At 71.2% G+C, this 53,935-nt stretch carries 57 protein-coding genes (1 of these 57 only partly in view); 29 read left to right on the forward strand and 28 right to left on the reverse strand.

Annotated features, from left to right (window positions below; genetic code table 11):
• Positions 1–211: 211 nt before the first annotated feature.
• The 8 genes from KHC27_RS11715 (at position 212) to KHC27_RS11750 (ending at position 8,182) form a co-directional block, all read left to right on the forward strand.
• Positions 212–430: a hypothetical protein gene (locus KHC27_RS11715; RefSeq protein ID WP_213339232.1), complete on the forward strand. Its 219-nt coding sequence runs from the start codon at positions 212–214 to the stop codon at positions 428–430.
• Entirely contained in the window at positions 427–774 is a 348-nt protein-coding gene (locus tag KHC27_RS11720; protein WP_213339234.1) for an ArsR/SmtB family transcription factor, read from the forward strand. The genes KHC27_RS11715 and KHC27_RS11720 overlap by 4 nt, the downstream gene beginning before the upstream one ends.
• Position 775: 1 nt before the next feature.
• On the forward strand, positions 776–1,201 hold the full coding sequence (locus tag KHC27_RS11725; protein WP_213339239.1) for a YeeE/YedE family protein: 426 nt from the start codon (positions 776–778) through the stop codon (positions 1,199–1,201).
• 3 nt (positions 1,202–1,204) lie between these two features.
• Positions 1,205–1,618, forward strand: coding sequence for a DUF6691 family protein (locus KHC27_RS11730; RefSeq protein ID WP_213339242.1), 414 nt, complete (start codon positions 1,205–1,207; stop codon positions 1,616–1,618).
• A 216-nt stretch (positions 1,619–1,834) separates the two neighbouring features.
• A complete protein-coding gene (locus KHC27_RS11735) occupies positions 1,835–2,767 on the forward strand; it encodes an ABC transporter substrate-binding protein (RefSeq protein ID WP_213339243.1) in 933 nt (310 codons plus the stop codon).
• Between the two features lie 58 nt (positions 2,768–2,825).
• On the forward strand, positions 2,826–4,445 hold the full coding sequence (locus tag KHC27_RS11740) for an amino acid ABC transporter permease/ATP-binding protein (protein ID WP_213339244.1): 1,620 nt from the start codon (positions 2,826–2,828) through the stop codon (positions 4,443–4,445).
• 52 nt (positions 4,446–4,497) lie between these two features.
• Positions 4,498–5,739 carry an acetamidase/formamidase family protein gene (locus tag KHC27_RS11745; RefSeq protein ID WP_213339245.1) on the forward strand — a complete coding sequence of 414 codons (1,242 nt, stop codon included), beginning with the start codon at positions 4,498–4,500 and terminating at the stop codon, positions 5,737–5,739.
• 103 nt (positions 5,740–5,842) lie between these two features.
• Entirely contained in the window at positions 5,843–8,182 is a 2,340-nt protein-coding gene (locus KHC27_RS11750; protein WP_213339248.1) for an acetamidase/formamidase family protein, read from the forward strand.
• A 33-nt stretch (positions 8,183–8,215) separates the two neighbouring features.
• Here KHC27_RS11750 and KHC27_RS11755 read toward each other — a convergent pair whose 3' ends face one another.
• The 8 genes from KHC27_RS11755 to KHC27_RS11790 all read right to left on the reverse strand — a co-directional run bounded on the left by KHC27_RS11755 (position 8,216) and on the right by KHC27_RS11790 (position 14,165).
• On the reverse strand, positions 8,216–8,602 hold the full coding sequence (locus KHC27_RS11755; protein WP_213339250.1) for an acyl-CoA thioesterase: 387 nt from the start codon (positions 8,600–8,602) through the stop codon (positions 8,216–8,218).
• Positions 8,603–8,741: 139 nt separating this feature from the next.
• Positions 8,742–9,452 (reverse strand): arsenical resistance protein ArsH, encoded by a 711-nt coding sequence (arsH, locus tag KHC27_RS11760; protein WP_343210899.1) that lies wholly within the window; start codon positions 9,450–9,452, stop codon positions 8,742–8,744.
• The gene (gene arsB, locus KHC27_RS11765) at positions 9,449–10,519 is read right to left on the reverse strand and encodes an ACR3 family arsenite efflux transporter (RefSeq protein WP_213339252.1); all 1,071 of its coding nucleotides are present in this window, start codon (positions 10,517–10,519) and stop codon (positions 9,449–9,451) included. Before arsB ends, arsH begins: the two co-directional genes overlap by 4 nt.
• A 9-nt stretch (positions 10,520–10,528) precedes the next feature.
• Positions 10,529–10,954, reverse strand: a complete 426-nt coding sequence (arsC, locus tag KHC27_RS11770) for an arsenate reductase (glutaredoxin) (protein ID WP_213339255.1) — start codon at positions 10,952–10,954, stop codon at positions 10,529–10,531.
• Between the two features lie 8 nt (positions 10,955–10,962).
• Entirely contained in the window at positions 10,963–11,352 is a 390-nt protein-coding gene (locus tag KHC27_RS11775) for an ArsR/SmtB family transcription factor (protein WP_213339257.1), read from the reverse strand.
• 112 nt (positions 11,353–11,464) lie between these two features.
• Entirely contained in the window at positions 11,465–12,319 is an 855-nt protein-coding gene (locus tag KHC27_RS11780; RefSeq protein WP_213339259.1) for an NAD-dependent epimerase/dehydratase family protein, read from the reverse strand.
• Entirely contained in the window at positions 12,316–13,500 is a 1,185-nt protein-coding gene (gene queG / locus KHC27_RS11785) for a tRNA epoxyqueuosine(34) reductase QueG (RefSeq protein ID WP_213339495.1), read from the reverse strand. The genes KHC27_RS11780 and queG overlap by 4 nt, the downstream gene beginning before the upstream one ends.
• The gene (locus KHC27_RS11790) at positions 13,476–14,165 is read right to left on the reverse strand and encodes a glutathione S-transferase family protein (RefSeq protein WP_213339261.1); all 690 of its coding nucleotides are present in this window, start codon (positions 14,163–14,165) and stop codon (positions 13,476–13,478) included. Before KHC27_RS11790 ends, queG begins: the two co-directional genes overlap by 25 nt.
• A 235-nt stretch (positions 14,166–14,400) precedes the next feature.
• On the opposite strand from KHC27_RS11790, the gene KHC27_RS11795 reads away from it, so the two are divergent.
• From KHC27_RS11795 to KHC27_RS11840, 10 genes are all read left to right on the forward strand, one after another.
• Positions 14,401–14,808, forward strand: a complete 408-nt coding sequence (locus tag KHC27_RS11795) for a VOC family protein (protein ID WP_246519876.1) — start codon at positions 14,401–14,403, stop codon at positions 14,806–14,808.
• A 206-nt stretch (positions 14,809–15,014) separates the two neighbouring features.
• A complete protein-coding gene (locus KHC27_RS11800) occupies positions 15,015–15,935 on the forward strand; it encodes a sugar phosphate isomerase/epimerase family protein (protein ID WP_213339264.1) in 921 nt (306 codons plus the stop codon).
• A gap of 368 nt (positions 15,936–16,303) precedes the next feature.
• Entirely contained in the window at positions 16,304–18,199 is a 1,896-nt protein-coding gene (dnaK, locus tag KHC27_RS11805; RefSeq protein WP_213339266.1) for a molecular chaperone DnaK, read from the forward strand.
• Between the two features lie 207 nt (positions 18,200–18,406).
• Positions 18,407–19,549 (forward strand): molecular chaperone DnaJ, encoded by a 1,143-nt coding sequence (gene dnaJ, locus KHC27_RS11810; protein ID WP_213339267.1) that lies wholly within the window; start codon positions 18,407–18,409, stop codon positions 19,547–19,549.
• 158 nt (positions 19,550–19,707) lie between these two features.
• Positions 19,708–20,334, forward strand: coding sequence for a class I SAM-dependent methyltransferase (locus tag KHC27_RS11815; protein ID WP_213339268.1), 627 nt, complete (start codon positions 19,708–19,710; stop codon positions 20,332–20,334).
• A gap of 9 nt (positions 20,335–20,343) precedes the next feature.
• Positions 20,344–20,922, forward strand: a complete 579-nt coding sequence (locus KHC27_RS11820; RefSeq protein ID WP_213339269.1) for an NADPH-dependent FMN reductase — start codon at positions 20,344–20,346, stop codon at positions 20,920–20,922.
• A gap of 45 nt (positions 20,923–20,967) precedes the next feature.
• Positions 20,968–21,696: an orotidine-5'-phosphate decarboxylase gene (pyrF, locus tag KHC27_RS11825; RefSeq protein WP_213339273.1), complete on the forward strand. Its 729-nt coding sequence runs from the start codon at positions 20,968–20,970 to the stop codon at positions 21,694–21,696.
• Between the two features lie 21 nt (positions 21,697–21,717).
• Entirely contained in the window at positions 21,718–22,344 is a 627-nt protein-coding gene (locus KHC27_RS22115) for a DUF1330 domain-containing protein (protein ID WP_213339283.1), read from the forward strand.
• 234 nt (positions 22,345–22,578) lie between these two features.
• Positions 22,579–22,818 (forward strand): 30S ribosomal protein S21, encoded by a 240-nt coding sequence (gene rpsU, locus KHC27_RS11835; RefSeq protein ID WP_213339288.1) that lies wholly within the window; start codon positions 22,579–22,581, stop codon positions 22,816–22,818.
• Positions 22,819–22,911: 93 nt separating this feature from the next.
• Complete coding sequence (locus KHC27_RS11840; protein ID WP_213339290.1) at positions 22,912–23,379, forward strand: GNAT family N-acetyltransferase; 468 nt, start codon at positions 22,912–22,914, stop codon at positions 23,377–23,379.
• 26 nt (positions 23,380–23,405) lie between these two features.
• Here KHC27_RS11840 and KHC27_RS11845 read toward each other — a convergent pair whose 3' ends face one another.
• From KHC27_RS11845 to KHC27_RS11855, 3 genes are all read right to left on the reverse strand, one after another.
• Complete coding sequence (locus tag KHC27_RS11845; RefSeq protein WP_213339291.1) at positions 23,406–23,678, reverse strand: hypothetical protein; 273 nt, start codon at positions 23,676–23,678, stop codon at positions 23,406–23,408.
• A gap of 137 nt (positions 23,679–23,815) precedes the next feature.
• Positions 23,816–24,196 (reverse strand): TIGR02301 family protein, encoded by a 381-nt coding sequence (locus KHC27_RS11850; RefSeq protein WP_213339292.1) that lies wholly within the window; start codon positions 24,194–24,196, stop codon positions 23,816–23,818.
• A gap of 133 nt (positions 24,197–24,329) precedes the next feature.
• Positions 24,330–24,764: an NUDIX hydrolase gene (locus KHC27_RS11855; RefSeq protein ID WP_213339294.1), complete on the reverse strand. Its 435-nt coding sequence runs from the start codon at positions 24,762–24,764 to the stop codon at positions 24,330–24,332.
• Positions 24,765–25,151: 387 nt separating this feature from the next.
• On the opposite strand from KHC27_RS11855, the gene KHC27_RS11860 reads away from it, so the two are divergent.
• A complete protein-coding gene (locus tag KHC27_RS11860) occupies positions 25,152–25,481 on the forward strand; it encodes a porin (protein WP_213339295.1) in 330 nt (109 codons plus the stop codon).
• 65 nt (positions 25,482–25,546) lie between these two features.
• On the opposite strand, the gene dapE is transcribed toward KHC27_RS11860, so the two are convergent.
• The 4 genes from dapE to argB all read right to left on the reverse strand — a co-directional run bounded on the left by dapE (position 25,547) and on the right by argB (position 29,488).
• Positions 25,547–26,776 carry a succinyl-diaminopimelate desuccinylase gene (gene dapE, locus KHC27_RS11865; protein ID WP_213339297.1) on the reverse strand — a complete coding sequence of 410 codons (1,230 nt, stop codon included), beginning with the start codon at positions 26,774–26,776 and terminating at the stop codon, positions 25,547–25,549.
• Between the two features lie 55 nt (positions 26,777–26,831).
• Entirely contained in the window at positions 26,832–27,674 is an 843-nt protein-coding gene (gene dapD / locus KHC27_RS11870; RefSeq protein WP_213339299.1) for a 2,3,4,5-tetrahydropyridine-2,6-dicarboxylate N-succinyltransferase, read from the reverse strand.
• A gap of 105 nt (positions 27,675–27,779) precedes the next feature.
• Entirely contained in the window at positions 27,780–28,499 is a 720-nt protein-coding gene (locus tag KHC27_RS11875) for a pyrimidine 5'-nucleotidase (protein ID WP_213339301.1), read from the reverse strand.
• A gap of 71 nt (positions 28,500–28,570) precedes the next feature.
• Positions 28,571–29,488, reverse strand: coding sequence for an acetylglutamate kinase (gene argB, locus KHC27_RS11880; RefSeq protein WP_213339303.1), 918 nt, complete (start codon positions 29,486–29,488; stop codon positions 28,571–28,573).
• 186 nt (positions 29,489–29,674) lie between these two features.
• Between argB and KHC27_RS11885 the strand changes: the two genes are divergently transcribed.
• A complete protein-coding gene (locus KHC27_RS11885) occupies positions 29,675–31,147 on the forward strand; it encodes an MATE family efflux transporter (protein ID WP_213339305.1) in 1,473 nt (490 codons plus the stop codon).
• 31 nt (positions 31,148–31,178) lie between these two features.
• Here KHC27_RS11885 and KHC27_RS11890 read toward each other — a convergent pair whose 3' ends face one another.
• The gene (locus KHC27_RS11890; RefSeq protein WP_213339306.1) at positions 31,179–31,706 is read right to left on the reverse strand and encodes a chromate transporter; all 528 of its coding nucleotides are present in this window, start codon (positions 31,704–31,706) and stop codon (positions 31,179–31,181) included.
• A gap of 10 nt (positions 31,707–31,716) precedes the next feature.
• Entirely contained in the window at positions 31,717–32,319 is a 603-nt protein-coding gene (locus KHC27_RS11895) for a chromate transporter (protein ID WP_213339308.1), read from the reverse strand.
• 235 nt (positions 32,320–32,554) lie between these two features.
• On the opposite strand from KHC27_RS11895, the gene KHC27_RS11900 reads away from it, so the two are divergent.
• The 4 genes from KHC27_RS11900 to KHC27_RS11915 all read left to right on the forward strand — a co-directional run bounded on the left by KHC27_RS11900 (position 32,555) and on the right by KHC27_RS11915 (position 36,566).
• Positions 32,555–33,049, forward strand: coding sequence for an MmcB family DNA repair protein (locus KHC27_RS11900; RefSeq protein ID WP_213339312.1), 495 nt, complete (start codon positions 32,555–32,557; stop codon positions 33,047–33,049).
• Positions 33,050–33,127: 78 nt separating this feature from the next.
• Positions 33,128–35,914 (forward strand): DNA mismatch repair protein MutS, encoded by a 2,787-nt coding sequence (gene mutS, locus KHC27_RS11905; protein ID WP_213339521.1) that lies wholly within the window; start codon positions 33,128–33,130, stop codon positions 35,912–35,914.
• Between the two features lie 135 nt (positions 35,915–36,049).
• Positions 36,050–36,295: a type II toxin-antitoxin system Phd/YefM family antitoxin gene (locus tag KHC27_RS11910; protein ID WP_213339317.1), complete on the forward strand. Its 246-nt coding sequence runs from the start codon at positions 36,050–36,052 to the stop codon at positions 36,293–36,295.
• Positions 36,285–36,566 carry a type II toxin-antitoxin system RelE family toxin gene (locus KHC27_RS11915; RefSeq protein ID WP_213339318.1) on the forward strand — a complete coding sequence of 94 codons (282 nt, stop codon included), beginning with the start codon at positions 36,285–36,287 and terminating at the stop codon, positions 36,564–36,566. The genes KHC27_RS11910 and KHC27_RS11915 overlap by 11 nt, the downstream gene beginning before the upstream one ends.
• A 92-nt stretch (positions 36,567–36,658) precedes the next feature.
• Here KHC27_RS11915 and ppdK read toward each other — a convergent pair whose 3' ends face one another.
• A complete protein-coding gene (gene ppdK, locus KHC27_RS11920; protein ID WP_213339320.1) occupies positions 36,659–39,337 on the reverse strand; it encodes a pyruvate, phosphate dikinase in 2,679 nt (892 codons plus the stop codon).
• 267 nt (positions 39,338–39,604) lie between these two features.
• Between ppdK and KHC27_RS11925 the strand changes: the two genes are divergently transcribed.
• Complete coding sequence (locus KHC27_RS11925; RefSeq protein WP_213339321.1) at positions 39,605–40,000, forward strand: DoxX family protein; 396 nt, start codon at positions 39,605–39,607, stop codon at positions 39,998–40,000.
• Positions 40,001–40,081: 81 nt separating this feature from the next.
• Here KHC27_RS11925 and KHC27_RS11930 read toward each other — a convergent pair whose 3' ends face one another.
• The 4 genes from KHC27_RS11930 to KHC27_RS11945 all read right to left on the reverse strand — a co-directional run bounded on the left by KHC27_RS11930 (position 40,082) and on the right by KHC27_RS11945 (position 45,847).
• On the reverse strand, positions 40,082–40,225 hold the full coding sequence (locus tag KHC27_RS11930) for a DUF3096 domain-containing protein (RefSeq protein WP_213339523.1): 144 nt from the start codon (positions 40,223–40,225) through the stop codon (positions 40,082–40,084).
• 249 nt (positions 40,226–40,474) lie between these two features.
• Positions 40,475–42,940: a glycine--tRNA ligase subunit beta gene (gene glyS, locus KHC27_RS11935; protein ID WP_213339322.1), complete on the reverse strand. Its 2,466-nt coding sequence runs from the start codon at positions 42,938–42,940 to the stop codon at positions 40,475–40,477.
• Positions 42,941–43,047: 107 nt separating this feature from the next.
• On the reverse strand, positions 43,048–44,400 hold the full coding sequence (locus tag KHC27_RS11940) for an MFS transporter (RefSeq protein WP_213339323.1): 1,353 nt from the start codon (positions 44,398–44,400) through the stop codon (positions 43,048–43,050).
• Positions 44,401–44,893: 493 nt separating this feature from the next.
• Positions 44,894–45,847: a glycine--tRNA ligase subunit alpha gene (locus KHC27_RS11945; protein ID WP_213339324.1), complete on the reverse strand. Its 954-nt coding sequence runs from the start codon at positions 45,845–45,847 to the stop codon at positions 44,894–44,896.
• 156 nt (positions 45,848–46,003) lie between these two features.
• On the opposite strand from KHC27_RS11945, the gene xseA reads away from it, so the two are divergent.
• The gene (gene xseA / locus KHC27_RS11950) at positions 46,004–47,632 is read left to right on the forward strand and encodes an exodeoxyribonuclease VII large subunit (protein WP_213339325.1); all 1,629 of its coding nucleotides are present in this window, start codon (positions 46,004–46,006) and stop codon (positions 47,630–47,632) included.
• Positions 47,633–47,837: 205 nt separating this feature from the next.
• On the forward strand, positions 47,838–48,062 hold the full coding sequence (locus tag KHC27_RS11955) for a DUF2093 domain-containing protein (RefSeq protein WP_213339327.1): 225 nt from the start codon (positions 47,838–47,840) through the stop codon (positions 48,060–48,062).
• A gap of 21 nt (positions 48,063–48,083) precedes the next feature.
• Here the strand turns inward: KHC27_RS11955 and lpxK are convergent, their stop codons facing one another.
• The 5 genes from lpxK to KHC27_RS11980 all read right to left on the reverse strand — a co-directional run bounded on the left by lpxK (position 48,084) and on the right by KHC27_RS11980 (position 52,292).
• Complete coding sequence (lpxK, locus tag KHC27_RS11960) at positions 48,084–49,091, reverse strand: tetraacyldisaccharide 4'-kinase (RefSeq protein WP_213339329.1); 1,008 nt, start codon at positions 49,089–49,091, stop codon at positions 48,084–48,086.
• Positions 49,092–49,159: 68 nt separating this feature from the next.
• Complete coding sequence (locus tag KHC27_RS11965; protein ID WP_213339333.1) at positions 49,160–50,455, reverse strand: 3-deoxy-D-manno-octulosonic acid transferase; 1,296 nt, start codon at positions 50,453–50,455, stop codon at positions 49,160–49,162.
• On the reverse strand, positions 50,448–51,185 hold the full coding sequence (locus KHC27_RS11970) for a lysophospholipid acyltransferase family protein (RefSeq protein WP_213339334.1): 738 nt from the start codon (positions 51,183–51,185) through the stop codon (positions 50,448–50,450). The genes KHC27_RS11965 and KHC27_RS11970 overlap by 8 nt, the downstream gene beginning before the upstream one ends.
• Positions 51,186–51,194: 9 nt before the next feature.
• Positions 51,195–51,452, reverse strand: coding sequence for a DUF4170 domain-containing protein (locus KHC27_RS11975; protein WP_213339335.1), 258 nt, complete (start codon positions 51,450–51,452; stop codon positions 51,195–51,197).
• A 24-nt stretch (positions 51,453–51,476) separates the two neighbouring features.
• The gene (locus KHC27_RS11980; RefSeq protein WP_213339338.1) at positions 51,477–52,292 is read right to left on the reverse strand and encodes a 3'(2'),5'-bisphosphate nucleotidase CysQ; all 816 of its coding nucleotides are present in this window, start codon (positions 52,290–52,292) and stop codon (positions 51,477–51,479) included.
• A gap of 249 nt (positions 52,293–52,541) precedes the next feature.
• On the opposite strand from KHC27_RS11980, the gene KHC27_RS11985 reads away from it, so the two are divergent.
• On the forward strand, positions 52,542–53,129 hold the full coding sequence (locus tag KHC27_RS11985; protein ID WP_213339340.1) for a DUF6101 family protein: 588 nt from the start codon (positions 52,542–52,544) through the stop codon (positions 53,127–53,129).
• A gap of 94 nt (positions 53,130–53,223) precedes the next feature.
• Entirely contained in the window at positions 53,224–53,586 is a 363-nt protein-coding gene (locus KHC27_RS11990) for a hypothetical protein (RefSeq protein WP_213339342.1), read from the forward strand.
• Positions 53,587–53,653: 67 nt separating this feature from the next.
• Here the strand turns inward: KHC27_RS11990 and KHC27_RS11995 are convergent, their stop codons facing one another.
• Positions 53,654–53,935 carry the final stretch of a type 1 glutamine amidotransferase gene (locus KHC27_RS11995; RefSeq protein ID WP_213339343.1) on the reverse strand. The gene runs 606 nt beyond the window's last position, so the window shows 282 of its 888 coding nt (coding positions 607–888); the start codon falls outside the window, past its right edge; it ends in the stop codon at positions 53,654–53,656.

A 53,935-nucleotide genomic window follows, 5' to 3' on the forward strand; every position in this document is an offset into this window, starting at 1 on the left:
ACGGCGGGTCGGCGGGTCGGCGGGTCGGCGGGTCGGCGGGTCGGCGGGTCGGCGGGTCGGCGGGTCGGCGGGTCGGCGGGTCGGCGGGTCGGCGGGTCGGCGGGTCGGCGGGTCGGCGGGTCGGCGGGAGGATACATCATGATTTAACGATTGCATTTATTCGCAATCGTTTTATCTAAATTAATACCTTCCCGCCCCGACCGTGAACCCCATGCACCCGAATGCCGGCATTCTCAACCACACGTTGCATCCCCTCCCCGGCCTCAGGCTGATCGCGGCGGTCGTCCTCCCCGCGGGCGAGGCACGCCGGATCGGCCTCATCGGCCTCATCCTCCTCCTCACCGCACCGACCAGCCACCGCCCGGCCAACGCCCGGCCGGGCCTTTCCAGCCTGCCGCGGTCGCGCGGCCGGGGCGGGCGCGCGCCATGAGCGAGGCCCTGCCAACCGCCGCCGCGACCCCGGCCGAGGCGATGAAGGAACGGGTGGAGGAGGCCTCCGCCTTCCTGAAACGCCTCGCCAATCCCGACCGGCTGCTGGTCGCCTGCGCCCTGGTCGAGGGCGAGCGCTCGGTGCGCGCGCTGGAGGACCGGCTCGGCATCCGCCAGCCCGGCCTCTCGCAGCAGCTCGCCGAACTGCGCGCCGCCGGCCTCGTCGCCGCCCGAAAACAGGGCAAGCAGGTGTTCTACCGCCTCGCCGACCCGCGGGTCGAAACCCTCGTCACCACCCTGCACCGCCTGTTCTGCGCGGCGCCGCCCCCCGGCACGGAGCCCTGACATGACCGCCTTCACCCCCCTCGCCGCCCTCCTCGGCGGCGCCCTCATCGGGCTTTCCGCCGTGCTGCTGATGCTGATTGAAGGCCGCATTGCGGGCATAAGCGGCATGGCCAGCCGGATTCTGCCGCCCTGGCGTGGTGGAATCGCCCCGCGCGCGGCGTTTCTCGCCGGGCTCGTCGCCGCGCCCTTCGTGGTGCAGGCGGTGACGGGCAGCCCGGTGGCGCAGACGGTTTCCGCCAATCTGCCGCTCATGGCGGCGGCCGGGCTGCTGGTCGGCTTCGGTGCGGTGCTGGGCAGCGGCTGCACCTCCGGTCACGGCGTCTGCGGCCTCGCCCGGCTGTCGCCGCGCTCGCTGGTGGCGACGCTGACCTTCATGGCGACCGGTTTCCTCACCGTCTTTCTCATGCGCCATCTGCTGGGAGGCTGAACCATGCCGGTGCTGGTCAATCTCGCCCTCGGGCTGCTGTTCGGGCTGGGGCTCATCGTCTCCGGCATGAGCAACCCGGCCAAGGTGCTGAATTTCCTTGATATTTTCGGAACGTTCGACCCCTCCCTCGCCTTCGTCATGGCGGGCGCGGCGGGGGTTGCCCTTGTCGGATACCGTCTTGTCCTGCGGCGGCGGGCGCCGCTGCTGGCGCCGCGCTTCGAGCTGCCGACCCGGCGCGACATCGATGCCCGGCTCGTCGCCGGCGCGGCCCTGTTCGGCGTGGGCTGGGGTCTGGGCGGGTTCTGCCCCGGCCCGGCCTTCACCGCGCTCGGCCTCGCCGCGCCGGGAACGCTGGCCTTCGTGCCGGCGATGCTGCTCGGCATGTGGCTGGCACGGCGGCTGCCGGCTTCCGGCTGAGTCCGCCCACCCCTTGCGCAGCCGGAATCGGCGCAAACCAACGCCCAACACCCCGGCACGCCCATAAAACGGGCATGGCCTGCCCGCATTCGCGGCCGCTGGCTGCAAGTAAGCGTGCGCCCGCAGACAAGTCGCCCGCCGGCTCCGCCACTAAGACTCTTCTCCAACGGTACCGCCATCGTGCGCGCAGGCACCGGAGATCAGAGGAGAAGTTTCGTGGCACTCAATCCCGACACCCATTCCGGTCGGCGCGGCACGTCCGCGGCGGCCAAGGCGAGGGCGGCCCTGTTCGGCGTCCTCGGCTTCGCGCTCGTGGCGGGCGGCATCGCCGCCGGCCTGCCCACCCGCGCCGAGGCGGCCTCGCCGGAGGCCTGCTCGGCACTGCAGGCGAAGTACCCCGCGCTCAAGGGCAAGACCCTCGTCGACGCCATCAACCCCCACACGCCGGGCTACGAGACGATCGACCCGCAGGACCCGACCAAGTACATCGGCTTCGACATCGATCTCGGCGAGGCCATCGGCGATTGCCTCGGCTTCAAGCTCAGCTACAAGGCGGTCACCTTCGCCTCGCTGCTGACCACGCTGCAGGCCGGCCAGGCCGACATCGTCATCTCCGACATCTACGCCACCAAGGACCGCGCCAAGGCCGCCGACTTCATCACCTATCTGAAGGTTTATGACGGCGTGCTGGTCGCCAAGGGCAACCCGAAGAAGATCGACGGCATCAATCTGTCGCTGTGCGGCACGGTGGCGGCCGAGAACACCGGCTATGTCGAGGTGCCGCTGATCCAGGCGCTCGAATCCGAGTGCAAGAAGGCCGGCAAGCCGGCGCCGGAAATCCTGCTGTTCGACAACAACGCCAACTGTATCCAGGCGATCCTCGCCGGCCGCGCCGACACCTACATCAACGACGTGAACACCGTCGACGGCGCGGTGAAGGCCTATCCCGACAAGCTGGACAAGGCCACCGCGGTGACGCTGCCCTACTCGGTCGGCATCGCCGTGCCACGCAACAATGTCGCATTCCGCGACGCCGTCTTTGCCGCGCTGACCGAGCTGCAGAAGGCCGGCGTCCAGGCCGAGCTGATGAAGAAGTGGAACCTGCCGACCGACCAGCTCGAGACCCCCAAGCTGGTCCTCGCCGACTGACGCCCCTGGCGGCCGGGCGCCTCCCGGCCGCCGCCCTCCAACAGCCGCGACAGGGCCGATGGATCTCTTCTTCCACTATCTCAGCATGCCCTACCTCATCGACGGGGTCGGCTACACGCTGCTCATCACCGTTCTCGGCCTGCTCGGCGGCCTTGCCATGGGCCTCGTCCTCGCGGCGATGCAGCTCAGCCGGTTCCGGGCACTGGCCATCGTCGCGCGGACTTATTCGATCATCTTCCGCGGCACGCCGCTGATCCTGCAGATGGTGTTCTGCTACAACGCCCTGCCGCTGATCGGCATCAAGCTCACCGCCATCGCCGCCGCCAGCCTCGCCCTCGCGCTGAACGAGGCGCCCTTCATCGCCGAGATCCTGCGCGCCAACGTCATCGGGGTCGACCGCGGCCAGGTCAGCGCCGGGCAGGCGCTGGGCATGACGCCGGCCGCCATCATGCGCCGGGTCATCGCCCCCCAGGCGATCCGCTCCATGGTGCCGGCGCTCGGCAACGAAGCGGTCAGCGCGCTCAAGAACTCGTCGCTGGCCTCGGTCGTGGCGGTGCAGGAACTCACCCTGCGCTCCACCCAGCTCGCCTCCGCCACCTTCGATTTCTTCTCGATCTTCTTCGCCTCCGGCCTGATCTACCTCATCCTCACCGGCGCCATCGCGGTGATCCAGATCGTCGTGGAGATGCTGCTCGACCTCGACCGGCCGCCGCCGAGGGAACAGCTCACCCGCTTCTTCCGCGCCCTGCTGCCGGGGCGCGAGGCCGCCCCCGCCGCGGTGTCGGCCAGGCCAGTGCCGACCGGGGCCGGGGAAGAAACGGTCCCCGCCGAGCCGCTGCCGCCACCCTCCGCCAAGGTCGCCGCCTCGGTGCGGGTCGACCGCGAGGCCCGCGCGGCGCGGCTCGCCGGCAATGCCGCCGCCGTCGAGGTCACCGCCCTGCGCAAGGCCTATGGCGCCAACACCGTGCTGAACGGCGTCGACCTCGGCGTGCGCACCGGAGAGGTGGTGGCGCTGCTCGGACCCAGCGGCTCGGGCAAGAGCACGCTCCTGCGCTGCATCAACCGGCTGGAGGGCTGGGACGGCGGCGACATCCGGGTCGGCGGGCGCTCGCTCGACCGCGCCCCGGACGGCCGGGCCCTGCCGCCGCGCGCCATCGCCCAGATGCGGGCGAGCGTCGGGGTCGGCATGGTGTTCCAGCAGTTCAACCTGTTCGGCCACCTCACCGCGCGGGAGAACGTCGCCGGCCCGCTGCGCTGGGTGCAGGGGCTCACCCGCCTCGACGCCGACCGCCGCGCGATGGAACTGCTGGAGCGCGTCGGGCTGGCGCACCGGGCCGACGCGCTGCCCCGCCACCTCTCCGGCGGCCAGCAGCAGCGCGTCGCCATCGCCCGCGCGGTGGCGCCCAACCCGAGCGTATTGCTGCTCGACGAGCCGACCTCCGCGCTCGACCCCGAGCTGGTGAGCGAGGTGCTGGAGGTCATCCACCGGCTGGCGGTGGAGGATGGGCTGGCCATGGTCATCTCGACCCATCAGCTCCGCTTCGCCGGGGAGGTCGCCGATCGCATCGTCTTCCTGAGCGGCGGCACGATCATCGAGGAGGGCCCGGCCGCTCAGGTGCTCAACGCCCCCCGCCACCCGCTCACCGCGCGCTTCCTCAGCAAGATGGAGGGCGAGTGAGGGCCACGCCCCTCCCGCCGCCGCCCCGCATTCCAGACCCGAGGCTCGTCCCATGACCAAGCACCACCTGCCGGCCACCCCCTCCACCGTCCACTGGGGCTATTTCAGCAAGACACTGGAGCCGGTGCTCACCATAAAGTCGGGCGACAGCGTGACGGTGGAGACGATCACCCACCACGCCAATGACGATTACGACCGCATGATCGCCGGCGACACGGAAGCGGAGGCGATCTTCCTCTGGACCAAGGACGCCAAGACCATGCGCCGCCGCGGCGCCGGCCCCACCGAGGGCCCCTTCACCCATGGCAGCGGCGAGGGCGTCGGCGTCCACCTGCTCACCGGGCCGATCGCGGTGGAGGGCGCCGAGCCGGGCGACATCCTCGAGGTGCGCATCCTCGACACCGCGCCGCGGCCGAGCGCCAACCCGGCCTATGCCGGGCGCTTCTTCGGCTCCAATCCGGCCGCGTGCTGGGGCTTCCAGTACAACGACCTCATCGAGGAGCCGAAGCCGCGCGAGGTCGTGACCATCTACGAGCTCGACATGACCGCGCCGGCCTCGGTGCAGGCGGTCTACAGCTACCGCTGGACCCCGCAGACCGACCCGGACGGCATCGTCCACCCCACCATCGACTATCCCGGCGTGCGGGTCGACCACACCACCATCACCCGCAACGACTCCGTGCTCTCCGGCATCAAGGTGCCGGCGCGGCTGCATTTCGGCACGATGGGCCTCGCCCCCGCCGAAGCCGAATTCGTCTCCACCATCCCGCCCAACTATACCGGCGGCAACATGGACGACTGGCGCATCGCGAAGGGCGCGCGGATGTACTACCCGGTCGCGGTGGCTGGCGGCCTGTTCTCCTGCGGCGACGCCCACGCCTCGCAGGGCGACAGCGAGCTCTCGGGCACCGCGATCGAAATCTCGCTGAACGGCGAGTTCCAGTTCATCCTCCACAAGAAGGCCGACCTGCCCGGTACCGTTCTGGAAGGCCTGACCCACCCGCTGCTGGAAACCGACGAGGTGTGGTCGGTCTATGGCTTCAGCGTCGCGAACTATCTGAGCGAACTCGGCCCCGACCACCAGACCGAGATTCTCAAGCGCGGCAGCCTCGACACGGCGATGCGCGATGCCTTCCGCAAGCTGCGCCGCTTCCTCATGACCGTGCATGGGCTGAGCGAGGACGAGGCCATCTCGCTGATGTCGGTCGCCGCCGATTTCGCGGTGACGCAGGTGGTGGACGCCAATTGGGGCGTCACCGGCTCGATCCGCAAGGCGATCTTCGCCGGCCGCTGAGCCGGCCCGTTCATGCCATCCACGCGCCGGCCCGGTCACGGTCCGGCTGACGGGGCGGCATGCATGTTGCTTCGACGGACCCCGTCTCTACGGGGTTCGAAGAATGAATGCACAGCCGTTCACCAGCGAATCCTACTCCGAGGATGCCCGCCAGCCGGCCTGGCAGGATGTCCTCGGCGGATTCGGTCTCACCTCTACGCCGCTGCGGACGTCGCACTCCTCCCATGCGACGGCGCTTTCACGCAGCACCACCCGCGGCATAAGGCTCGGGCGGCTGGCGGCGGGGGCGCAGGTTCTCTCCACCTCCGGCCACCGGGGCGAGCTGCCGCTGCTGGTGCTGCCGCTGGAGGCGAGCGCGATGCTGCGGACCGCCCGCGACCAGCAGATCGTGCCGGCCGGCCAGATCGTGGTGCTGCCCCGGCCCGGCGACTGGCAGCTTCACTTCCAGCGGGAGCTGCGCGCGCTCGTCCTCGCGGTGCCGGCCGAGGCGTTCCGCGGCCGCAAGATCGCGCCCCTCACCCTCGCCGAGGCCCGGGCTCTGCCACCGGAAGGGCTGGCCGCCGTGCTCGCCGCCACGGTCTGCGGCGCCGCCGAGGAGATCGACCGGCTGTCCGAGCCGGAATGGGAGGCGGTGGCCCAAGGCTCCGCCGAGCTACTGCTCACGCTGTTCACCGAACTCGCCGCCGCCCGCCCAGACACCTCCGCCAGCAAAGCCGCGCTGCTCCAGCGCATCTACCGTGCCATCGAGCAGAATCTCGGGAACGAGCACCTCGCACCGGCGGACATCGCGCAGGCGGAAGGCATCTCCGAGCGCTACCTGCAGAAGCTGTTCGAGGCCACCGGCGAGAATTTCAGCCAGTATGTGCGGGAGCGCAGGCTGCAGCGCGCCTGGCACGACCTTTCGAGCCCCGGCGAGGCGGCGGTGCCGATCTCCGAGATTGCCTATCGCCACGGTTTCTCCGACAGCGCCCATTTCAGCCGGCTGTTCCGCGAGCGGTTCGGCATGCCGCCGCGCGAGTTCCGCCGCCGCGAGGCCGGGATGCAGAGCCTCGCCCCGGCGGCGAGCGGGCAGCGCGGCTGGCCGCAGGAAGCCCTCGCCCGGCTGCGCGCGGTGCAGGCGAAGCTGGAGGCGGCCGAACGTCGCGCCGGCGCCGAGCCTCCGACGCCAGCCTCCGGCACGGAGGCCGAAGCCCCGGCCGAGCACTATCTCGCGGTGGATGCCGAGCGGGTGCACTGGGGCTATTTCAGCCGGCTGCTCAAGCCGGTTCTCGAGATAGCCTCCGGCGACATCGTGACGGTGGAAACCCTCACCCAGCACGCCTCGGACGACCCGGAGCGGATGATCCTCGGCGATCCCGGCGCCGAGAGCGTGTTCCGCTGGACGCCGACGGCCAAGGGCGTCGACCGCCGCGGCGCCGGGCCGCTCGATGCCTCGATCTATGGCCGCGGCGCCGGCGAGGGATTCGGGGTGCACATCTGCACCGGGCCGATCGCCGTGCGCGGCGCCCAGCCCGGGGACGTGCTGGAGGTGCGCATTCTCGACATCGCACCCCGGCGCTCGCGCAGCCCGCTGCATCAGGGCCGGGTGTTCGGCAGCAGCGTCGCCGCCTGGTGGGGCTACCACTATTCGGAATTCCTCTCCGACCCCAAGCCGCGCGAGACGGTGACGATCTATGAGATCGCTGCCGATGCACCGGAACCCTATGCGCAGGCGCTCTATTCCTACCGCTGGGAACCGCAGACCGACCCGTCCGGCGTGCGCCACGAGCTCTACGACTATCCCGGCGTGCCGGTGCGGACCGGCAGCGTCAGCCGCAGCACGCCGGTGCTGGCGGGCATCCGCATTCCGCTAAGGCCGCATTTCGGCGTCATCGCCGTTGCCCCGCGCGAAGCGGAACTGGTCGATTCGGTACCTCCGGCCTATTTCGGCGGAAATCTCGACAACTGGCGGCTCGGCAAGGGCGCGGCGGTGTTCCTGCCGGTGTCGGTGCCCGGCGCGCTGCTGTCGATCGGCGATCCCCACGCCTCGCAGGGGGACGGCGAGCTGGGCGGCACCGCCATCGAATGCTCGATGACCGGCACCTTCCGGGTGGTTCTGCACAAGAAGGCGGACCTCGCCGGCAGCGTGCTGGCGGACCTCTCCTATCCCCTGATCGAGACGCCGGAGGAATGGGTGCTCACCGGCTTCAGCCACCCCAACTATCTCGCCGAATTCGGCGCTCATGGGCAGAGCGAGGTCTATGCCAAATCCTCGCTCGACCTCGCCATGCGGGATGCCTTCCGAAAGGTGCGGCGCTTCCTCATGACCACGCAGGGCCTCTCGGAGGACGAGGCGATCGCGCTGATGTCGGCCGCGGTGGATTTCGGCATCACCCAGGTGGTGGACGGCAACTGGGGCGTCCACGCCATTTTGCGCAAGCGGCTGTTCGGCACGGGCGTCTAACGCCGTCCCGCCCCCGGCAGGCGCGGGCGCGGATCAGTCGATCGGCCGCGGGCGGCGGTCGCTGCCGATGGCGACGAAGGTGAAGATCGCCTCGGTGACCTTGATCATCGTCTCCTCCTCGCGCGCGCGGCGCCAGGCTTCGATGCGGATGCGCAACGATGTCCGCCCGGTGGCGATGACGGTTCCGTAGAAGCTCACTTCGTCTCCCACCAGGACCGGGCTGAGGAAGCTCATCGCTTCCACCGCGACCGTCGCCGCGCGGCCCTTGGCGCGGCGGGTGGCGACGTTGCCGGCGGCGAGATCCATATGCGCCATCAGCCAGCCGCCGAAGATATCGCCAGCCGGGTTGGTGTCGGCCGGCATGGCGATGGTGCGGATCACGGGGCTGCCGGCGGGCGGCTCGGGCGGAAGGGTGCTCATGCGGCGGCTCGTGGGTGAGGGCTGGCGGACGGCGGGAAATGCCCCTACCGCTTTACTGCGTCCATCGCGCGACGTCACCGCGCCGCTGCCGCGGGGCAGGCATGCCCAACGGCAAAACCGGCCCTTGCCGACCCGCGGATCAGATCGAGCCGAGCCCGGTCCGTGCCGCCAGCTCGGCGGCCGCCTCCTTCCGCTCGCTGTAACGGTCGGTGAGATAGGTCGACACGTCGCGCGTCAGCAGGGTGAACTTCACCAGTTCCTCCATGACGTCCACCACCCGGTCGTAATAGGGCGACGGCTTCATCCGCCCCGCCTCGTCGAACTCCTGAAAAGCCTTGGCGACCGAAGACTGGTTGGGAATGGTGAACATGCGCATCCAGCGGCCGAGCACCCGCATCTGGTTGACCGCGTTGAAGCTCTGCGAGCCCCCGGAGACCTGCATCACCGCGAGGGTCCGGCCCTGGGTGGGGCGTACCGCACCGACCGAGAGGGGAATCCAGTCGATCTGTGCCTTCATCACCGCCGTCATGGCGCCATGCCGCTCCGGGCTGGTCCAGACCTGGCCTTCCGACCACTGGGAAAGTTCCCGCAGTTCCCGGACCTTCGGGTGATCCGCATCGACGGCGTCCGGCAGGGGCAGGCCGTGAGGATCGAATACCCGGGTTTCCGCCCCATAGGCCCGCAGCAGCCGCTCGGCTTCGAGCGTGAGGAAGCGGCTGTAGGAGCGCGCGCGCAGCGAGCCGTAAAGCAGCAGGATGCGGGGCGGGTGGGTCGACGGCGTCACCCTCAGCCGCCCCGCATCGGGCAGATCGAAGGGGCCGGGTGCGAGGTTGGGCAGGTCGGCGCTCACGGTTTCACCTCCACTGAGGCGACCCGCCTGGCGTCCCCCCGCCTGCCGCCGGCCTCGTACCAGCCGCGGGAGCGGTTCACGATCCAGACCACGGAGAGCATGACCGGCACCTCGATCAGCACCCCGACCACCGTGGCCAGGGCGGCGCCGGAGTGGAACCCGAACAGGCTGATCGCCGCCGCCACCGCCAGCTCGAAGAAGTTGGAGGCGCCGATCAGCGCGGAAGGGCCGGCCACGGCGTGTGGCTCTCCCACGCGCCGGTTGAGCAGATAGGCGAGACCGGCGTTGAAATAGACCTGAATCAGGATCGGCACGGCCAGCAGGGCGATCACTATCGGCTGCGCGATGATCTGCCCGCCCTGGAAGCCGAACAGCAGCACCAGCGTCGCCAGCAACGCCACGAGCGACAGCGGACCCAGCCGCGCGAGCAGGCGCTCCAGCCGCGCCGGACCGCCGATTGCCAGCAGGCGGCGGCGCAGCGCCTGCGCGACCATCACCGGCAGGACGATGTAGAGCACCACCGACAGCACCAGCGTGCCCCACGGCACCGTGATGGCGGACAGGCCGAGCAGCAGGCCGACGATCGGGGCGAAGGCCACCACCATGATCGCGTCGTTGAGCGCCACCTGACTGAGGGTGAAATGCGGCTCGCCTTTCGTCAGGCTGGACCAGACGAACACCATGGCGGTGCAGGGGGCGGCGGCAAGAAGGATGAGGCCGGCGATGTAGCTGTCCACCTGATCGGGCGGCAAGAGCGGGCGGAACAGCCCGCCGATGAACAGCCAGCCGAGCAGCGCCATCGAGAACGGCTTCACCGCCCAGTTGACGAACAGCGTGACACCGATGCCGCGCCAGTGGCGCCCGACCTCGGCCAGCGCGGCAACGTCGATTTTCAGCAGCATCGGAACGATCATCAGCCAGATCAGCACGGCGACGGGCAGGTTGACCTGCGCGATCTCGGCCGCGCCGATCGCCTGGAACGCGCCGGGCACGACGTGGCCGAGGCCGATGCCAACGATGATGCAGAGGGCGACCCAGACGCTGAGGTAGCGCTCGAAGGTGGACATGGCTCTTCCTCACGCTCCGGCGACGCGCTGGCCCTGGGCATCCACCACCGGCTCGCCGTCTTCCTTGGAGAAGGCGCCGAGCTGGGGCGGCAGCAGGTCAAGCACCCGCTCGGAGGGACGGCAGAGGCGAACCCCCAGCGGCGAGACGACGATGGGGCGGTTGATCAGGATCGGGTGCGCCATCATCGCGTCTAGCAGCGCCTCATCCGCGAGCGCGGGGTCGCCGAGGCCGAGCTCGGCATAGGGTGTGCCTTTCTCCCGCAGCAGGTCACGCAGGGAAATCCCCATGCGCTCCACGAGCTGCACCAGCAGCGCCCGCGCCGGCGGCGTCTTCAGGTATTCGACGACATGGGGCTCGATCCCGGCATTGCGGATCAGCGCGAGGGTGTTGCGCGAGGTGCCGCATGCCGGGTTGTGGTAGATGACGACGTCCATGGCCTGCCTCACATCGTGGTTTTGCGGGAGGCGGAGGCGCCGACCGCAGAGGGGTCGGGGGCAGCGCAGCCACAGGACAGCGCTGCAACGACCGGGGTGCACACCTCGGGATGGCCCTGGCAGCAGTCGCGCATCAGGAACTCCACCAGCCCGGCGAGGGCGGGATAGGCGGCGCTGTAGAAGATCGAGCGGCCCTCGCGACGCGACGTCACCAGCCCCGCCTGTTCGAGCTGTGCCAGATGGAACGACATGCGCGAGGACGACGCGCCATCCATCGCCTCGCCGATGGTGCCCGCGGACAGGCCTTCCGGCCCCGCCGTCACCAGCAGCCGCACGATCCGCAACCGCGTCTCCTGCGAGAGCGCCGCGAAAGCCGCCAGGGCACGGTTCACATCCATGGACATCTCAATAATTCAACATTTATTGAGATATAAATATCGTAACCTCACGAGAGGTCAAGGCCACATCTTTGACGGTCGAGCTGTGTCGCGAAGGCCGGACGGCTGGACCTCATGCGCCGGCGGCGTGGATGGCGTCGAGTCCTTCGCGATAGCTGGGATAGGTCAGTGTGACGCCAAGCCCCTGCCGCAGCCGGTCGTTGCGGACGCGGCGGTTCTCCTCCCAGAAGGAGCGGGCCATCGGCGACATCGTGGCCACCGCAACCTCATAGGGCACGGACGGCGGCGGCGCGATGCCGAGCAGCGCGGCGGCGTGGCGCACCGGGGCGCAAGAGGGCGCCGGCTCGTCGTCCACCACATTCACCACGCCGGAGAATCCCGTGCGGAACGCTGCGGCGATCGCCGTGGCGATGTCGTCGACATGAATGCGGTTGAAGACCTGTCCCGGGCGCTCGATGCAACGGGCCGTGCCCTCGCGCAGATCGGCCAGCGCATTCCGGCCGGGACCATAGATGCCGCCGAGCCGCAGCACGGCCACCGGCCGGCCCAGCCGTGCGCCGAGTTGCTGCCACGCCCCCTCGGCCTCCAGCCGGCGCACGCCGCGCGCGCTGGTGGACGGCGGCGCGTCGGTCTCGTCGATCCACGCCCCGTCCGAGCTGCCATAAACCCCGATGGTGGAGAGATAGACGATCGGCCCGCGACGGCCGCCGGCCTCCAGCGCGGGGGCGAGCGGCCCGGCGAAAGGATCGCCCGCCTCACCGGGCGCGGCGGAGACCAGCACCGCATCCGCCATCTCCGCAGCTTTCGCCAGCGCCTCCGCCTCCCCGGCTTCCAGCACCTCGACGCCATCGGCCGCTCGCCGCGCACTATCGCGGGTGGTGCCGACGATGCGGGTGAAGTCGCAGGGGTGGCGAGCGACGAAACGCTGCGCGCAATAGCCGTAACCCAGGCAGAGGAGCATGGTCATGGAGCATCAACCCGCTGTGGCGGCAGCCCTCCTAGCATGGAGTCCGCCGCCTGCCATTCCTCGGTCACCGTCGGGTCGGCCTCGCCCGGAAGATGCCGCGCCCGCAGCGTGTCGAACCGTGCCGGCTCCAGCAGCCGCGCCAGCGCCCAGACGGCGGCCCCCCGCACCAGGGGGGCGTCATCATGGAGCAGCCGCCCCGCCTCCTCCGCAAGCGCGGCATCGCCGGAATTGCCGATGGCCACCAACACATTGCGCAGGAAGCGGGTGCGCCCGGTGCGCTTGATCGGGCTCTTGGTGAAGCGGGCGCGAAACGCCGCCTCATCCAGCCGGGCCAGCTCGGCCAGCGCCGGCTCCCGGTTTTCCTCCCGCGCCGCCAGCCGCGCCTCGCGGCCCAGCACGGCGAACTTGTTCCACGGGCAGGCGGCAAGGCAATCGTCGCAACCATAGATCCGGTTGCCGATCAGCGGGCGCAGTTCGCGCGGGATTGGGCCGCGATGCTCGATGGTGAGGTAGGAGACGCACCGCCGCGCATCGATCCGGTAGGGAGCGGGGAAAGCCCCGGTGGGGCAGGCGTCGAGACAGGCCCGGCAGGCCCCGCAATGGTCCGTCTCCGCCGTGTCGGCCCGCAGCGCCAGCGAGGTGGCGATGGCACCGAGGAACAGCCAGGAGCCGCGCCCCCGCGAGACGAGATTGGTGTGCTTGCCCTGCCAGCCGAGGCCGGCGGCCTGCGCCAGCGGCTTTTCCATGAGCGGTGCGGTGTCGACGAAGACCTTCACCTCGCCGCCGGCGCGGGGCACGAAGCGGGAGGCGATGCGCTTGAGCTTGCCCTTGATCAGCTCGTGATAGTCGTCGCCGCGGGCATAAACCGAGATCGCCCCGGCGCTGCGCCGCGCCAGCACCTCGCGCGGGTCGCGATCCGGGCCGTAATTGAGCCCCAGCATCACCACCGCGCCGACCTCCGGCCACAGCGCCCGCGGCGCAGCGCGGCGGGCGGCGGTCTCGGGCATCCAGTCCATGTCGCCATGGGCGCCGTCCGCGATCCATCGCGCGAGACGGGGGCCGGCCTCGGGAATGGCGTCGGGATGGGCGATGCCCACGGCATCGAACCCTTCCTCCGCGGCGAGGTGGATGATCAGCGCCCGGGCGGCGTCGGGGCTCAGAAGTCGAGATCCGCGTAGCAGGCGGACGGCGGGATGCCGGCCATCGTCACCGCCAGCAGCGGGCGGAAGGAGGGGCGCGACTTGATCCGCGCGTACCAGATCTTGGCGGTCTCGTCCTCGTCCCACGGCACGTCGCCCAGATAATCGACGCAGGAAATGTGGGCCGCGGCCGCGAAATCGGCGTAGGAGAGCCGGTCGCCGGCCAGCCAGTTCCGCGCCTTCAGCAGCCACCCGATATAGTGCAGATGGTAGCGGATATTGGCCCGGGCCGCACGGATCGCCGCCATGTCCGGCGAGCCGCCGCCCGCCTCGCGCGGCATGTAGCGCTTGAACACCTTCTCGCGCACCAGCGGCTCGGACACCTCGGCGAAGAACTTCTCGTTGAACCAGGCCGAGAGGCGGCGCACCTCGACCCGGGCCCCGATGTCGACCGGCAGCAGGCGGCGGTCGCCGAAGGTGGCCCCGCGGGTCTCGTCGATATATTCCGCGATGATGGTGCCGCCGGGCACCGCGAAACCGTTCGGCTCCACCAGAACCGGGGTGGCGCCGGCGGGATCCAGCATCAGGAATTCGGGCCGCCGTTCCCACACCCGTTCCTCGACCAGCGTCGGCTCAAGGCCGTATTCGCTGAGCATCAACCGGATGAAGCGCGAGTGCGGGCAAAAGGGATGATGATGAAGATGCATCGCTCGGGGGAAATTCGCGGCCTCGACAGGGTGCGACAGCTCTCCCCTCTAGAGGCGTTCGCCCCTCTTCGCAAGTCATTGCACGGTCGGAACCCTGTTGGCGGCGGCGGCGGGTGGACCCGGAGGGCATTGGCGTGCAACATCGCGGCGGCCGTGCAACATCACCGTCGTTGAACGCCGCTACCCTGCCCGCGCTCCTGTCGCAACGCGACGTGCCATATCCAGGAAGGCTGCCATGACCGACGATACCGAGATGATGATGCCCGAACATGGCAGCTTCGTGTGGAACGAGCTGAACACATGGGACGTGGAGGCGGCGAAGGCCTTCTACGGGCAGACCCTTGGCTGGACCTTCGAGGCCATGCCGCTGGAAGACGACGCCGGCACCTACTGGGTAGCGCTGGCCGATGGCGAGATGGTCGCCGGCATCTTCGCCATGACCAGCCCGGATTTCGACGGCGTGCCCGCGCACTGGTTCGCCTATGTCGAGGTCGACGACGTCGACGTCCGGGCCGCCCTGGTCGAGGAAGCCGGCGGGACGGTCATCCGGCCGCCCTTCGACGTCGCCGGCGTCGGCCGCATCGCCATCGTGAAGGCGCCGGACGGCTCCGTGCTCGGCTGGATCACCTCCGACGAGGAGTGATCCGCGACAGGGCTCGATTCCCGCGGCGGCCGGATCAAGCGCCGCTGCGGGTGCATTCGCGAGGACGTCCGCCGCGCGCGGGCGACCGCTTGGTGACGCGGTAGCCCCGGCGCATGAGGGGAGGCCCCCTCGCCCCAACACTGCGAAAGGCTCCGCGCGCCATTCTCCGCTCCCACAGGGGCGCAACCGGAAGGAATACACCGTCGATGCAGATGCAGACCCCCGTCTCCCCCATCATCGCCGCCGGCTACTCGCTTCGTGAAGGCAGCCCGGAGTTCGACGATCTCGGCGCCGGCCTCGACGAAGCGGAAGCGCTCGGCGTCGATGTCGTGGAGCTGCCGGTCTACGCCTGGCATCTGATTGTCAACGGCCGCGTGCTGGACCGCCGGGTCGCCGACCTCGCCCGGGCGCTCGAAGGCCGGCCGTTCGGCACCACGGTGCACGGGCCGCTGTCGATCAATCTCATGGACGCGGCCGACCGGCTGCCCCGGCACGAGGCGGTGCTGGCGGCCAGCATCGAGATCACCGGGGCGATCGGCGCCCGCCATCTCGTCGTTCACACCGGCGCCGTCCGCGGGCAGGACGACCTCGAGGTCGCCTATTCCCGCCAGCGTGACGCGCTGGCGCGCGCCGGCGACCTCGCCCTGCGCGCCGGCGTCACGCTGTGCGTGGAGAACGTGTTCCGCTTCGGCGACGTCCGCGACACCGCGACGCCGTCCAAGCTGGCCGGAGAGCTTTCGGCCATCGACCACCCCGCCGTCTGGGCGACGCTCGACGTCAGCCACGCCTATATCCGCGCCGCGCAGGACCGGCTCGACCCGCTGCCGGAGATCGCGGCGCTGGCGCCCTTCGCCCGGCACCTGCACCTCCACGATTCCTTCGGCCGGCCGAGCCAGCTCTGGACCTACGATCCCGCCGAGGCGGTCGCGTTCGGCGAGGGGGACCTGCACCTGCCGATCGGCTGGGGCGGGATAGACTGGGATGCCGTCGTCGCCTGCGGGCTTCCCCCCGAGACCATCGCGATCATGGAGCTCAACCCGCGGCACTGGCGCGAGCTGGGCGAGCAGGTTCCGGTGCTCAAGGCGCTGGCCGGCCGCTTCCGGCTGGCCACCCCCGCGGCGGCCTGACCTCTCCGCCACGACCAATGCCGGGCCGGCTCGGGGACGCGTGGCCGGCCCGGCCCTTGCGGCTCCACCGCCTGCCAGCGCCGGCCGCTCCCCCCCTCGGGGCACCGCCGGCGGGCCAGGCCACGGTGCTCCGGCCGGCGGGGCGCAAACGATTCCCGCCGCGTGGCGCAGAGCGTGTGTTTTCGCCACAACGACCTTCTTGCGAGCCCGAAGCCCTGCCCCTATATCCGGCGCGATCGGTGTGGGATACACGCCGTACCCTGTTGAATTGGGGGCCGGTCCGGGGGCGCGGCGTCGGCAATAGCCACTCACCGTTCTTCTCCGGGTGCTTCACGAGGCCCGGCCGGCCTGCCGGAAGGAGAGAGTTCATGTCTAAAGTCATCGGCATTGATCTTGGTACGACCAATAGCTGCGTCGCCGTCATGGAAGGCTCGACGCCGAAGGTGATCGAGAACGCCGAAGGTGCCCGCACCACGCCGTCCATCGTCGCCTTCACCGAGGATGGCGAGCGCCTGGTGGGCCAGCCGGCGAAGCGCCAGGCGGTCACCAACCCGGAGCGCACCTTCTTCGCGGTGAAGCGCCTGATCGGCCGCCGCTACGACGACCCGATGGTCGAGAAGGACAAGCACCTCGTCCCCTACAAGATCGTGCGCGCGGACAATGGCGACGCCTGGGTCGAGTCGGACGGGAAGAAGTATTCGCCCTCGCAGATTTCCGCCTTCACCCTGCAGAAGATGAAGGAAACCGCGGAGGCCTATCTCGGCGCCAAGGTCGACAAGGCGGTCATCACCGTCCCGGCCTATTTCAACGACGCCCAGCGTCAGGCCACCAAGGACGCCGGCCGCATCGCCGGCCTCGAGGTGCTGCGCATCATCAACGAGCCCACCGCGGCCGCCCTCGCCTACGGTCTCGACAAGAAGTCGGCCGGCGTGATCGCGGTCTATGACCTCGGCGGCGGCACCTTCGACGTGTCGGTGCTGGAGATCGGCGACGGCGTGTTCGAGGTGAAGTCCACCAACGGCGACACCTTCCTGGGTGGCGAAGACTTCGACATGCGGCTCGTCAACTATCTCGCCGACGAGTTCAAGAAGGAGCAGGGCATCGACCTGCGCAACGACAAGCTGGCCCTCCAGCGCCTCAAGGAGGCGGCGGAAAAGGCCAAGATCGAGCTGTCGTCGGCGACCCAGACCGAGATCAACCTGCCCTTCATCACGGCGGACGCCTCGGGCCCGAAGCACCTGACCATGAAGCTCACCCGCGCCAAGTTCGAGGCGCTGGTGGACGATCTGATCCAGCGCACCGTCGAGCCCTGCAAGAAGGCGCTCAAGGATGCCGGCCTCACCGCCGGGCAGATCGACGAGGTCGTGCTCGTGGGCGGCATGACCCGCATGCCCAAGGTGCAGGAGATCGTGAAGCAGTTCTTCGGCAAGGAGCCCCACAAGGGTGTCAACCCGGATGAAGTGGTCGCCATCGGCGCCGCCATCCAGGCCGGCGTTCTCCAGGGCGACGTCAAGGACGTGCTGCTGCTCGACGTGACCCCGCTTTCGCTCGGCATCGAGACGCTGGGCGGCGTGTTCACGCGCCTGATCGACCGCAACACCACGATCCCGACCAAGAAGAGCCAGACCTTCTCCACCGCCGAGGACGGCCAGACCGCGGTCACCATCCGCGTGTTCCAGGGCGAGCGCGAAATGGCGGCGGACAACAAGATCCTCGGCCAGTTCGACCTCGTCGGCATCCCGCCGGCGCCGCGGGGGGTGCCGCAGATCGAGGTTGCCTTCGACATCGATGCCAACGGCCTCGTCAACGTGTCGGCGAAGGACAAGGGCACCGGCAAGGAGCAGCAGATCCGCATCCAGGCCTCGGGCGGCCTTTCCGACGCGGACATCGAGAAGATGGTGAAGGACGCCGAGGCCCACGCCGCGGAGGACAAGACCCGTCGCGCCCTGGCGGAAGCCAAGAACCACGGCGAAGCCCTTGTCCACTCGACGGAAAAGGCCCTCGCCGAGCATGGCGCCAAGGTCGGCACGCCGGAGAAGACCGCGATCGAGACCGCCCTCGCCGACCTCAAGTCGGCGCTGGAAGGCGAGGATGTCGAGGCGATCACCGCGCGGACCAACACCCTCGCCCAGGCCTCGCTGAAGCTCGGCGAAGCGATGTACAGTCAGGCCGGTGAGGAGGACGGTGCGTCCAAGCCGCAGGCCGAGGACGTGGTGGACGCCGAGTTCACCGAGGTCGACGACGACAAGAAGAAGTCGGCCTGAGCCGACGGCGTCGGCGTGGCCGCCCGGCGGCGCCGCGCCGCCTCCGCCGACCTGTGAACCGCGTGCCCGGGCGACGCCCGGGCACTGCCGTTTCGACGAGACCGCCCGCCGGCCCCGGCCGCGTCGGTCCCGCTGCATCCCCGGCCCGCGACCGGGCCTTTCACCACCGACCGCCTCCAGGCGCTGAATCCGGAGCCGCGCACCCTCATGTCGAAGCGCGACTATTACGAGGTCCTCGAAGTCTCCCGCACGGTGACCGACGGGGAGCTCAAGTCGACCTACCGCAAGCTCGCCATGAAATGGCATCCCGACCGCAATCCGGGGGATGCGCAGGCCGAGATCCGCTTCAAGGAAGTCACCGAGGCCTATGAGGTCCTCAAGGACCCGCAGAAGCGCGCCGCCTATGACCGCTTCGGCCATGCCGCCTTCGAGGGCGGCGGCGGTGGCGCACCGGGCGGGCCGGGCTTCGGCGCCGATTTCGCCTCCACCTTCTCCGACATCTTCGACGATCTCTTCGGCATGGCCGGCCAGCGGGGCGGCGGGCGCGGCGGCCAGGGCCGCGAACGTGGCGCCGACCTGCGCTACAACATGGAGATCACCCTGGAGGAGGCGTTCGCCGGCAAGGACGCCACCATCAAGATTCCCAGCTCGGTGACCTGCGAGGCCTGCACCGGCACCGGCGCCAAGCCCGGCTCGCAGCCAAAGCCCTGCCGCACCTGCGGCGGCACCGGCCGCATCCGCCATGCCCAGGGCTTCTTCACGCTGGAACGCACCTGCGCCACCTGCCAGGGCCGCGGGCAGGTGATCGAGGACCCGTGCACCGTCTGCTCCGGCTCCGGCCGGGTGACCCGCGAGCGCACGCTTCAGGTGGCCATTCCCGCCGGCGTCGAGGACGGCACCCGCATCCGGCTCGGCAATGAAGGGGAGGCCGGCGCGCGTGGCGGTCCCCCCGGCGATCTCTACATCTTCCTGTCGATCGCCCCGCACGAGTTCTTCCAGCGCGACGGCGCCGACCTGTTCTGCCGGGTGCCGATCTCGCTGGTGCAGGCGGCGATCGGCGGCTCGGTCGAGGTTCCCACCATCGACGGCGAGAAGACCAAGGTGAAGGTGCCGGAAGGCACCCAGACCGGCCGCCGCTTCCGGCTGGCCGGCCGCGGCATGCCCGTGCTGCGCACCCGCAATACCGGCGACATGTATGTCCAGGTCGTGGTCGAGACCCCGCAGAACCTCACCAAGCGCCAGCGCGAGCTGCTGATGGAGTTCGAGAAGGAGAGCTCCGGCGACACCCACCCGGAATCGAGCGGGTTTTTCAGCAAGGTAAAAGACTTCTTCGCCGGCGATGCCGAATGACGGCGCCGCCGCGAGGCGGTATGCTGGCGCGTGGGGTGTAATCGAACGGTAATGGGTACCACGTAGAGAAGGCGCTGCACCGCAGCGCTTTCGGGCCCGCTGCCGCGGATTCGCCGACGGCGCCACTTTTGGCCGCTGGAAGGACTGCAGGAGTTCGAATGTTGCCTCGTTCCGCCTCTGACTTGGCCCCGGCCGGCAAGACCCGCCCCCGCAAGAAGCCCGACGAGCTCCGCTTTCTTCATTCCTGGCTTCAGGACCCGCTCCGCACCGGGGCGGTGTCGCCCTCCGGCCGAGCGCTGGCGCGGATGATGGCGTCCTATGTCGATCCCGCCCTGCCCGGGCCGGTCATCGAGCTCGGCCCCGGCACCGGGCCGGTGACGGCGGCGCTGGTGGAGCGCGGCATCGCCCCCGAGCGGCTGGTGCTGATCGAGTACAACCCCGAATTCTGCAAGCTGCTGAAGCAGCGCTTTCCCGGCGCGACCGTGATCCGCGGCGACGCCTACAACATGGAGACGACGCTGCAGGGGCTGGTGGAGGCCCCCGCCATCGCCGTCGTCTCCAGCCTGCCGCTGTTCACCCGGCCGGTGCCGGAACGGCGCAGCCTCACCGAGCAGGCCTTCCGGCTCTGCGTGCCGGACGCCCCCTTCATCCAGTTCACCTATGCCGTGGTCTCGCCCATGCCTCTGGACGAGATTCCGCTGCGGGCCCACCGCAGCCGGCGGGTGTGGCGGAACATTCCCCCGGCCTGCGTCTGGGTCTATCGTTCGCCGCAGATGAATGGCTGAGGAGGCCCCATGGCCCCGAAGATCCTGACCTTCGCCGGCTCGACCCGCCACGGCGCCTTTTCCGGCCAGCTTGCGGCGGCGGCCCTGCACGAGCTGGCGGAGCTTGGCGCCGAGGCGGAGCTGCTCTCGCTCGCCGATTATGACCTGCCGATCTACAATGGCGACCTCGAAACCGAGGCCGGCGTGCCGGAAGCGGCGGTCGCGCTGAATGCCCGCCTCGGGGCCGCCGACGGCATCTTCGTGGTGACCCCGGAATACAATGCCGGCGTGCCGCCGCTGCTGAAGAACGCAATCGACTGGGCGAGCCGCGCGCGGGGGCCGCGCGACCCCTTCAAGGGGCCGGTCTGGGCGATCGGCGCCTCCTCCCCCGGGGCAATGGGGGGCTATCGCGCGGCGATGATGCTGCGGCAGGTGCTGGCCCTCGGGCTCGGGGCGCTGGTGCTGGGCGGGCAGGTGTCCATCGGTGGCGCGGGACAGGCCTTCGGCGAGGACGGCCGGCTGAAGGACGAGCGCCTCGCCCGCCTGCTGCGCGGCGTGCTCGCCGACCTCGTCGCCGAAGCCGGCCGGCGCGCGGCCGCGCGCGCCTGAGGCCACGGCCTCGCTCACCCGCCAGACCCACACGCCGGAGCCGCCATGACGCCCGTGGCCCAGAAGCCCGCCACCGACCCGCGCGACCACCTCATCGTGGCGCTGGACCTGCCCTCCGTCCGCACGGCGGAGGCCGTGGTGGCGCGGCTCGGCGACACCGTGAGCTTCTACAAGATCGGCTACGAGCTCGGCTATGCCGGCGGCCTCGGCTTCGCCCGCGAGCTGATCGCCGACGGCCGCAAGGTCTTCATCGACTTCAAGCTGCACGACATCGGCAACACCGTGGCGCATGGCGTGGCGAGCATCGCCCAGCTCGGCGCCAGCTTCCTCACCGTGCACGCCTACCCCCAGACCATGCGCGCGGCGATGGAGGGCAAGGGTGCCAGCCCGCTGCGCATCCTCGCGGTGACGGTGCTGACCTCCTATGACGACGCCGACCTCGCCGAGGCCGGCTATGGCGCCGACGTCGCCACCACCGTGGCCCGCCGGGTGGCGCAGGCCCGCGAGATCGGCATCGACGGCATTGTCTGCGCACCCACCGACGCAGCCACCGTACGCGGCCTTCTCGGGCCGGGCCGGGCCATCGTCACCCCCGGCGTGCGGCCCGCCGGCGCGCCCACCGGCGACCAGAAGCGCGTCGCCACCCCGGCCGAGGCCATCCGCGCCGGGGCCGACCATCTGGTGGTGGGCCGCCCGATCGTGGCGTCGCCCGACCCGGCGGCGGCGGCCCGGGCGGTGCAGGCGGAGATCGCCGCCGCCCTGCCGCCGATCTGACACGGCAGCGAGGAGGCGGTCATGGCGCGGGGCTATTGGGTGGTACGGCTCGACGTCACCGACATGGACACCTACATGGCCCGCTATTTCGCGGCCGCGGCACCGGTGATCGAACGATTCGGCGGGCGCTTCCTGGTGCTCGGCGGCGCCTTCGAGGCGCCGGAGCCGCCGGCGCGCAACCGGCAGGTGGTGGTGGAGTTCGCCGACTACGACACCGCGCTGGCCTGCTGGAACGACCCGGCCTTTCAGGCCGCCTTCGCCGAACGGCAGAAGGTGGCGCACGGCGAGCACCTCGTGATCGAGGGCTATGAGGGCGGCCAGCCCGCGGCCGGCGTCATCGACCGCCCGGCCACCGGACCCGGCACCGCCTACTGGATCCTGCGGATCGACGTGCGCGACACCGAGGCCTACAAGGCCTATGTCTCGGCCGACGCCCTCGCCTTCCAGAAGTACCGGGGCTGGTATCTCGTGCGGGGCGGCCGCCACGCCGCGGTGGAAGGCCATGCCCGCTCGCGCAACGTGGTGGTGGCCTTTCCCGACTACGCCACCGCGCTCGCCTGCTACCGCTCGCCGGAATACCAGAACGCCCTCGCCTTCCGTAAAATCGCCAGCGAGGGCGAGGTCGTCATCGCCCGCGGCGCGGAGTAGCGGCCGCGGGCGTGGATCGCCGGCCGGTCAAGGCCCGTTCCGCGCGAATCCTGCGCCGGGCGGCGGCGCCATGTGGACAAGCCCGGCGGCTTCTGCTATCTGCGCACTCCTTGATCGGCCTGCGAGCCGTCCCTTCCGCCGAAGGGATGCCGCGCCCGGTCCCCCGACATTCAAACAAGTCGCGTGCGCGAAGCAAAAGGATCGCGGGACGCGAAGGCGCGAAGAGGAACACACGTGCAGGTTCTCGTCCGTGACAACAACGTCGACCAGGCGCTGAAGGCTCTCAAGAAGAAGATGCAGCGGGAAGGCATCTTCCGCGAGATGAAGCTGCGTGGCCACTACGAGAAGCCCTCCGAGAAGCGCGCCCGCGAAGAGGCGGAAGCGGTTCGCCGCGCCCGCAAGCTGGCCCGCAAGCGCGCCCAGCGCGAAGGCCTGCTGCCCTCCAAGCCGAAGGTCGTTTCCCCCGGCCGCTGAGCCCGATGCCCCATGCGGGGCCTCGCTCTCTCATGACCTGCCCGAGCGCGGTGACCGATGTCGCCGCGCTTTTCGGCTTTGGACGCTGAGACCATGCCGCCCGACCTCCGCATTTCCGACCTGCGGGACGTTCCGGACCTCGCCGGCATCGTCGCCGAACGCATCTGGCGGGCCTGGTGGGAGCCGGAAGGCGTGGCGCTCGCCGCGCTGGTGGCCCGGCTGGAGGAGAGCTTCGGCGCCGCGCCGGTTCCCACCACCTGGGTCGCCCGGCGCGGGCACACCTTCGTCGGCACGGTCGGGCTGATCGGTTGCGATGTCGCGGCGCGCCCGGAACTCACGCCCTGGGTCGCGGCGCTGTGGGTGGAGCCCCCGGCGCGCGGCGCCGGCCTCGGCACCGCGCTTGCCGGGCACGCCGCGGAGCACGGCTTCGCCGCCGGCTACGACGAGGTCCACCTCGCGGCGACGCCGGAAAACGCCCCGTTCTATCTCCGCCGCGGCTGGAGCCGGCGGGAGAGCGGGGTCGACGGTCTGGAGCTGCTGGTGCGCCGGCGCGCCGGCTGAGGCGTGACGGCCGGGGACGCGGCTCTCTACTGCCGGTTCATCGGCACGGTGTATTCCCCGGCGCGGATACGCTCGGCGAGCCGTGCGGCGAAGCCGGCCGCGGCCTCCTCGCCATAGGTGGCCACCAGCGAGCGCATCGCGGTGAAGAGCGCGGCCTGCGCCAGGCAATCCTCGTCGAGCCCGTCATAGACGGCTTCGTTCCACGCCTCGTCGAGATAGGCGAGCGCCGCGTGACGCTCGTCCTCCGCCTGCTGGTCGGCATCGGCTTCGACGATGAGGGGATCGGGCAGTTGGGCCAAGGGCGCCTCCGTGCGGCCTCGTGACCGCAACGGCACCTTAGCACGCCGGATCGCGCGACCGGGCCAAGCTTTGCGGAAAGGTTAACGCGGTGGCCTGCGTACAACGCATGGCCCGCGCGCCCGCCGCGCCGGGAGCGTCAGTTGCTGCCGTAGCGGGCGGCGATGTCGCGGGACAGCCGCATGCCCTCGTCGAGATAGCGTCCAGCCGCGAGACGGGCGGAGCTGGTGCAGGTGCGGTAGACCTGCGCGTAGCTGTCATGCCCGCGGTTGAAGGCGGCGACGAGCTGGCCGCGCCGCGGCTCGGTGGGGGCCTCCGCCGCCAGCAGCGCCTGCATCTCCTCGCGCCAGCGGGTCGGCTCGGCCGCGCCGCAGAGCGGGCGCAGATAATGCAGCGCGCCCATCACCTCGGCGAGGTGCTGGAGGTCCGCGTCATAAGGCGGCGCGCCGCCCTCCGCCTGCTGCGCGGCGGCGGGAACGAGGCTCAGCCAGAGCAGCGGGAACAGGACCAGGAGACGCATCGCCCTTCCTCCTGCGCCCCGGCGCGGCGGGCGTCAAGCCGGCATGGCGCGCCGTGCCCGGGCCGGTCGCGCCGGCATGCGGGAACGGAACGCCGCACCCCGCAAAGGCCGCCCCCACCCCAGCCCGGCGGCCTCAGGCGGGGCCCTGGAGCGCCCGCGCGGCGGCCAGCGCCACCATGTCGCCGAGCCCGTCGGTCACCGGCTCGGGCAGCGCGCCGGGTTCGAACCAGCCGACCTCGGCCGCCTCCGGCCCCACGCTCGGCTCGCCGGCGCGCCAGAGGGCGGCATGGACCACCACGACATAATGCGCGCCGAGAACGCCCTCGGCATCGCGGTAGATGATATCGAGGGCGCCGGACACGCCGAGCAGGTCCACCTCGACCCCGACCTCCTCCATCAATTCGCGCGCGGCGGCGGCGGCGAGCGGCTCGCCCGGCTCCACCCGGCCGCCCGGCAGGGTCCACACCCCTTTCATCGGCGCCTTGCCGCGCCGGGCCAGCAGCACGCGGCCCTCGCGGAACACCGCGGTGGAGGTGGCGAGAACGGGGCGGACGGGGGATGTGGTCATGGAAATCTCCGCGAGAGGTGGACCTGACGGGCGTAAACGAGCGGCAGGACTCGCGCCAGCGATGACGGTCCTCCCGCCGCCTTCGGCGCCGGCGGCGTGGCTTTCCGGTGCCCCGATGCCGCCGCAATCCGATCGAATCATCCCGCCAGCCCTGACGTGGGAGTGCCTGATGCACCGTGCCGCCTTCCAGCCCTGCCGCTGCACGAACCCTGAAGCCGGCGGTCTTGCCCACGGGTCCCGCCCCTCCAGCGCGGGCGCCGCGCCGGGCTAGCCCGGGCTCGACCCCAACCCACGCACCGCGTGACTCGATCGGACGGCCGGGGCGGCCGGGGCGCCCGCAGGAAGCCGCAATCGGCATCAACAGTCGCACCCTATCGGGAGGATGGAATGACAGCATCGAATCGCGCGCAGGGCCCGCGTGGACGCCGGCGCATCGGATCGGGAGCGCGGGCGGTTGCGCTGGCGCTCAGCCTTGCCGGACTTGCCGCCGGAGAGGCGGCCGCGACCAGTGCCAGCGCGCCCGCCACGCCACCCGCCACCGCACAGGCCCCGGCCGATTCGCTCTGCGCCAGCTATGGCGCGGGTTTCGTCCGGGTGCCCGGCACCTCGACCTGCATGAAGGTCGGCGCCTCGACCCAGGCCGACACCTACAGCGCCGGCGGCACCTCCACCTTCAGCGGCAACAGCGCCATCGCCCCGGCGCTGCGCTCGCAATAGCCGGCGCCACCGGAGAGGGTGTACCCGGGCGTCCCGACCGTGGCGCCCCGGCCTAGCCCCGGCGCTCAGGTGCCGAAGGCGGCGAAATAGCGGGCGATGATGCCTTCATAGACCCGCTTCAGCGCCGCCAGCTCGTCGACCGGCGTCGCCTCGTCCACCGCGTGCATGGAGGTGCCGACCAGGCCGAACTCCAGCACCGGGCAGTAATCCTTGATGAAGCGGGCGTCGGAGGTGCCGCCGGTGGTGGAAAGCTCCGGCCGCCGCCCGGTGGTCGCCGCGATCGACTCCACCACCAGCTCGACGAACGGGCCGGGCGCGGTGAGGAAGCTGTCGCTGGCGCGGTTCTCGAACGCCACCGTCCAGCGCACCTCGTTGCCGGCCGCCGCCGCGAGGCGGCGCTCGATCTCGGCCGCCAGCGTGTCGGGCATCCACAGATCGTTGAAGCGGATGTTGAAGCGGGCGCGCGCCTCGGCGGGAATGACGTTGAAGGCGGGATTGCCGACATCCACCGAGACCACCTCCAGATTGGAGGCCTGGAAATGGGCGGTGCCGCCGTCGAGCGGGGCCTCCAGCAGCGCGGCCAGCAGGCGGACCATGCCGCGCACCGGGTTTTCGGCGAGGTGGGGGTAGCCGACATGGCCCTGCCGGCCATGCACGGTGAGGGTGCCGGAGAGCGAGCCGCGCCGGCCGATCTTCACCATGTCGCCGAGCGCGGCGCGGCTGGAGGGCTCGCCCAGCACGCAATGGTCGATGCGCTCGTCGCGGTCGGCCAGCCAGCGCAGCAGTTTCTCGGTGCCGTTGATGGCCGGGCCTTCCTCGTCGCCGGTGATGAGGAAGGAGATGGAGCCGGGCAGGTCCTCGCCGTGCCGGGCGATATGGTCGAGCGACGCGGCGACCATGGCCGCCACCCCGCCCTTCATGTCCACCGCGCCGCGGCCATAGAGCAGCCCGTCGCGTATCGCGCCCTCGAAGGGGGGAAAGCGCCAGTGCGCGGCGTCGCCGGGCGGCACCACGTCGGTGTGGCCGGCAAAGCAGAGATTGGGCGCGCGGCGGCCGAAGCGGGCGTAGAGATTTTCGACATCCGGCGTGTCCGGCGCGCAGAGCCGCACCCGGTGCACCTCGAAGCCGGCGGCGCCGAGCAGCCCGCCGAGATAGTCCAGCGCCCCGCCCTCCTCCGGCGTCACCGAGGGGCAGCGGATGAGCGCGCGGGCGATCTCCACCGGATCGGCGGGCGCCGGGTTGGGAGAGGATTCCACCTCTGGCAACGGCACGTCGGGCACCTGTCGCTCGGCCATGTGACGTCTCCTCTCTCCGCGGGCGTGCAGTCCGGCCGGCTGGGCCGGCGCGGCCTCAGTCGCGCAGCAGATCGTTGATGGAGGTCTTGGAGCGGGTCTGGGCGTCCACCCGCTTCACGATCACCGCGCAATAAAGCGAAGGGCCCGGCGTGCCGTCCGGCAGCGGCTTGCCCGGCAGCGAGCCCGGCACCACCACGGAATAGGCCGGCACCTCGCCGACGAAGACCTCGCCGGTGGCGCGGTCGACGATCTTGGTGGTGGCGGAGATGAAGACGCCCATGGAAAGGACCGAGCCCTTGCGCACGATGACGCCTTCGACCACCTCGGAGCGTGCGCCGATGAAGCACTCGTCCTCGATGATGACCGGCCCGGCCTGGAGCGGCTCCAGCACGCCGCCGATGCCGACGCCGCCGGAGAGATGGACATGGCGGCCGATCTGGGCGCAGCTCCCCACCGTCGCCCAGGTGTCCACCATCGAACCCTCGCCGACATTGGCGCCGAGATTCACGAAGGACGGCATCAGCACCACGTTCGGGGCGATATAGGCCGAGCGGCGGACGATGGAGCCGGGCACGGCGCGGAAGCCGGCGGCGCGGAATTCGGCCTCGGTCCAGCCGTCGAACTTGGAGGGCACCTTGTCCCACCAGGTGGCGCCGCCGGGGCCGCCGCCGATCGGGGCCATGTCGTTCAGCCGGAACGACAGCAGCACCGCCTTCTTGAGCCACTGGTTGACGGTCCAGTTGCCGTCCGCGCCCTGTTCGGCGACCCGCGCCTTGCCGGCGTCCAGCAGGCCGAGCGCCGCCTCCACCGCCTCGCGCACCGGGCCGCGCGTGTCGAAACTGATCTCCGCGCGCTTCTCGAACGCGTCTTCGATGATGGCCTTGAGTTCGCTCGACATGTCCTGCTCTCCGAAACGTCCGGGCGCGACTTGCGCCGCCGCGCGCGCGCTGTCAACGCCGTTCTCGCCCGCGCCGTGCGGGCTCGCCGGCCCCGTGGCGGCCCGTCAGCGGGCGAGGCTGCCGAGGAAGGCCGTGAGGTCGTCGGTGACGAAATCGATATGGTCGCCGTCGCGGCCCTCATGCTCCCAGGTCTCGCGGTCGTCCGGGCTGACGGCGAGGCCGGGCGGCACCACCAGCACGGTGCGCATGCCAAGCTGCGCCGGCACTTCGAGGTTGCGGGCGAGGTCCTCGAACATCGCGGCGCGGGCGGCATCGACCTCGAACAGCTCGAGGAAGCGGCGATAGGCCGGCTCCTGCGGCTTGGGGTGGAACTCGGCGGCGACGATGTCGTGCACATCGGCGAAATGGCCGGAGATGCCGAGCTTGTCGAGGATCTGCGCGGCATGGCGGCGCGAGCCGTTGGTGTAGACCAGCTTGCGGCCCGGCAGCGCGGCGAGCGCCTCGCCCAGCGCCGGCGCCGGCGCCAGCGAGGTCAGGTCGATCTGATGGACATGGGCGAGGAAGGCGTCCGGGTCCATGCCGTGCTCGATCATGAGCCCGCGCAGGGACGTGCCGTATGTGCGGTAATAGCTCTTCTGCAGGGCGAAGGCGTCGTCCAGCGAGAGATTGAGGAAGCCGGCGATATAGGCCCGCATCCGGTCGTCGATCTGCCGCCAGAGGTCGAGCCCCGGCGGGTAGAGCGTGTTGTCGAGGTCGAACACCCAGGTGTCGACATGGGCGAAGGCGTCGGCCGGCGCGACGGCCGGTGGGGCGATGCTGGACATGGCACAGCTTTAGCCCAGCGCAGGCCGGGCGGGAAGGCGGCGCCGCCGCCCTCCCGCCGAACCGGGCGGCGTCAGCGCCGGATCAATGTACCAGCGCCGTGGTCGGTCAGCAGCTCCAGCAGCACGGCGTGGGGCACCTTGCCATCGAGGATCACCACGCCCTCGACGCCCTGCTCCAGCGCGTAGATGCAGGTCTCGACCTTGGGGATCATGCCGCCGGAGATGGTGCCGTCGGCGATCAGCCGGCGGGCCTCGGCGATGCTGAGCTCCTTGATCAGGTTCTTGTCGCGGTCGAGCACGCCCGGCACGTCGGTCAGCAGCAGCAGCCGCTTGGCCCCCAGCGCGCCGGCGATGGCGCCGGCGAAGGTGTCGGCGTTGACGTTGAAGGTGCCGCCTTCGACGCCGGTCGCCACCGGGGCGAGCACCGGAATCAGCTCGCGGCCGAGGATCTGGTCGAGCACCGTGGTGTCCACCTTCTCCGGCTCGCCGACGAAGCCGAGGTCGATGACGTGCTCCAGATTGGAATCGGGGTCGAGGACGCTGCGGGTGACCTTGGAGGCCACCACCATGTTGCCGTCCTTGCCGGACAGCCCCAGCGCCTTGCCGCCGGCCTCGTTGATGAAGCCGACCAGCGACTTGTTGATGGAGCCGGCCAGCACCATCTCGACGATCTCGACGGTCGCCTTGTCGGTGATGCGCAGACCCGCCGCGAATTCCGACTTGATGCCGAGCTTGGCCAGCATGGCGCCGATCTGCGGGCCGCCGCCATGCACCACCACCGGGTTCACGCCGGCCTGCTCCAGCAGCACGATGTCCTGCGCGAAGTCGCGCGCCACCTGCTCGTCGCCCATGGCATGGCCGCCATACTTCACCACGATGATGGCGTCGTCGTAGCGCTGCATGTGGGGCAGGGCCTGGACGAGGACCCGCGCCTTGGCGTGGTCGTCGTCGAGAAGGCTGGCGGCGGTGGGGGTTTCGGTCTGGCTCATCGGCGGATCGTGTCCTCGCCCGGTCTCGGCACGCGAGGCCTATAGCCGATTTTCATGACGTTTCTCAATTGCCGCATGACCTTCCCCCGCGTGTGCTTTTCTGCAAGCCGGGTTCGGCAGCGGAACAGCCCCGGCGCGGGGCCCGCGGCCTTCCGGCCCCGGCCGCGCCATGCGATAAGCCGCGCCATGAGCGGCGACGACAGCACCCCCTCCCCGAAGCAGCCCGCGCCCGGCCGGCGCCCGGGCGCCGGCGCGGCGCGCCTCGTCGAGGGCTCGACCCTGCGCCACGTCGCGGTGATGACCGGCACCGGCTCGATCGGGCTGGTCGCGGTGTTCGTGGTCGACCTGCTGAACCTGTTCTACATCTCGCTGCTGGGCGAACAGGAGCTGGCGGCGGCGATCGGCTATGCCGGCACCATGATGTTCTTCATGACCTCGGCGGCGGTCGGGGTGATGATCGCCGGCTCGGCGCTGGTGGCGCGGGCGGTCGGCGCCGGGCACATGGGCGAGGCGCGGCGGCTTTCCGCCTCCGCCATGGTCTACATGGTAGCGACCACCGGCGCGCTGAGCCTCGCGCTGCTGCCCTTCCAGGACGCGCTGGTGGGGCTGCTGGGCGCCACCGGACGCACCCGGGCGATCGCCGACCAGTTCCTCTGGATCGTGGTGCCCTCCACCGCCCTGCTCGGCATCGGCATGGCCGCTTCCGGCGTGCTGCGCGCGGTGGGCGACGCCCGGCGCGCCATGTGGGTGACGCTGGGCGGTGGCATCGCCACCGCGATCCTCGATCCGCTCTTCATCCTGCTCATGGGCTGGGGCGTCGAGGGCGCCGCCTATGTCTCGGTGATCTCGCGGCTGTTCATGGCGGTGTACGGCATCCACGCCGTGGTGCGGGTGCATGGCCTCGCCGAGCCGCCGAGCGTGGACGGCTTCCGGCGCGACGTCGGCCCGCTCTCGGCCATCGCGGTGCCGGCGATCCTCACCAACATCGCGACCCCGTTCGGCAATGGCTACATCACCTTCGCCCTTGCCAGCCACGGCGATGCCGCGGTGGCGGCCTGGGCGGTAATCGGGCGGGTCATCCCGGTGGCGTTCGGCCCGCTCTTCGCGCTCACCGGGGCGATCGGCCCCATCATCGGCCAGAATGTCGGGGCGCTGCGGTTCGACCGGGTGCGGCAGGCCATCGCCGACAGCCTGAAGCTGACCATCGCCTATGTTCTCTTCATCTGGGCGATGATGGCGCTGGCCCGCCACCCCATCGCCACCTCCTTCGGCCTGTCCGGCGAGGGGGCGGAGGTGGTGAGCTTCTTCTGCCTCTATGGCGCGGGCAGCTTCATCTTCATCGGCGCGCTGTTCGTCGCCAATGCCTCGTTCAACAATCTCGGCGCGCCGCTGCTCTCCACCCTGTTCAACTGGGGCCGGGCGACGCTGGGCACCGTTCCCTTCGTCGCGCTGGGCGGCGAGCTGTGGGGAGCGGTCGGCGTGCTGGGCGGGCAGGCGGTGGGCTCCATCGCCTTCGGCGTGGCGGCGCTGTTCTTCGCCTTCCGGCAGGTGCGGCGGCTGGCCGAGCGGCAGGAATGCCCGGCGCCGCCCGTGGCGCCCGGCCCGCGCGAGCTGCCCCCCTTCGCCCGCGCCGAGGACGCGGCGGCGCTGGAGCCGTAGCGCGAGTCCGCGGCAGGCGGTGCCGCCGGGTTCAGATCAGCCGCAGCGCGCCGAGCGCGGCGCCCGCCGCCAGCACCCAGAGCGGGCTCAGCCGGGTGAAGAACAGCACGGCCGCGCTCGCCATGGTGAGCGCGAGGGTGCCCGGCCCCCGCGCGGCGCCCTGCGCCAGCACCACGCCGCTGGCGGCGATCAGCCCGATGGTCATCGGCACCAGCGCCGCCTGCATCACCCGGCGCCAGCGCGCCGCGCGGAAGCGGTGCCAGACCCCACCCACCAGATAGGCCAGCACGCAGGTCGGCGCGCACATGGCCGCGGTGGCGACGAGGGCGCCGACGAGACCCGCGACATGCCAGCCGATCAGCGTCACCACCATGACGTTCGGGCCCGGTGCCGCCTGGGCAATGGCGAAGGTCTGGGAGAACTGGGCATCGGTCATCCAGCCGGCCTGCTCCACCACCTGCCGGTGCATCTCCGGCAGCACGGCATTGGCCCCGCCCACGGCGAGCAGCGAGACCGTCAGGAAATGGGCGGCCAGCGCGCCGATGGGATCCGTCTTCATCGCCCGCCCCTCACGTCAGCCGCCACCAGAACAGCGCCAGCGAGACCGGCGCCAGCGTCAGCATCACCGGCAGCAGCGGCCAGCCCGCCACCGCGATGGCGAGGAACGCCGCCGCCGCGATGGCGATCGGCTCCGGGCGCGGCCGCTTCCAGAGCGGCTCGGCCATGCGGGCCGCCGTGGCGATGACGAGGCCGGCGGCGGCAGCGGCAAGGCCGGCGAGCGTGTCGGCGACTCCGGCGATGTCGGCATAGCGGGCGAACAGCACGCCGAGCCCGATGACGATCGCCATCGGCACCAGAGTAAGCCCGAGCACCGCCGCCAGCGCGCCCGCCGGCCCGCGGAAGCGCCCGCCGATCACCACCGAGAGGTTCACGATGTTCGGCCCCGGCAGGAACTGGGCGAGGCCGACCAGCTCGGTGAACTCCTCCGCGCTCACCCAGCGGTAGCGCTCGACCACGGCGCGCCGCGCGATCGGCAGCACCCCGCCGAACGCCACCACCGCGACCGAGAGGAAGCCGACGAACAGGTCCCACAGGCCGGGCTGGGGCTGGGTCGATTCGCGCGGTGGCGGAACAGACCCGGGCGGAACGGCATCGGTGGGCGAAGCGGACATGAGGGGACCCCGCAAGGCATCGGCGCGCCCTGCATAGATCATGCGCGGACGGCTGAACATGGCCGGGAAAGCATGGCAGGACCCTTCCCCCGGCGCGGCCGGATGGCCGGCGGCGTGCTCCGGCAGCACCGGCCGGCAACGGCAGTGCCATGGAACCGCCCGCGGACCGCCATGGGGCCGCTGCCCCCCGGCGACATGAGTTCCCCCTTCGTTCCCGCCGCGCTAGACTGCGGCCATGACCGAGACCCTGCTCAGCCCGGCCGGGCCCGTGGCGCCGGTGGATGGCCGCCAGTCCGCCGCCGCCCTTGCCATCCAGCGCGGCAGCCTGCGCCTGCTCGCCGCCTCCGGCCTCGTCGGGGTGACGGAGCTGCCGCTCGCCTCCGGCCGGCGGGCCGACATCGTCGGGCTCGACCCGCGCGGGGAGGTGTGGATCCTCGAAATCAAATCCTCGCTCGCCGATTTCCGCGCCGACCGCAAATGGCCGGACTACCGGCTGCACTGCGACCGGCTGTTCTTCGCCGTGGCGCCGGACTTTCCCGTCGAGGTACTGCCGGAGGAAACCGGCATCATCCTGGCGGACGGCTTCGGCGCCGCGATCGCCCGGCCCGCGCCGCACCACCCCATGCCCTCCGCCACCCGGCGGGCGCTGACCCTGCGGCTCGCCCGCGCCGCCGCGGCGCGGATGATGGCGCTGCAGGACCCGGAAGGCTTCCGCGAGCTGCTTCTGTAGGCCGCGCCGCGCCTCTGCGGCGGGGAAAACCGGTGAGCGGGCTTGAAATCGGGCCCGCTCTGCTGCCAGCGTCGCGACATGCCGCACATCTCCGCCATCGGCCCCGCCGAAGACCCCGCCGCGCCCGCCGCCGAGCCCCGCCGCCCGGCCGCGGAGGAGCGCGTGACGCCGATGATGGCGCAGTATCTCGAAATCAAGACCGCCAACCCGGACAGCCTGCTGTTCTACCGGATGGGCGATTTCTACGAGCTGTTCTTCGAGGATGCCGAGGCCGCCTCGCGCACGCTCGGCATCGTGCTGACCAAGCGCGGCAAGCACCAGGGCGAGGACATCCCCATGGCCGGGGTGCCGGTGGAGCGGGCGGAGGAATATCTCCACAAGCTCATCGCCGCCGGCCACCGCGTCGCGGTGTGCGAGCAGACCGAGGACCCGGCCGAGGCGAAGAAGCGCGGCCCGAAGAGCGTGGTGCGGCGCGATGTCACCCGGCTCGTCACCCCCGGCACCCTCACCGAGGACGCCCTGCTCGACGCCCGCCGCGAAAACGTGCTGGCGAGCCTCGCCCGGCTGCGCGGCGGCGAGGGCGCGCAGGGCGACGGCGACGGCTATGCCTATGCGCTGGCCTTCTGCGACATCTCCACCGGCAGCTTCCGTGTCGCCGAAACCAGCCCGGCCCGGCTCCCCGCCGATCTCGCCCGCATCGAGCCGGCCGAGCTGCTGGTGCCGGACGCGATCCACGACGAGCCGGCCTTTCGCGAGCTGTGGCGCAGCCTGCCCGCGGTGACGCCGCTGCCGAAGGAGAGCTTCGACGGTGCCACCGCCGAGCGGCGCATCGCCGGCTTCTTCGGGGTCGCGACGCTGGACGCCTTCGGCGCCTTCTCCCGGCCGGAGCTGACCGCCGCCGCCGCCATCGTGGCCTATGTCGAGCGCACCCAGCTCGGCAGCCGGCCCCCGCTCTCCCCGCCGGCGCGCGAGAGCGGCAGCGCCGCGATGATCATCGACCCGGCGACCCGGGCCAATCTCGAAATCCTGCGCACCACCACCGGCGAGCGCGGCGGCAGCCTGCTCGCCGCAATCGACCGCACCGTGACCTCCGCCGGGGCGCGGCTGCTGGCCCGGCGGCTCGCCGAGCCACTGACCGACCCCGCCGCCATCGCCGCCCGGCTCGACGGGGTGGAGCATCTGGCGGAGCGCCCCGGCCTGCGCGAGGGGCTGCGCGCCCGGCTCGCCGGCGCCGCCGATCTCGCCCGCGCCCTCACCCGCATCGCGCTGCAGCGTGCCGGCCCGCGCGACCTCGCGGCCATTGGCCGGGGCCTTGCCGAAGGCGGGGTGATCGCCGCGATGATCGCCGCCGAGGGCGCGCCGGCGGAACTGATGCAGGCGGCGCGCGATCTCGCCGCCCCGCCCCCGGCGCTGGCCGCGACCCTGCTCGCCGCCCTCGCCGACGAGCTGCCGCCCTATCGCCGCGACGGCGGCTTCGTGCGCGCCGGCTTCGACCCCGATCTCGACGCCACCCGGGCGCTGCGCGACGAAAGCCGCCGCGTCGTCGCGGCGCTGGAGCGCCGCTATGTCGAGGAGACCGGCATAAGGGCGCTGAAGATCCGTCACAACGCGGTGCTCGGCTATTTCGTCGAGGTGAGCGCGCAGAACGCCGACCGGCTGCGCGAGCCGCCCTTCGCCGCCCTGTTCGTGCACCGGCAGACCATGGCCGGGGCGGTGCGGTTCTCCTCTGTCGAGCTGGGCGAGCTGGAGACGAAGATCGCCAGCGCCGGGGAGCGGGCGCTGGCGCTGGAGCAGGCGGTGTTCGAGCGGCTGGCCGCCGACGTCCTGGAGAACGCCGCGATCATCCGCGCCTGCGCCGCCGCGCTGGCGGTGATCGACGTCACCGCCGGCCTCGCCAGGCTCGCGGTGGAGGAGAACCATGTCCGGCCGGAGGTGAGCGACGGGCTCGACTTCGCCATTGCCGGCGGCCGCCACCCGGTGGTGGAGCAGGCGCTGCGCCGCGACGGCGGGCCCTTCATCGCCAATGACTGCGACCTCTCCGCCCCCTCCGCCCGGAGCAGGGCGGGGCGGATCTGGCTGGTCACCGGCCCGAACATGGCGGGCAAGTCGACCTTCCTGCGGCAGAACGCGCTGATCGCCATCCTCGCCCAGGCGGGCGCCTTCGTGCCGGCCAGCTCGGCGCGCCTCGGCGTGGTGGACCGGCTGTTCTCCCGCGTCGGCGCGGCGGACGATCTCGCCCGCGGCCGCTCGACCTTCATGGTCGAGATGGTGGAGACCGCCGCCATCCTCAACCAGGCCACCGAGCGCTCGCTGGTGATCCTCGACGAGATCGGCCGCGGCACCGCGACCTTCGACGGCCTGTCCATCGCCTGGGCCAGCCTCGAGCACCTGCACGAGGCCAATCGCTGCCGCGGCCTGTTCGCCACCCATTTCCACGAGCTGACCGCGCTGGCCCAGCGGCTCACCCGGCTGGTCAACGCCACGGTGAAGGTGAAGGAGTGGGAGGGCGAGGTGGTGTTCCTGCACGAGGTGGTGCCCGGCGCGGCGGACCGCTCCTACGGCATCCAGGTCGCCCGGCTCGCCGGGCTGCCGGCCGCGGTGGTGGAGCGGGCCCGCGCGGTGCTGACCGAGCTGGAGTCCGCCGACCGCGCCGCCCCGGCCCAGCGCATCCTCGACGACCTCCCGCTCTTCGCCGCGCTCAACCGGCCGGCTCCCGCGCTGGCGGCGACAGCGCCCGCGGCAAAGGCCGACCCCGCGGCCGAGGCGGTGAAAGCCGCCCTCGCCGGCCTCGACCCCGACGAGATGACCCCGCGCGAGGCGCTGGAGGCGCTGTACAGGCTGAAGGGGATGGCACGGGGCGGGTGAGGGGCCGATACACGGGGTGGGGAGGCCATGTTGTCTTTGAGGAGACCCGCCTTCCGACGGTTCTGGCACGCTGTCCCCGGACAAGGTATAGACGGAAATCAGACCTGAATTCCGGTCATGGAATGTGAGCCCGTCATGCAGCGCGTCGAAGCCGATATCGCCGTCAGCGTCTCCGACCTCAAGAAGAACCCGACCGCCGTGGTCGAGGGCGCACGTGGCGGCTCGGTCGCAATCCTGAACCACAAAAGGGTCATGGCCTATATGGTGCCGGCTGCGACCTATGAGGCCATGATCGACGCGCTGGACGACCAGGTGCTCGCCGATATCGCCAAGGCCCGCGCCGGCGAGAAGGGCGTGCCGGTCGGCCTTGATGACCTATAGTCTCGAATTCCTGCCGTCGGCCCGGAAGGAATGGGACAGGCTCGGTGCGACGCTGCGCGTCCAATTCAAGAACAAACTGGCGGAGCGGCTGGCCCACCCGCGCGTCGAGGCCGACGTCCTGCGCGGCATGCCGGATCACTACAAGATCAAACTGCGTGCCGCCGGCTACCGGCTGGTCTACCGCGTCGAGGAGGCGCGGATCACGGTGGTGGTCGTGGCAGTCGGCAAGCGCGAGCGCGCCGAGGTGTTTGCGATTGCTGCCTCTGCCTGACGGGCAAAAACTGCGATTCTCATTCACACGTTTCCGTTTGAATGAGAAATGAAGGAGCCCCCTCACGAGGGGGGGCTCCTTTGCATGTTTCCTCAGGCCTGGCTCGCCACCTTGCTCTTCAGCGCGGCCTGCGCCGCCGCGAGACGGGCGATCGGCACGCGGAACGGCGAGCAGGAGACATAGTCCAGCCCCACCTCGTGGCAGAACGCGACCGAGGCGGGGTCCCCGCCATGCTCGCCGCAGATGCCGAGCTTGAGCTTCGGCCGCACCGAGCGGCCGCGCTCGGTGGCGAGCTTCACCAGCTCGCCGACGCCCTCGACATCGATCGAGATGAAGGGGTCGATCTCGAAGATGCCCTTCTGCACATAGGTGCCGAGGAAGGTGCCGGCATCGTCGCGCGAGATGCCGTAGGTGGTCTGGGTGAGGTCGTTGGTGCCGTAGGAGAAGAACTCCGCGGTCTCGGCGATCTCATGGGCTTTCAGCGCCGCGCGCGGCAGCTCGATCATGGTGCCGACCTGATAGCTCAGCGTCGCCCCCGTCTCGGCCTCCACCTTCTTCGCGGTGGCGTCGATCACGTCCTTCACGAGGTCGAATTCGCGCTTGCCGGTGATGAGGGGCACCATCACCTCCGGCACCACCGGCTTGCCGGTGGACTTCTCCGCCGCCACCGCGGCCTCGAAGATGGCGCGGGCCTGCATCTCCGCGATCTCCGGGAAGGCAATGGCGAGGCGGCAGCCGCGGAAGCCGAGCATCGGGTTGAACTCGTCGAACTCCTTCTTCCGCGCCGCCAGCTTCTGCGGGGTGACGCCCAGCGCCTCCGCCACCTCGGCGATCTCGGCGTCGGTGTGCGGCAGGAATTCGTGCAGCGGCGGGTCGAGCAGTCGGATGGTGACGGGCAGCCCGTCCATGATCTCGAACAGCTCGATGAAGTCCTGCCGCTGGAACGGCAGCAGCTTGGCCAGCGCCGCCCGGCGGCCGGCCTCGTCGTCGGCGAGGATCATCTCCCGCACCGACTTGATGCGGCCGGCGTCGAAGAACATGTGCTCGGTGCGCGACAGGCCGATGCCCTCGGCGCCGAAGCTCTTGGCGGTGCGGGCGTCGAGCGGGGTTTCCGCGTTGGCGCGCACCTTCAGCCGGCGCACCGCGTCGGCCCAGCCCATCAGCGTGCCGAATTCGCCGGAAAGCTCCGGCTGCAGGGTGGGCACCGCACCGGCGATGACCTGGCCGGTGCCGCCGTCGAGGGTGAGGATGTCGCCCTTCTTCAGCGTCACCCCGCCCGAGGAGAGCGTGCCGGCGGCATAATCGACCCGGATGGTGCCGGCGCCGCAGACGCAGGGCTTGCCCATGCCGCGCGCCACCACGGCGGCGTGCGAGGTCATGCCGCCGCGGGTGGTGAGGATGCCCTCGGCGGCGTGCATGCCGTGAATGTCTTCCGGCGAGGTCTCGATGCGCACCAGGATGACCTTGCGGCCCTGCGACTTCAGCAGCTCGGCCTCGTCGGCGGAGAACACGATCTCGCCCGAGGCGGCGCCGGGCGAGGCCGGCAGGCCCGAGCCGATGATCTTCTTGTCGGCCTTGGGGTCGAGCATGGGGTGGAGAAGCTGGTCGAGCGCGGCGGGGTCGACCCGGGCGATGGCCTCCTCCCTGGTGATCACCCCGTCATTGGCAAGCTCCACCGCGATGCGCAGCGCCGCCTTGGCGGTGCGCTTGCCCGAGCGGGTCTGCAGCATCCACAGCTTGCCGCGCTCGACGGTGAATTCGAGGTCCTGCATGTCGCGGTAATGGCCTTCCAGCACGCCGGCGATGCGCTGGAACTCGGTGAACACCTCGGGAAGCGCGCTTTCCATCGAAGGCTTGTCGGAGCCGGCGGCGATGCGCGCGGATTCGGTGATGTTCTGCGGGGTGCGGATGCCCGCCACCACGTCCTCGCCCTGGGCGTTGATCAGGAACTCGCCATACAGCGCGTTCTCGCCGGTGGAGGGGTTGCGGGTGAAGGCGACGCCGGTGGCCGAGGTCTCGCCCATGTTGCCGAACACCATGGCCTGCACGTTCACCGCCGTGCCCCAGCTCTCGGGGATGGCGTGAAGGCGGCGGTAGACGATGGCGCGCTGGTTCATCCACGAGCCGAACACGGCGCCGATCGCGCCCCAGAGCTGGTCGTGCGGGTCCTGCGGGAAGGGCCGGCCGAGCTCATGGGCGACCAGCGCCTTGTAGCGCGTCACGATCTCCTTCCAGTCCTCCGCCGAGAGGTCGGTGTCGAGGGAATAGCCGTGCTCCTCCTTGTAGCCGTCCAGCACCTCCTCGAAATGGTGGTGGGACAGGTCCAGCACGACATTCGAGTACATCTGGATGAAGCGGCGGTAGCTGTCATAGGCGAAGCGGGCGTCACCGGAGGCGGCCGCCACCGCCTCGACCGTGCCGTCGTTCAGGCCGAGATTGAGCACCGTGTCCATCATGCCCGGCATGGAGGCGCGGGCGCCGGAGCGCACGGAGACGAGCTGGGGATTGGCGGGATCGCCGAAGGTCTTGCCGGTGAGCCGGGCGATCTGGCCGAGCGCGTCCTCGACCTGCCCCTTGAGCTCCTCGGGATAGGCGTTTCCGTGCGCGTAATACCAGGTACACACTTCAGTGGATATGGTGAAGCCCGGAGGCACGGGCAGGCCGAGATTGGACATTTCGGCAAGGTTGGCGCCTTTGCCGCCCAGCAGATTGCGCATTTCAGCAGCGCCTTCCGCAGTGCCGTCACCGAAGGTGTAGACCCATTTCGTCATTTTTTGAGAATCCGTATCGAGGAGCCGGTGAAAGCGATCCCCGTCCGATGGAAAATCGGCGAGGTTCGGAAGTCACGTCAGATCAATGAGCTACTGCCCCCGCGGCAGCCTGGTCCCGATCACTTTTCCATCATCGTGTCTAGCGCTTCGCGCATAAGGCTGCAATTGGCCTTTTGCAGTGCGGCATACGGTCCGGCGTTGAAGCCGATGTGGCGATAGGTCACCTTCCGCGGGCCGGCATCGGGCCGGTCCCGATGAGGTTTTCCCATGAACGAAAATGCTTTTCTCTCCACCTGGGCACCGCGCGTCCTCAGCGTCCTGCGCATCATGGCCGCGCTCCTGCTCCTGCAGCACGGCACCACCAAGGTTCTCGGCTTTCCGGTGACGCCGATGACCGGCGTATCGCTCACCGCCCTGCCCGGCATCGCCGGCATCATCGAGCTGGTCGGCGGCGTGCTTCTGGTGCTGGGGCTGTTCACCCGGCCGGCGGCCTTCATCGTCTCCGGCATGACGGCGGTGGCCTATTTCCTCGTGCACGGCCCGCAGAACTTCTTTCCCGTCATCAATGGCGGCGAGCTGGCGGCGCTGTACTGCTTCGTCTTCTTCTACATCGTCTTCGCCGGTCCCGGCCCGTGGAGCGTGGACGCGGCGCTGAAGCGCTGAGCCGGCGGCCGCGCGCCGGCCACCCGCCGCCCGGTGCCCGGCCCACGCCGGGCACCGCCGGCCGGCATCGCGCCGGTCGCGTCAGATATGGCCCATCAGGCCGACGATGCCGATGAAGATGAGATAGATGGCGACGATGAAGTTCAGCAGGCGCGGCATGATGAGGATGAGAATCCCCGCCAGCAGCGCCACGATCGGCTGCAGAATGATGACGTCGACATTCATGCGCTTGCCCTCCTGAGGCGCCGCCCCGGCGGGTGCCAGAGCCACGGGCGCCTGCGGGCCGCTGCGGCCCGGCCGACAACGGCGGAGGTAGCCGAAGGTTCCATCCCGCCCGCCTCGCGGTGCCGGCTTGGGGCAGGTGCGTCACGCGTCCGCCGCCCGCCCATGGCCGCCACCGACCGGCAGCGGCGGCGGGGGCGGGGGAAAGGCATCCCTTCCGCCCGGCGGCGGTGTACCCCGCCGCGCGGGCCTTCAGCCCTCGATGCGCTCGAAATCCGCCAGCACGCGGGTGACGCGGCGGATGGCGCCGAGCAGGTTCAGCCGGTTGGCGCGCAGCGCGGGGTCGGCGGCGTTCACCGTCACCTTCTCGAAGAAGGCGTCGACCGGCGCCCGCAGCCCGGCGATGGCAGCCATGGCGCCCTCGAAATCCTCGGCCGCCAGCTTCGCCTCGATCACCGGGGTGGCGGCGGCGATGGCGTCCGCCAGCGCGCGCTCCTCCGCCTCGACGAACCGCGCGGGGTCGGGCGCGGCGTCGTAGGCGGCGCCGTCCTTCTTCTCCTCGATGCGCAGGATGTTCGCCGCGCGCTTGGTGCCGGCCAGCAGGTTGCGGCCGTCCTCGGAGGCGAGGAAGCGGGAGAGCGCCTCCACCCGCTTCACCACCAGCAGCAGGTCGTCCTGCCCCGGCAGGGCGAAGACGGCGTCGACGAGGTCGTGCCGCGCCCCGCTCTCGCGCAGATGCACCTTGAGGCGGTCGGCGAAGAAGGCGAGGAGGTCGTCTGCTAGCTTATCAATGCCTATTTTAAGCCAAGGTTCTCTTTCGTAGATAGCCTTGCAATAAATGAGATAATCATATTGGCCCGATTCATTCTCGAACCATATGCCCGCCTTTAGTTCATCCATAGTGGATAAGCGGCGGCACAACTCTATATACGCTTCCGACCGGCGTTGACTTTCGTCGTCATCGGTAGGGTCGAGGCCATCTGGATGCATCATTTGATGGAATGATGCTGACTCTCCAAAGTCGTCGACAAATCCATCTGAGTTGAGGAAGCTACCAACAGTCCCTTTCGCCCAGGTCTCTTTAGGAGACTCTTCGATTTGAGGATCCCAAATGCGCGCCAGAGACAGGTAGCCGTCCCTAGGGCGGATCGAAAAGATCAGGGCCAAGAAGATAGCGTCGATGATTACCGTGCGCAGATTCAAGTTTAGTCCGTTCTCCAGCACGATGCGGACCACGCCCAGCGCCGCGCGGCGCAGCGCGTAGGGGTCCTTGGAGCCGGTCGGCTTCTCGTCGATCGCCCAGAAGCCGACCAGCGTGTCGAGCTTGTCGGCCAGCGCCACGGCGACCGACACCGGCGCGGTCGGCACCCGGTCGGTCGGGCCCTGCGGCTTGTAGTGCTCTTCCGCCGCCGCCGCGATCTCCGCCGGCAGCCCTTCCAGCGCGGCGTAATAGCGGCCCATCAGCCCCTGCACCTCGGGGAACTCGCCCACCACCTCGGTGCGCAGGTCGCTCTTCGCGTAGAGCGCGGCCTGCGCCGCCAGCTCCGGGTCGGCGCCGACGAGAGGCGCCAGCTCCCGCGCCAGCGCGGCGATGCGCTGGATGCGGTCATACTGCGAACCCAGCTTCTCGTGGAACGTGACGTTCCTGAACTTCGCCAGCCGCTCGTCCAGCGGCACGGTGGCGTTGGTGGTGCGGTCGGTCTCCCAGAAGAACTTGGCGTCGGAGAGCCGGGCGCGGATGACCCGCTCATTGCCGGCGACGATGGCGGCGCCGCCGTCGCTGGCCGCGAGGTTCGAGACCAGCACGAAGCGGCTGGCGAGCCGGCCGGTGGCGGGGTCGCGCAGCACGAAGCACTTCTGGTTGGCGCGGATGGTGGCGCGGATCACCTCGTCCGGCACGTCGAGAAAGGCGGGGTCGAAGGCGCCCATCAGCACCACCGGCCATTCCACCAGCCCGGCGATCTCGTCCAGCAGCCCGGCATCCTCCACCAGCTCCAGCCCCTGCGCGAGGGCAAGGTCCTTGGCGTCGGCGAGGATGATGTCCTTGCGCCGCTCGCGGTCGGCCACCACCTTCGCCGCCTCCAGCTTGGCGAGGTAGTCCTCCAGCCGGCGCACGCGGATGGTGCCGGAGGAGAGGAAGCGGTGGCCCTGCGTGGTGTCGCCGGAAGCGAGGCCGTCGATCTCGAAGCGCACCACCTCCGGCTCCTCGGTCTCCGGGCCGAAGGTGCACAGCACGGACTGCAGCGGCCGCACCCAGCGCAGCGAGCCGGCCTGCGCCGAGGCCTTGCCCCAGCGCATCGATTTCGGCCACGGAAAGGCCCGCACGATCTCCGGCACGATCTCGGCGATCACCTCCGGCGTCGGCCGGCCGTGGCGGTGGATGCGGGCGACGTAGAACTGGCCCTTCTTCGGGTCGCTCTCGATGGTCGCCTCGTCGAGCGAGGCGAGGCCCGAGGCCTTCAGGAAGCCGTCGATCGCCGCCTGCGGCGCGCCGACGCGCGGACCCTTGCGCTCCTCGTGCCGGTCCGGCTGGGCGGCGGGCAGGCCGTGGACCGCCAGCGCCAGCCGGCGCGGGGTGACGAAGGCCTTGGCGCCCTCATAGAGCAGGCCCCGCTCCACCAGGGCGTCGGTGACGAGCTTCCTCAGGCTGTCGGCAGCGGCCGCCTGCATGCGGGCGGGAATTTCTTCGCTGAACAGTTCGAGCAGAAGGTCGGGCATGGCTGGCGGTCTCGGCGGCGGGACGCGGCGGGAAGGCCCGGCGTTCCGGGATGAAGGATCGCGCCGGACCTAGCACGGCCCGGCGGGCGATGGAAATACGGCGCGGCTCAGCGCAGCGGCTGGCCGGTGCGGTCGCGCAGGGTGAGGGCGGCGGCCAGCGACACCGCCGCCATGATGATGAGATAGACCGCCGGCCCCATGTCGTCATGCTCGCGGGTGACGAGATAGACCGCCACCATCGGCGCGGTGCCGCCGGCGACGCCGAGCGCGAGGTTGTAGCTGAACGACACCGCCGAGCAGCGCGCCCCGGCGCGGAACATCTCCACCAGCGCCGCCGGCATCGGCCCGCAATAGGTCGACATCAGCACCGCGAAGCCGAGCTGGCCGACGATGACGCCGGTGGCGTCGCCGCTGCTGAGCAGGCGGAACAGCGGCCAGGACAGCACGATGAGGCCGATGAGGCCCGCCACCATCAGCCGCTTGCGGCCGATAAGGTCCGACAGAAGCCCGCAGGCCGGGCACAGCACCAGCAGCACCACCATGGTGGCGGTGTTGATCTGCAGCGAGTTGCGCACCGAGAGGCCGTCCACCTCCTGCATGTAGGTGGTGAGGTAGACGAACAGCAGGTAAAAGCCCGCCCCCAGCATCACGCTCAGCGCCATCGCCCGCAGCATGTCCGCCCCGTCCCGCCGGAAGGCATCGACGATGGGCAGCGGCACGCGCGGCGTGGGGCTGGGCTCGCGCACGCCGGCCGCCGGCGCGGCGGCGGGTTCGCGCCCGGTCCGCCGCAGCACGAAGGCGAAGCCGCCGAGCACGATGCCGGCGAGGAACGGCACCCGCCAGCCCCAGGCCAGCAGGTCGGCCTGAGACATCAGCGAGGCGGTGAGCGCGGCCACCGCGGAACCGAGCAGCGTGCCCCCGCTGGCGCCGAAGCCGGCGAAGGAGGTGAGGAAGCCGCGCCGCCCCGGCGCCGCGTTCTCGGCGAGGAAGATGGCCGACATGGTGTATTCGCCGCCGATCGAGAGCCCCTGCGCCAGCCGCAGCAGCAGCAGCAGCACCGGCGCCGCCTCGCCCAGCGTGGCGTAGGTCGGCAGCAGGCCGATGGCGACGGTGGAGAGCGTCATCAGCCCGGCCGAGACGTAGAGCGCGAAGCGCCGGCCGTGGCGGTCGCCGATATGGCCGAACACGATGCCGCCCAGCGGCCGCATGAGGAAGGAGGCGGCGAAGATGCCGAAGGCCGAGATCAGCCCGACGAAGGCGTCCCCGGCGGGAAAGAAATTGGCGGCGAACACCGCGGCGAGGAAGCCATAGGCGGCGAAGTCGTACCATTCCAGCATGTTGCCGAGCACGCCGGCCAGCAGCATGCGCGGGCTGGCGCCGCCGCCGGCCGCGGAGGAGCCGGCCGCGGGCGCGCCCGCCCCGGTCGGAAGGCGTTCACGGTCGAAGCCGGTGGCCGTCATGGCGGACTCTCGGATGGGGGTGCGGAAAAGCAGGCCGGGAAGACGTCGAGGAAAGGCGCAGGCGTGAGGGGGCGGCGGACGCGGGCTGGGCGACGTCAAGGGGCTACCGCGCGGCCCGCGCTTCCGCAATCCCTTTCCTCAGCTCCGGGGCTCCACGCTGCGGTTGATGACGTCGCGATTTCCCGGGCGATGAAATGGCGCGGATTGGAGGTGCCGGCGAGCTCGGAGAGGATGCCGACGGCAACGAGGGATTCGATGTTGAGCTGGGCGGAGCGATACTGAACGCCGAGCAACGACGCGACGCCCGGAATGGTAACCAATGGGCTGCGGAACAGGTGGTCGATGATCGCCAGCAGATGTGACGAGCGCCCCGCCCCGGTCGCCCGCGCACGAAAGTCGCGCTGCAGATCGAGCAGGGCGCCCGCTCGGGGAGGCTGCGAAATCCTCGACTTTCACTACCTGCAATCCTGCCCGGCAGGATTGGCAGCTTTTATCATCCCGCCGCGCTGTCCGCCGCCGCGCCGCCCGCCGCGGTGGCGAGCCAGGCGGCGCCGCAGGCTTTCGCCAGCTCGCGCACCCGCAGGATGTAGCTCTGGCGTTCCGTCACCGAGATGACGCCCCGCGCATCGAGCAGGTTGAACACGTGGCTCGCCTTGATGCACTGGTCATAGGCCGGCTGCGCCATGAGATGGCGGGAGCGGTCGGCGTTCCAGCCGGCCTCGAGATATTTCGCCGCCGCGCTCTCGGCCATGCGGAACTGTTCCAGCAGCATGGCGGTGTCGGCGTGCTCGAAATTGTGCCGGGAATATTCCTCCTCGGCCTGGAGGAAGACGTCGCCATAGGTGACCTTCTCGTCACCCTCGCGGCCGTTGAAATTGAGGTCGTAGACGTTCTCCACGCCCTGCACATACATGGCGAGGCGTTCGAGGCCATAGGTCAGCTCGCCGGCCACCGGCGCGCATTCGAAGCCGGCCACCTGCTGGAAATAGGTGAACTGCGAGACCTCCATGCCGTCGCACCAGCACTCCCAGCCGAGCCCCCAGGCGCCCAGCGTCGGGCTTTCCCAGTCGTCCTCGACGAAGCGCACGTCGTGCAGCTTCAGGTCGATGCCGATGGCGTCGAGCGAGGCGAGGTAGAGGTCCTGCAGGTCCGGCGGCGAGGGCTTCAGGATGACCTGGTACTGGTAGTAATGCTGCAACCGGTTGGGGTTCTTGCCGTAGCGGCCGTCCTTCGGCCGGCGCGAGGGCTGGACATAGGCCGCCTTCCACGGCCGCGGCCCCAGCGCGCGCAGCGTGGTGGCGGGGTGGAAGGTGCCGGCCCCCACCTCCATGTCGTAGGGCTGCAGCACGACGCAGCCCTTGTCCGCCCAGAAGCGCTGGAGCGCGAGGATGAGACCCTGGAACGAACGGTCGGGCCGCATGTGGGGCGGAAGCGTGGGATCGATCATGGGATGAGCCGGCGTTTGAGGTGGCGGCAACCTAGTCCGCCGCCCCCGGCCGATCAAGGCGCCGTGGCGCCGGCTGGGCCGAAGCGGCGGCCGGCGCGGAGGACGAGCGGCGGCGACCGGCTTTTGGCCCCGCCGCAAACCGACTAAGGAAGAGGCATGGCCGACACCCCGCCCGATTCCCCCGTCTCCAACGCCCTCGACTGGAGCGTCTCCGAGCTCTCCGGCGCGCTGAAGCGCACGGTGGAGGATGCGTTCGGCCATGTGCGGGTGCGCGGCGAGATTTCCGGCTATCGCGGGCCGCACTCCTCCGGCCACGCCTATTTCTCGCTGAAGGACGCCAGCGCCCGGCTCGACGCGGTGGTGTGGAAGGGCACGTTCGGCCGGCTGAAGGTGCGGCCGGAGGAGGGGCTGGAGGTGGTCGCCATCGGCCGCATCACCACCTTTCCCGGCAAGTCCTCCTATCAGATCGTCATCGACCAGATCGAGTTCGCCGGCGCCGGCGCCATCATGGCGATGCTGGAGGAGAGGAAGCGCCGCCTCGCCGCCGAGGGGCTGTTCGCCCCCGAGCGCAAGCGCCGCCCGCCCTTCCTGCCCGGCGTGATCGGCGTCGTCACCTCGCCGACCGGCGCGGTGATCCGCGACATCCTGCACCGGCTGGCGGACCGCTTTCCCCGCCGGGTGCTGGTGTGGCCGGTGCGGGTGCAGGGCGACACCTGCGGCGCCGAGGTGGCCGCCGCCATCCGCGGCTTCAACGCGCTGGCGCCCGGCGGGCCGGTGCCGCGGCCGGACGTGCTGATCGTGGCGCGCGGCGGCGGCTCGCTGGAGGACCTGCTCGGCTTCAGCGAGGAGGCGGTGGTACGCGCCGCCGCCGAGAGCGGCATCCCGCTGATCTCCGCGGTCGGCCACGAGACCGACGTCACCCTCATCGACTTCGCCGCGGATGTGCGCGCCCCCACCCCCACCGCCGCCGCCGAGATGGCGGTGCCGGTGCGGGCGGAGCTGCTCGCCGAGGTCGCCAGCCTCGATGCCCGCCGCCGGCGCGCCATGGCGCGGGCCGGGGAGCAGCGCCGGGCCGAGCTGCGCGCGCTCTCCCGGCTGCTGCCCACCGCCGAGGCCCTGCTCGCCGTGCCGCGCCAGCGCCTCGACATCGCCGCGCAGCGGCTGCCGCGGGCGCTGAAGGCCAATGCCGCGGCGCACCGGCTGCGGCTCGCGCGCGCCGAGGCGCGGTTCTCCCCTGCCCTGCTGGCCGGCCAGATCGCCCGCCGCCGGGAACGCGCGCTGGTTCTGGCGGACCGGCTGCCGCGGGCGCTGAAGGCCGCCACCGCCGGCCACCGGCTGCGCCTCGCCCGGCTGGAGGCCCGGCTCGGCCTCAGCGCGCAGGCCCACGCCAACCGGGTGGAGCGCGGGCGCGAGCGGGTCGAAACCCTGGCCGGGCGGCTGCGGCGCGCGCTGCGGCAGGACGGCCGGCGCCGCCGCGAGCGGCTGGACGCGATGGACAAGCTGCTGACGGCGCTGTCCTATCGCGGCGTGCTGGAGCGCGGCTTCGCGCTGGTGCGCGGCCCCTCGGGCGAGCCGGTGCGCCGGGCCGCCGAGGTGGCGCCGGGCGCGCGGCTTACCCTGCAATTCGCCGACGCCGACCTCGCCGCGGTGGCGGAAGGCCCGGTGGCGGCGGGAGAAGGCCCGGCGGCGACCGGCCCGGCGCCGGAGGTCCGCACGGCCCGCCGCGACAAGGCCCGGGCCCGGGAGAAGCCGGCCGCGCCGCGGCAGCCCTCGCTGTTCGAGTGACGCGGCGGGGCGAGCCGCGCCGCCCCGATGATCCGCCCGGCGGCGCATCGACGGCACGCCCGCCGGATATGCGGGGCGGAGCGCCCGGCGGGGAGCCGGCCGGCCCCTGCCCTCTCCGGCCGCGGCACCTGCCGGTGGGGCCGGCTTGCGGCAGGCCGGCCGGGTCGCCATTATATCGCCTTGTAGACGCAGGATGAGCGCGGCCATGAACCGCTTTGAACGTTTCCCGCCCGCCTCCGGCGAGGCCGAAATCCGCTATCTCGACGGCGATTTCCGCATCGTCCGGCCGGGCACCTTCGTGCGCTGCGCCGTGACCGGGCAGCCCATCCCGCTGGACGAACTGCGCTACTGGAGCGTCGACCTTCAGGAGGCCTACGCCAGCCCGCAGGCGGTTCTCGCCCGGCTGCACCCCGGCCGCGCCACGCGGTAAGTTAAGACGGAACGGCGCGCCTCAGCGGCGGGCCAGCGCCCGGGCCAGCAGGTCGTCGAGCCGCGTCGCGCTGTCGCGCTCCAGCACCAGCCGCACCGGCAGCAGCCGCAGCACCGGGCCGAGGATTTCGCCCGCCGGCGTGCCGAGCAGGCGCACCGCGTCCTTCTCGGTGGTGACGAGCTGGAGGTCGCCGGCATCGGCGGCCCGGCGCAGCTCCAGCGCCTCGGGCACGCTGTAGGCGTGGTGGTCGGGAAAGCCGCGGGCGAGCACCGGCGTCGCGCCGATCTGCCGCAGGGTGTCGAAGAACTTGGCCGGCCGGCCGATGCCGGCGAAGGCCGCCACCCGGTGGCCGAACAGCCGCGCCGCGCTCTCCGCCTCCGGCGCCAGCCGCCCGCGCAGCACCGCCAGGCCCTGGCCGAGCGCCGCCAGCGCCACCGCCTCGCCGGCCGCCCCCTCGCCGATCAGAAGCACCGCCTGGGCGCGGGCGAGCTGGGGCGCCAGCGGCGCCCGCAGCGGCCCGGCGGGCAGGCACAGCCCGTTGCCGACCCCGACCGCCGCATCCACCACCAGAATCGACAGCGCCTTGGCGAGGGCGGGATTCTGGAAGCCGTCATCCATCACCACCACGTCGGCCTGCGCCGCCACCGCCAGTTCGGCGCCGGCGCGGCGGTCGCGGGCGACCACGGTGGGCGCGACCCGGGCCAGCAGCAGCGGCTCGTCGCCGGTCGCGACGGCGCGATGGGCCGGCGTCACCAGGACGGGGCCGGGCAGCCTGCCGCCATAGCCACGGGTGAGGAAGACGGGATGGCGGCCCAGCGCCTTCAGCCGCTGGGCGACGGTGAGGGCGGTCGGGGTCTTGCCCGCCCCGCCGACCGTCGGATTGCCGACGCACACCACCGGCACGCCGGGATCAAGGCCCGGGCGGGTGAGCCGGTGGGTCGCGACGGCGCCGCCGAGCCACCCCAGCGGCGCCAGCAGCCGGGCCAGGCCGGCCGGCTCGCTCTGCCACCAGAAGCCCGGCGCGCGCATCGCTCAGCACCCTCCCGCGATGCCGGCGGCGGGGCGGGGCGGGCGAAGCGCCGTCGGACGGGCCATGGCTAGTGCCGCTCCAGCCGGATCTGGACGAGATAGGGGTCGATCGCCGCCAGCGTGCGGTCGAGCCCGCCGCCGAGCGCGGCGAGGGTCGCCCGGCCGGCATCGACCGTGCGCGAGCGGCGACCCTGGTCGCCGAACAGCATGTGCACCTGGTGGAACAGCTCCTCTGCGCTGGTCACGGTCTCGGCGCCGTAATTCTGGTTCAGCCGGCTGTAGATGTCCTGGAAATTCATCACATGGGGGCCGTGCACCACCGCGCAGCCGAGCCGGATCGGCTCGATGGGGTTCTGCCCGCCATGGCGCACCAGCGAGCCGCCGATGAAGGCGAGCGGCGCCACCCGGTAGAACAGGCCGAGCTCGCCGATGGTGTCGGCGACGTAGATCTGGGTGCCGCGGTCGGGCAGGTAGCCGTCGCTGCGCAGCACGGCGGGAAGCCCCGCCTCGGTGGCGGCGCGGACGACGTCGGCGCCCCGCTCGGGATGGCGTGGCGCCACGATGGTCAGCAGCTCCGGCATGGTCGCCCGCAGCCGGGCATGGGCGGCGAGCACCGCCTCCTCCTCGCCGGGATGGGTCGAGGCGGCGAGAAACACCGGGCGGGTGCCGATCGCACGGCGTAGCGCCGCCAGCGCGTCCTCGGCGACGGGCGGCGGCGGGGCGTCGAATTTCAGGTTGCCGGTGACGGACACGCGCGGCGCGCCGAGCCGGGCGAGCCGGTCGCCGTCCTCCCGCGCCTGCGCAAGGCACAGGTCGACCCGCGACAGCAGCGCCCGCACGCTGCGCGGCGTCTTCTGCCAGCGCTCGAAGGAGCGGGCGGACATGCGCGCATTGACGAGCAGCAGCGGAATGCCGCGCGCGTTCACCTCCACCAGCAGGGTCGGCCACAGCTCGGATTCGACCAGCAGCACGAGGTTCGGCCGCCAGTGCCCCAGGAACCGGCGCAGGAAGGCCGGCGCGTCGAGCGGCACGAACTGGTGCACGATCCCCGGCGGCAGCCGGCTCGCCGCCAGCCGGGCGGAGGTCACCGTGCCGGAGGTCAGCAGCACCTCGAAGCCGCGCCCGCGCAGCCGGTCGAGCAGCGGCAGCACCGCGATCACCTCGCCGACGCTGGCGCCGTGCACCCACACCAGCGGGCCGCGCGGGCGCGGCGCCGAGGCGATGCCGAAGCGCTCGCGCAGGCGGGCGGGGTCTTCCTTGCCGCGCCGCACCCGCGGCATCAGCGCCAGCCGGGCGAAAGGCGTCGCCAGCCGCATGCCGAGGCGGTAGAGCCGGATCGGCAGCGTGGTCCGCGCCTCAGCCATGCGCCGGCCCGGCCTCCGGCTCCCGCTCGCCGGACGGGCGCGGCGCGGAGCGGCCGACCAGGGCCTCGGCGCGGGCGGTGATGGTGTCGAGCTGGCGCTGCAGCTCGGCGCGCGCCGCCTCCAGCGCCGCGGCGTCGGCATCGGCCGGCACCCGCACGCCGTCACCCGCCACCACGGCGGCGCGGCCGAACGGCAGGTGGATGGCGGCACGGTCCCAGCTCCGGGCGAGGATGCGGTTGGAGGTGGCGATCGCCACCGGGTAGATCGGCCGGCCGGAATGCTTGGCGATGGTGACGACGCCGAGCCCGGCCACCCGCGAGATCTTCGGCACGTCCGCCGTCATCGCGACGTTGCAGCCCTCTTCCAGCGCGCGGATCATCTCCAGCGTGGCGTTGAAGCCGCCCTTCACCCGGAAGTCCCGCCCGGCCGCGCCGGAGCCGCGCACCGTGCCGATGCCCAGCGCCTCGGCGGCGATGGCGTTCACGTCGGCATCCGGGCTGCGCGAGATCATGACCTTCGCCCGATGGTACGGCTTCACGAGGAACGGCGTGAGGAAGTGCTGCCCGTGCCAGAAGGTGAGGATCATCGGCAGCTGGGCGTCGGCCAGATCATAGAGATTGGCCGGCTCCATGACCACGCGCGAGCTGCGCCAGACGAGACGCAGATAGCCGGCCATGCTCCTGCCCAGCAGGGTGCGCACGGTCGGCGAAGTACGCAGGCGACGCCACATAAGGCGGCGTCAGTTCCCGGACGCGCCGGACGTCACGCCCGAGTCCGGATCGAGAAGCCGGTGCAGGTGCACGATGAAGTAGCGCATATGGGCGTTGTCGACGCTCTGCTGCGCCTTGGCCTTCCAGGCGGCGTGGGCGCTGGCGTAATTGGGGTAGATTCCCACGAGGTCGAGCGCCGCCACGTCGCGGAAGGTCACCCCGTCCAGCGATTCGAGCTCGCCGCCGAACACGAGGTGGAGAAGCTGGTTACTGGTCTGCGCGCTCATCGTCCCCGTCCCGATCCTCCGGCCTCACCGTGCGGCGTCCACCACCGAAGGGTGGAGCAGCGCCCCCGCGGACACCAGTGCGGCATGACGCGGCACCGGCGCGTTGTAGGCGAGCCCGCGTCCATCCACCGTCGTGAGGAGTCCACCCGCTTCGTGCACCAAAAGGTCCGCGGCGGCAAGGTCCCAGTCATGCCCGTTGGGCGAGGCGAGCGCGGCGTCGAGCTCGCCGGAGGCGACCCGGGCGATGCGCAGCGCCAGCGAGTGCACGCGCTCGCCGGGGCGGATCGCGCCGTGGCGGCGGATGCGGTCCAGCATCGGCGCCGGCCCGTCCATGCGGGCGCCGCCGAGCCGGGCGACCTGCGAGACCGCGATGGGCTGGCCGTTGCGGGTGGCGCCGCCGCCGCGCGAGGCCACGAACAGCTCGTCCGTCACCGGGGCGAACAGCGCGGCCGCGATCGGCCGCCCCTCCTCCACCAGCGCCACCGCCACCCCCCAGTCCGGCCGGCCCGCCATGTAGGAGCGGGTGCCGTCGATGGGGTCGACGATCCACAGCCGGGCGCGGCCGAGCCGGACGGGATCGTCCGCCGTCTCCTCCGACAGCCAGCCATAGCCCGGCGCCAGCCCGGTGAGCCGCTCGCGCAGCATCGCGTCCACCGCGAGGTCGGCCTCGGTGACCGGGGAGTTGTTGCTCTTGGACCAGGACTTGATACCCGCGCGGAACATCGCCACCGCCACCGCGCCGGCGGCGACGGCGGCATCGGCCAGATGCCGCGCGGCAATGGCGGGATCGGCGAGGAGATCGCCGTCCGGGACGGCGGGGAAGTCGTTCTCTGAAGCCATCAGAGGGGATTAAGCGCCGCGTCGCCCACATGCAAGCCGGCCGCGCGCCCGGAAGCCCCCGGCGAGGTGCGGCGCAAGATTCCATCAAGCATGCCGGCGCTTTCCCCGCCCCCGCGGCCGGCCAAGGAAGTCTCAACCATGTCCCTTAAGCCGATGGCCAAGAGCCGCGCCTAGTCTGCCCTCACGACCGGGGCCAGCGAGCCATCGGCCGGGCCACGGCCCGGACCACAGAACCGGCGGGGAGACACCATGCGTCAGACAGAAACGGGCGGGAGCCACCCCGCGCGAACCACCCCCCATGTCCGCCTGCGCTGTCCGCGGGGCGCGCAGGACTGGCCGCTGCGCTTCTGCGCCGCCGAGCCCGCCGCCGATGACGGGCTGCGCCACATCGCCGTCGCCCGCGACGCGGTCAGCCTCACGCGTCGCCTTGGCGGCGCCGTGGAGCGCCGCCGCGTGCCGGTGGCGGCCTATCGCGGCCTCGCCGTGGTGCTGCTGGAGCCGGACGGCGACGGCGAGGGCGTCGCCCTCGTCCTCACCCATGACGATCCCACGCTCGATGTGGTGTTGCACGCCGCGCCGGATGCCGACGACATCGTGGCGGAATGGCGGGGCTGGTGCGCCGCGCTCGGCCTGCCGATGCTGGTGCCGCTGGCCGGCGGCGGCTACAGCCCCGCCGCGGCCATGCTCGGCCCGCTGCCGGTGGGCACGCCGGCGGGACGGCGCGGGCGGCGGGCGGCGCTGCGCCACCGGCGCCCCAGCGTGTTCCGCCGCCGCAGCCGGGGCCAGCCGCTCGCGGTACGCCCGCGGCCGGGGCCGCGCGCCGCCGGCGAGGTGTGAGACGTCCCCGCCGAGAGCACGATTGCAACCGCCGCCGCGGGCCCTAAGCTCGCGCGGCGCCCGAACCGCCCCGTTTCATTCCGTGAGGCCCGTCGTGACCCCTGCCCGCCTTGTTCCGGCCGCCGCGCTGGCCGCCGCCCTGCTGACCGCCACCCCGGTGCTCGCCGGTCCCTGCAGCGACAGGATCGCCGTGCTGCAGGCGGTGGTCGACAATGTCCTCGACACCACCGCCGGCCGGGGCGGCAGCGCACCGGAGAGCATCGACGCCCTGCTCGACCGCCAGCCGACGCCGGAATCGATCGCCAAGGCCGAAATCAAGCTCGGCGAGGGCGCCGCCCCCGACAAGGCGCTGCACGAGTTGGAAAAGGCCCGCGCCCTCGACGCGGCGGGCGACGCCGAGGGCTGCAAGGCCGAGCTGAAGAAGATTCGCCGCCTGCTCGGCGCCACCCCGGACTGATCGGCCGAAGCCTTACGCCGAAATCCTTACGCCGGAATGCCAGCCTCCTTCGGCCGGCGGGCCCGCCTCAGCCGCGGCCGCGCGCGGCGCGGGTCGGGCGCACCTGCCGGTCGAGCCAGTTCGCGATCTCCCGCACCTGCTCGTCGCGGCGCATCAGGCTGTCGCTCAGGCCGTATTTCCAGCCGAGCCGCCGGTCGCCGGGGCGCGCCTCCAGCGCTTCGAGATCGGCGGTGAAGGCGTCGCGGTCGGCGACATCGGCGAAGAAGCCCTCGTCGAACACCGCATCGCCAATCCGCCGGATGATGGCGGCCATCTCCCGGAACGGGTATTCGGGGTGGTACTGCACCCC

Origin of the sequence: Ancylobacter lacus, from assembly GCF_018390635.1 — a bacterium.
In the GTDB taxonomy this organism is placed as follows: domain Bacteria; phylum Pseudomonadota; class Alphaproteobacteria; order Rhizobiales; family Xanthobacteraceae; genus Ancylobacter; species Ancylobacter lacus.

What these genes read in the sequence shown, in the direction of transcription:
- KHC27_RS11715 (WP_213339232.1), top strand. Translation starts at nt 212, where the DNA reads ATGCACCCGAATGCCGGCATTCTCAACCACACGTTGCATCCCCTCCCC.
- KHC27_RS11720 (WP_213339234.1), top strand. Translation starts at nt 427, where the DNA reads ATGAGCGAGGCCCTGCCAACCGCCGCCGCGACCCCGGCCGAGGCGATG.
- KHC27_RS11725 (WP_213339239.1), top strand. Translation starts at nt 776, where the DNA reads ATGACCGCCTTCACCCCCCTCGCCGCCCTCCTCGGCGGCGCCCTCATC.
- KHC27_RS11730 (WP_213339242.1), top strand. Translation starts at nt 1,205, where the DNA reads ATGCCGGTGCTGGTCAATCTCGCCCTCGGGCTGCTGTTCGGGCTGGGG.
- KHC27_RS11740 (WP_213339244.1), top strand. Translation starts at nt 2,826, where the DNA reads ATGGATCTCTTCTTCCACTATCTCAGCATGCCCTACCTCATCGACGGG.
- KHC27_RS11745 (WP_213339245.1), top strand. Translation starts at nt 4,498, where the DNA reads ATGACCAAGCACCACCTGCCGGCCACCCCCTCCACCGTCCACTGGGGC.
- KHC27_RS11750 (WP_213339248.1), top strand. Translation starts at nt 5,843, where the DNA reads ATGAATGCACAGCCGTTCACCAGCGAATCCTACTCCGAGGATGCCCGC.
- KHC27_RS11755 (WP_213339250.1), bottom strand. Translation starts at nt 8,602, where the DNA reads ATGAGCACCCTTCCGCCCGAGCCGCCCGCCGGCAGCCCCGTGATCCGC.
- arsB (WP_213339252.1), bottom strand. Translation starts at nt 10,519, where the DNA reads ATGTCCACCTTCGAGCGCTACCTCAGCGTCTGGGTCGCCCTCTGCATC.
- arsC (WP_213339255.1), bottom strand. Translation starts at nt 10,954, where the DNA reads ATGGACGTCGTCATCTACCACAACCCGGCATGCGGCACCTCGCGCAAC.
- KHC27_RS11775 (WP_213339257.1), bottom strand. Translation starts at nt 11,352, where the DNA reads ATGGATGTGAACCGTGCCCTGGCGGCTTTCGCGGCGCTCTCGCAGGAG.
- KHC27_RS11780 (WP_213339259.1), bottom strand. Translation starts at nt 12,319, where the DNA reads ATGACCATGCTCCTCTGCCTGGGTTACGGCTATTGCGCGCAGCGTTTC.
- KHC27_RS11790 (WP_213339261.1), bottom strand. Translation starts at nt 14,165, where the DNA reads ATGCATCTTCATCATCATCCCTTTTGCCCGCACTCGCGCTTCATCCGG.
- KHC27_RS11795 (WP_246519876.1), top strand. Translation starts at nt 14,401, where the DNA reads ATGACCGACGATACCGAGATGATGATGCCCGAACATGGCAGCTTCGTG.
- KHC27_RS11800 (WP_213339264.1), top strand. Translation starts at nt 15,015, where the DNA reads ATGCAGATGCAGACCCCCGTCTCCCCCATCATCGCCGCCGGCTACTCG.
- dnaK (WP_213339266.1), top strand. Translation starts at nt 16,304, where the DNA reads ATGTCTAAAGTCATCGGCATTGATCTTGGTACGACCAATAGCTGCGTC.
- dnaJ (WP_213339267.1), top strand. Translation starts at nt 18,407, where the DNA reads ATGTCGAAGCGCGACTATTACGAGGTCCTCGAAGTCTCCCGCACGGTG.
- KHC27_RS11815 (WP_213339268.1), top strand. Translation starts at nt 19,708, where the DNA reads ATGTTGCCTCGTTCCGCCTCTGACTTGGCCCCGGCCGGCAAGACCCGC.
- KHC27_RS11820 (WP_213339269.1), top strand. Translation starts at nt 20,344, where the DNA reads ATGGCCCCGAAGATCCTGACCTTCGCCGGCTCGACCCGCCACGGCGCC.
- pyrF (WP_213339273.1), top strand. Translation starts at nt 20,968, where the DNA reads ATGACGCCCGTGGCCCAGAAGCCCGCCACCGACCCGCGCGACCACCTC.
- KHC27_RS22115 (WP_213339283.1), top strand. Translation starts at nt 21,718, where the DNA reads ATGGCGCGGGGCTATTGGGTGGTACGGCTCGACGTCACCGACATGGAC.
- KHC27_RS11840 (WP_213339290.1), top strand. Translation starts at nt 22,912, where the DNA reads ATGCCGCCCGACCTCCGCATTTCCGACCTGCGGGACGTTCCGGACCTC.
- KHC27_RS11850 (WP_213339292.1), bottom strand. Translation starts at nt 24,196, where the DNA reads ATGCGTCTCCTGGTCCTGTTCCCGCTGCTCTGGCTGAGCCTCGTTCCC.
- KHC27_RS11855 (WP_213339294.1), bottom strand. Translation starts at nt 24,764, where the DNA reads ATGACCACATCCCCCGTCCGCCCCGTTCTCGCCACCTCCACCGCGGTG.
- KHC27_RS11860 (WP_213339295.1), top strand. Translation starts at nt 25,152, where the DNA reads ATGACAGCATCGAATCGCGCGCAGGGCCCGCGTGGACGCCGGCGCATC.
- dapE (WP_213339297.1), bottom strand. Translation starts at nt 26,776, where the DNA reads ATGGCCGAGCGACAGGTGCCCGACGTGCCGTTGCCAGAGGTGGAATCC.
- dapD (WP_213339299.1), bottom strand. Translation starts at nt 27,674, where the DNA reads ATGTCGAGCGAACTCAAGGCCATCATCGAAGACGCGTTCGAGAAGCGC.
- KHC27_RS11875 (WP_213339301.1), bottom strand. Translation starts at nt 28,499, where the DNA reads ATGTCCAGCATCGCCCCACCGGCCGTCGCGCCGGCCGACGCCTTCGCC.
- argB (WP_213339303.1), bottom strand. Translation starts at nt 29,488, where the DNA reads ATGAGCCAGACCGAAACCCCCACCGCCGCCAGCCTTCTCGACGACGAC.
- KHC27_RS11885 (WP_213339305.1), top strand. Translation starts at nt 29,675, where the DNA reads ATGAGCGGCGACGACAGCACCCCCTCCCCGAAGCAGCCCGCGCCCGGC.
- KHC27_RS11890 (WP_213339306.1), bottom strand. Translation starts at nt 31,706, where the DNA reads ATGAAGACGGATCCCATCGGCGCGCTGGCCGCCCATTTCCTGACGGTC.
- KHC27_RS11895 (WP_213339308.1), bottom strand. Translation starts at nt 32,319, where the DNA reads ATGTCCGCTTCGCCCACCGATGCCGTTCCGCCCGGGTCTGTTCCGCCA.
- KHC27_RS11900 (WP_213339312.1), top strand. Translation starts at nt 32,555, where the DNA reads ATGACCGAGACCCTGCTCAGCCCGGCCGGGCCCGTGGCGCCGGTGGAT.
- mutS (WP_213339521.1), top strand. Translation starts at nt 33,128, where the DNA reads ATGCCGCACATCTCCGCCATCGGCCCCGCCGAAGACCCCGCCGCGCCC.
- KHC27_RS11910 (WP_213339317.1), top strand. Translation starts at nt 36,050, where the DNA reads ATGCAGCGCGTCGAAGCCGATATCGCCGTCAGCGTCTCCGACCTCAAG.
- KHC27_RS11915 (WP_213339318.1), top strand. Translation starts at nt 36,285, where the DNA reads ATGACCTATAGTCTCGAATTCCTGCCGTCGGCCCGGAAGGAATGGGAC.
- ppdK (WP_213339320.1), bottom strand. Translation starts at nt 39,337, where the DNA reads ATGACGAAATGGGTCTACACCTTCGGTGACGGCACTGCGGAAGGCGCT.
- KHC27_RS11925 (WP_213339321.1), top strand. Translation starts at nt 39,605, where the DNA reads ATGAACGAAAATGCTTTTCTCTCCACCTGGGCACCGCGCGTCCTCAGC.
- KHC27_RS11930 (WP_213339523.1), bottom strand. Translation starts at nt 40,225, where the DNA reads ATGAATGTCGACGTCATCATTCTGCAGCCGATCGTGGCGCTGCTGGCG.
- glyS (WP_213339322.1), bottom strand. Translation starts at nt 42,940, where the DNA reads ATGCCCGACCTTCTGCTCGAACTGTTCAGCGAAGAAATTCCCGCCCGC.
- KHC27_RS11940 (WP_213339323.1), bottom strand. Translation starts at nt 44,400, where the DNA reads ATGACGGCCACCGGCTTCGACCGTGAACGCCTTCCGACCGGGGCGGGC.
- KHC27_RS11945 (WP_213339324.1), bottom strand. Translation starts at nt 45,847, where the DNA reads ATGATCGATCCCACGCTTCCGCCCCACATGCGGCCCGACCGTTCGTTC.
- xseA (WP_213339325.1), top strand. Translation starts at nt 46,004, where the DNA reads ATGGCCGACACCCCGCCCGATTCCCCCGTCTCCAACGCCCTCGACTGG.
- KHC27_RS11955 (WP_213339327.1), top strand. Translation starts at nt 47,838, where the DNA reads ATGAACCGCTTTGAACGTTTCCCGCCCGCCTCCGGCGAGGCCGAAATC.
- lpxK (WP_213339329.1), bottom strand. Translation starts at nt 49,091, where the DNA reads ATGCGCGCGCCGGGCTTCTGGTGGCAGAGCGAGCCGGCCGGCCTGGCC.
- KHC27_RS11965 (WP_213339333.1), bottom strand. Translation starts at nt 50,455, where the DNA reads ATGGCTGAGGCGCGGACCACGCTGCCGATCCGGCTCTACCGCCTCGGC.
- KHC27_RS11970 (WP_213339334.1), bottom strand. Translation starts at nt 51,185, where the DNA reads ATGTGGCGTCGCCTGCGTACTTCGCCGACCGTGCGCACCCTGCTGGGC.
- KHC27_RS11975 (WP_213339335.1), bottom strand. Translation starts at nt 51,452, where the DNA reads ATGAGCGCGCAGACCAGTAACCAGCTTCTCCACCTCGTGTTCGGCGGC.
- KHC27_RS11980 (WP_213339338.1), bottom strand. Translation starts at nt 52,292, where the DNA reads ATGGCTTCAGAGAACGACTTCCCCGCCGTCCCGGACGGCGATCTCCTC.
- KHC27_RS11985 (WP_213339340.1), top strand. Translation starts at nt 52,542, where the DNA reads ATGCGTCAGACAGAAACGGGCGGGAGCCACCCCGCGCGAACCACCCCC.